54 protein-coding genes (2 of these 54 running past the window's edge) are annotated in these 56610 nt (G+C 65.9%); 39 read left to right on the forward strand and 15 right to left on the reverse strand.

What is annotated here, in order from left to right; translation table 11 throughout:
• Positions 1-746, forward strand: the 3' portion of a protein-coding gene (locus ACSLGO_RS01330; protein ID WP_436399746.1) for an o-succinylbenzoate synthase. The gene continues 256 nt to the left of window position 1, outside the view; only the last 746 of its 1002 coding nucleotides appear in the window; its start codon lies beyond the left edge, outside the window; its stop codon occupies positions 744-746.
• Positions 747-843: 97 nt separating this feature from the next.
• Positions 844-2544, forward strand: coding sequence for a 2-succinyl-5-enolpyruvyl-6-hydroxy-3-cyclohexene-1-carboxylic-acid synthase (gene menD, locus ACSLGO_RS01335; RefSeq protein WP_436399747.1), 1701 nt, complete (start codon positions 844-846; stop codon positions 2542-2544).
• A gap of 92 nt (positions 2545-2636) precedes the next feature.
• On the opposite strand, the gene ACSLGO_RS01340 is transcribed toward menD, so the two are convergent.
• From ACSLGO_RS01340 to ACSLGO_RS01360, 5 genes are all read right to left on the reverse strand, one after another.
• Entirely contained in the window at positions 2637-3398 is a 762-nt protein-coding gene (locus tag ACSLGO_RS01340; protein WP_277665215.1) for an amino acid ABC transporter ATP-binding protein, read from the reverse strand.
• 6 nt (positions 3399-3404) lie between these two features.
• On the reverse strand, positions 3405-4190 hold the full coding sequence (locus ACSLGO_RS01345) for an amino acid ABC transporter permease (protein WP_091602290.1): 786 nt from the start codon (positions 4188-4190) through the stop codon (positions 3405-3407).
• A 73-nt stretch (positions 4191-4263) separates the two neighbouring features.
• Positions 4264-5046: a basic amino acid ABC transporter substrate-binding protein gene (locus ACSLGO_RS01350; RefSeq protein ID WP_386885339.1), complete on the reverse strand. Its 783-nt coding sequence runs from the start codon at positions 5044-5046 to the stop codon at positions 4264-4266.
• A 186-nt stretch (positions 5047-5232) separates the two neighbouring features.
• On the reverse strand, positions 5233-6018 hold the full coding sequence (locus ACSLGO_RS01355) for a basic amino acid ABC transporter substrate-binding protein (RefSeq protein ID WP_277665216.1): 786 nt from the start codon (positions 6016-6018) through the stop codon (positions 5233-5235).
• 100 nt (positions 6019-6118) lie between these two features.
• Entirely contained in the window at positions 6119-7441 is a 1323-nt protein-coding gene (locus tag ACSLGO_RS01360; protein ID WP_436399820.1) for an isochorismate synthase, read from the reverse strand.
• Positions 7442-7581: 140 nt separating this feature from the next.
• On the opposite strand from ACSLGO_RS01360, the gene ACSLGO_RS01365 reads away from it, so the two are divergent.
• The 3 genes from ACSLGO_RS01365 (at position 7582) to ACSLGO_RS01375 (ending at position 10724) form a co-directional block, all read left to right on the forward strand.
• Positions 7582-8292 (forward strand): demethylmenaquinone methyltransferase, encoded by a 711-nt coding sequence (locus ACSLGO_RS01365; RefSeq protein ID WP_436399748.1) that lies wholly within the window; start codon positions 7582-7584, stop codon positions 8290-8292.
• Positions 8289-9626: a geranylgeranyl reductase family protein gene (locus tag ACSLGO_RS01370; RefSeq protein ID WP_091602302.1), complete on the forward strand. Its 1338-nt coding sequence runs from the start codon at positions 8289-8291 to the stop codon at positions 9624-9626. The genes ACSLGO_RS01365 and ACSLGO_RS01370 overlap by 4 nt, the downstream gene beginning before the upstream one ends.
• Positions 9627-9713: 87 nt before the next feature.
• A complete protein-coding gene (locus tag ACSLGO_RS01375) occupies positions 9714-10724 on the forward strand; it encodes a polyprenyl synthetase family protein (protein WP_091603700.1) in 1011 nt (336 codons plus the stop codon).
• Between the two features lie 79 nt (positions 10725-10803).
• Here the strand turns inward: ACSLGO_RS01375 and ACSLGO_RS01380 are convergent, their stop codons facing one another.
• The 3 genes from ACSLGO_RS01380 to ACSLGO_RS01390 all read right to left on the reverse strand — a co-directional run bounded on the left by ACSLGO_RS01380 (position 10804) and on the right by ACSLGO_RS01390 (position 13471).
• Entirely contained in the window at positions 10804-11226 is a 423-nt protein-coding gene (locus tag ACSLGO_RS01380) for a hypothetical protein (protein WP_091602305.1), read from the reverse strand.
• A gap of 93 nt (positions 11227-11319) precedes the next feature.
• Positions 11320-11952: a putative glycolipid-binding domain-containing protein gene (locus ACSLGO_RS01385; protein ID WP_091602312.1), complete on the reverse strand. Its 633-nt coding sequence runs from the start codon at positions 11950-11952 to the stop codon at positions 11320-11322.
• Between the two features lie 91 nt (positions 11953-12043).
• Positions 12044-13471 (reverse strand): PucR family transcriptional regulator, encoded by a 1428-nt coding sequence (locus tag ACSLGO_RS01390; protein WP_436399749.1) that lies wholly within the window; start codon positions 13469-13471, stop codon positions 12044-12046.
• Between the two features lie 170 nt (positions 13472-13641).
• Between ACSLGO_RS01390 and gabT the strand changes: the two genes are divergently transcribed.
• Entirely contained in the window at positions 13642-14997 is a 1356-nt protein-coding gene (gene gabT, locus ACSLGO_RS01395; protein ID WP_152273772.1) for a 4-aminobutyrate--2-oxoglutarate transaminase, read from the forward strand.
• A gap of 78 nt (positions 14998-15075) precedes the next feature.
• Here the strand turns inward: gabT and ACSLGO_RS01400 are convergent, their stop codons facing one another.
• Entirely contained in the window at positions 15076-15735 is a 660-nt protein-coding gene (locus ACSLGO_RS01400; protein ID WP_091602319.1) for a TetR/AcrR family transcriptional regulator, read from the reverse strand.
• A 180-nt stretch (positions 15736-15915) separates the two neighbouring features.
• Between ACSLGO_RS01400 and ACSLGO_RS01405 the strand changes: the two genes are divergently transcribed.
• Genes ACSLGO_RS01405 through ACSLGO_RS01415 form a run of 3 tightly spaced genes read left to right on the forward strand, consistent with a single transcriptional unit; the run spans position 15916 to position 19718 of the window.
• Positions 15916-17280 carry a flavin monoamine oxidase family protein gene (locus tag ACSLGO_RS01405; RefSeq protein ID WP_091602326.1) on the forward strand — a complete coding sequence of 455 codons (1365 nt, stop codon included), beginning with the start codon at positions 15916-15918 and terminating at the stop codon, positions 17278-17280.
• A 6-nt stretch (positions 17281-17286) separates the two neighbouring features.
• Entirely contained in the window at positions 17287-18168 is an 882-nt protein-coding gene (locus ACSLGO_RS01410) for a universal stress protein (RefSeq protein WP_263127565.1), read from the forward strand.
• Positions 18165-19718 (forward strand): APC family permease, encoded by a 1554-nt coding sequence (locus tag ACSLGO_RS01415; RefSeq protein WP_091602331.1) that lies wholly within the window; start codon positions 18165-18167, stop codon positions 19716-19718. The genes ACSLGO_RS01410 and ACSLGO_RS01415 overlap by 4 nt, the downstream gene beginning before the upstream one ends.
• A gap of 62 nt (positions 19719-19780) precedes the next feature.
• On the opposite strand, the gene rarD is transcribed toward ACSLGO_RS01415, so the two are convergent.
• Positions 19781-20806, reverse strand: coding sequence for an EamA family transporter RarD (gene rarD, locus ACSLGO_RS01420; RefSeq protein WP_091602334.1), 1026 nt, complete (start codon positions 20804-20806; stop codon positions 19781-19783).
• A gap of 138 nt (positions 20807-20944) precedes the next feature.
• On the opposite strand from rarD, the gene ACSLGO_RS01425 reads away from it, so the two are divergent.
• Together ACSLGO_RS01425 and ACSLGO_RS01430 are read left to right on the forward strand one after the other, a co-directional pair.
• On the forward strand, positions 20945-22372 hold the full coding sequence (locus ACSLGO_RS01425; protein ID WP_152273768.1) for an FAD-dependent oxidoreductase: 1428 nt from the start codon (positions 20945-20947) through the stop codon (positions 22370-22372).
• A 212-nt stretch (positions 22373-22584) separates the two neighbouring features.
• Positions 22585-23913 carry a GAF domain-containing protein gene (locus tag ACSLGO_RS01430; RefSeq protein ID WP_277664531.1) on the forward strand — a complete coding sequence of 443 codons (1329 nt, stop codon included), beginning with the start codon at positions 22585-22587 and terminating at the stop codon, positions 23911-23913.
• Here the strand turns inward: ACSLGO_RS01430 and ACSLGO_RS01435 are convergent.
• Entirely contained in the window at positions 23910-25574 is a 1665-nt protein-coding gene (locus tag ACSLGO_RS01435; RefSeq protein WP_436399750.1) for a DHA2 family efflux MFS transporter permease subunit, read from the reverse strand. The genes ACSLGO_RS01430 and ACSLGO_RS01435 overlap by 4 nt on opposite strands.
• Before the next feature lie 192 nt (positions 25575-25766).
• Between ACSLGO_RS01435 and exaC the strand changes: the two genes are divergently transcribed.
• From exaC to ACSLGO_RS01475, 8 genes are all read left to right on the forward strand, one after another.
• Positions 25767-27290, forward strand: coding sequence for an acetaldehyde dehydrogenase ExaC (exaC, locus tag ACSLGO_RS01440; RefSeq protein WP_263127561.1), 1524 nt, complete (start codon positions 25767-25769; stop codon positions 27288-27290).
• Between the two features lie 57 nt (positions 27291-27347).
• Positions 27348-28367 (forward strand): alcohol dehydrogenase AdhP, encoded by a 1020-nt coding sequence (adhP, locus tag ACSLGO_RS01445; protein WP_176697538.1) that lies wholly within the window; start codon positions 27348-27350, stop codon positions 28365-28367.
• Positions 28367-28771 (forward strand): DUF779 domain-containing protein, encoded by a 405-nt coding sequence (locus ACSLGO_RS01450; RefSeq protein ID WP_325785865.1) that lies wholly within the window; start codon positions 28367-28369, stop codon positions 28769-28771. Before adhP ends, ACSLGO_RS01450 begins: the two co-directional genes overlap by 1 nt.
• A 116-nt stretch (positions 28772-28887) precedes the next feature.
• Positions 28888-29262 (forward strand): hypothetical protein, encoded by a 375-nt coding sequence (locus ACSLGO_RS01455; protein WP_436399751.1) that lies wholly within the window; start codon positions 28888-28890, stop codon positions 29260-29262.
• Between the two features lie 137 nt (positions 29263-29399).
• Complete coding sequence (locus ACSLGO_RS01460) at positions 29400-30011, forward strand: TetR family transcriptional regulator (RefSeq protein WP_091602352.1); 612 nt, start codon at positions 29400-29402, stop codon at positions 30009-30011.
• A 35-nt stretch (positions 30012-30046) separates the two neighbouring features.
• Positions 30047-32668 carry an MMPL family transporter gene (locus ACSLGO_RS01465; protein ID WP_436399752.1) on the forward strand — a complete coding sequence of 874 codons (2622 nt, stop codon included), beginning with the start codon at positions 30047-30049 and terminating at the stop codon, positions 32666-32668.
• Between the two features lie 118 nt (positions 32669-32786).
• Complete coding sequence (locus tag ACSLGO_RS01470; protein ID WP_091602360.1) at positions 32787-33086, forward strand: DUF4193 domain-containing protein; 300 nt, start codon at positions 32787-32789, stop codon at positions 33084-33086.
• A gap of 292 nt (positions 33087-33378) precedes the next feature.
• Positions 33379-34566 (forward strand): TerC family protein, encoded by a 1188-nt coding sequence (locus ACSLGO_RS01475; protein WP_091602363.1) that lies wholly within the window; start codon positions 33379-33381, stop codon positions 34564-34566.
• A 54-nt stretch (positions 34567-34620) separates the two neighbouring features.
• On the opposite strand, the gene ACSLGO_RS01480 is transcribed toward ACSLGO_RS01475, so the two are convergent.
• Entirely contained in the window at positions 34621-35571 is a 951-nt protein-coding gene (locus ACSLGO_RS01480) for an alpha/beta hydrolase fold domain-containing protein (RefSeq protein ID WP_386917065.1), read from the reverse strand.
• A 195-nt stretch (positions 35572-35766) separates the two neighbouring features.
• On the opposite strand from ACSLGO_RS01480, the gene ACSLGO_RS01485 reads away from it, so the two are divergent.
• From ACSLGO_RS01485 to ACSLGO_RS01545, 13 genes are all read left to right on the forward strand, one after another.
• A complete protein-coding gene (locus tag ACSLGO_RS01485) occupies positions 35767-36711 on the forward strand; it encodes a 3-carboxyethylcatechol 2,3-dioxygenase (protein ID WP_325785861.1) in 945 nt (314 codons plus the stop codon).
• Entirely contained in the window at positions 36708-37574 is an 867-nt protein-coding gene (locus tag ACSLGO_RS01490; protein ID WP_386917064.1) for an alpha/beta fold hydrolase, read from the forward strand. The genes ACSLGO_RS01485 and ACSLGO_RS01490 overlap by 4 nt, the downstream gene beginning before the upstream one ends.
• A 5-nt stretch (positions 37575-37579) precedes the next feature.
• Positions 37580-38398 carry a 2-keto-4-pentenoate hydratase gene (locus tag ACSLGO_RS01495; RefSeq protein WP_386917063.1) on the forward strand — a complete coding sequence of 273 codons (819 nt, stop codon included), beginning with the start codon at positions 37580-37582 and terminating at the stop codon, positions 38396-38398.
• The gene (locus ACSLGO_RS01500; protein ID WP_091602375.1) at positions 38391-38843 is read left to right on the forward strand and encodes a nuclear transport factor 2 family protein; all 453 of its coding nucleotides are present in this window, start codon (positions 38391-38393) and stop codon (positions 38841-38843) included. The genes ACSLGO_RS01495 and ACSLGO_RS01500 overlap by 8 nt, the downstream gene beginning before the upstream one ends.
• A complete protein-coding gene (locus tag ACSLGO_RS01505) occupies positions 38840-39589 on the forward strand; it encodes an HpcH/HpaI aldolase family protein (protein WP_218054921.1) in 750 nt (249 codons plus the stop codon). The genes ACSLGO_RS01500 and ACSLGO_RS01505 overlap by 4 nt, the downstream gene beginning before the upstream one ends.
• Positions 39586-41241, forward strand: a complete 1656-nt coding sequence (locus ACSLGO_RS01510) for a bifunctional 3-(3-hydroxy-phenyl)propionate/3-hydroxycinnamic acid hydroxylase (RefSeq protein ID WP_091602378.1) — start codon at positions 39586-39588, stop codon at positions 41239-41241. The genes ACSLGO_RS01505 and ACSLGO_RS01510 overlap by 4 nt, the downstream gene beginning before the upstream one ends.
• Positions 41242-41342: 101 nt before the next feature.
• Positions 41343-42338, forward strand: coding sequence for an ABC transporter substrate-binding protein (locus ACSLGO_RS01515; RefSeq protein ID WP_263127544.1), 996 nt, complete (start codon positions 41343-41345; stop codon positions 42336-42338).
• A 72-nt stretch (positions 42339-42410) separates the two neighbouring features.
• A complete protein-coding gene (locus ACSLGO_RS01520; protein WP_091602383.1) occupies positions 42411-43235 on the forward strand; it encodes an ABC transporter permease in 825 nt (274 codons plus the stop codon).
• Positions 43232-44005, forward strand: a complete 774-nt coding sequence (locus ACSLGO_RS01525) for an ABC transporter permease (RefSeq protein WP_436399753.1) — start codon at positions 43232-43234, stop codon at positions 44003-44005. Before ACSLGO_RS01520 ends, ACSLGO_RS01525 begins: the two co-directional genes overlap by 4 nt.
• On the forward strand, positions 43998-44837 hold the full coding sequence (locus ACSLGO_RS01530; protein ID WP_091602389.1) for an ABC transporter ATP-binding protein: 840 nt from the start codon (positions 43998-44000) through the stop codon (positions 44835-44837). Before ACSLGO_RS01525 ends, ACSLGO_RS01530 begins: the two co-directional genes overlap by 8 nt.
• On the forward strand, positions 44834-46813 hold the full coding sequence (locus tag ACSLGO_RS01535) for a flavin-containing monooxygenase (protein WP_436399754.1): 1980 nt from the start codon (positions 44834-44836) through the stop codon (positions 46811-46813). Before ACSLGO_RS01530 ends, ACSLGO_RS01535 begins: the two co-directional genes overlap by 4 nt.
• A 96-nt stretch (positions 46814-46909) precedes the next feature.
• Positions 46910-47566 carry a TetR/AcrR family transcriptional regulator gene (locus ACSLGO_RS01540; RefSeq protein WP_091602395.1) on the forward strand — a complete coding sequence of 219 codons (657 nt, stop codon included), beginning with the start codon at positions 46910-46912 and terminating at the stop codon, positions 47564-47566.
• A complete protein-coding gene (locus ACSLGO_RS01545) occupies positions 47544-48263 on the forward strand; it encodes an SDR family oxidoreductase (RefSeq protein ID WP_091602398.1) in 720 nt (239 codons plus the stop codon). The genes ACSLGO_RS01540 and ACSLGO_RS01545 overlap by 23 nt, the downstream gene beginning before the upstream one ends.
• A 26-nt stretch (positions 48264-48289) precedes the next feature.
• On the opposite strand, the gene ACSLGO_RS01550 is transcribed toward ACSLGO_RS01545, so the two are convergent.
• Positions 48290-48964 (reverse strand): GntR family transcriptional regulator, encoded by a 675-nt coding sequence (locus tag ACSLGO_RS01550; RefSeq protein WP_091602401.1) that lies wholly within the window; start codon positions 48962-48964, stop codon positions 48290-48292.
• Between the two features lie 179 nt (positions 48965-49143).
• Here ACSLGO_RS01550 and ACSLGO_RS01555 point away from each other — a divergent pair, with 179 nt between their 5' ends.
• From ACSLGO_RS01555 to ACSLGO_RS01565, 3 genes are read left to right on the forward strand one after another with little or no spacing between them, the layout of a single operon-like run.
• On the forward strand, positions 49144-50004 hold the full coding sequence (locus ACSLGO_RS01555; RefSeq protein WP_386885306.1) for a fumarylacetoacetate hydrolase family protein: 861 nt from the start codon (positions 49144-49146) through the stop codon (positions 50002-50004).
• A gap of 28 nt (positions 50005-50032) precedes the next feature.
• A complete protein-coding gene (locus ACSLGO_RS01560) occupies positions 50033-51598 on the forward strand; it encodes an FAD-dependent monooxygenase (RefSeq protein WP_436399755.1) in 1566 nt (521 codons plus the stop codon).
• Positions 51599-51651: 53 nt separating this feature from the next.
• The gene (locus ACSLGO_RS01565) at positions 51652-52527 is read left to right on the forward strand and encodes a VOC family protein (protein WP_386885302.1); all 876 of its coding nucleotides are present in this window, start codon (positions 51652-51654) and stop codon (positions 52525-52527) included.
• A gap of 20 nt (positions 52528-52547) precedes the next feature.
• On the opposite strand, the gene ACSLGO_RS01570 is transcribed toward ACSLGO_RS01565, so the two are convergent.
• Positions 52548-53180 carry a hypothetical protein gene (locus ACSLGO_RS01570; protein ID WP_436399756.1) on the reverse strand — a complete coding sequence of 211 codons (633 nt, stop codon included), beginning with the start codon at positions 53178-53180 and terminating at the stop codon, positions 52548-52550.
• Positions 53181-53264: 84 nt separating this feature from the next.
• On the opposite strand from ACSLGO_RS01570, the gene ACSLGO_RS01575 reads away from it, so the two are divergent.
• On the forward strand, positions 53265-54038 hold the full coding sequence (locus ACSLGO_RS01575) for a glycosyltransferase family 2 protein (RefSeq protein ID WP_436399757.1): 774 nt from the start codon (positions 53265-53267) through the stop codon (positions 54036-54038).
• Here ACSLGO_RS01575 and idi read toward each other — a convergent pair.
• Positions 53986-54516, reverse strand: a complete 531-nt coding sequence (gene idi / locus ACSLGO_RS01580; RefSeq protein WP_091602417.1) for an isopentenyl-diphosphate Delta-isomerase — start codon at positions 54514-54516, stop codon at positions 53986-53988. The two genes, ACSLGO_RS01575 and idi, sit on opposite strands and share 53 nt — an antisense overlap.
• Before the next feature lie 50 nt (positions 54517-54566).
• Between idi and ACSLGO_RS01585 the strand changes: the two genes are divergently transcribed.
• The 3 genes in view from ACSLGO_RS01585 to crtI are tightly spaced (at most 2 nt apart) and all read left to right on the forward strand, a layout consistent with a single transcriptional unit that may run on beyond the window.
• Positions 54567-55619: a polyprenyl synthetase family protein gene (locus tag ACSLGO_RS01585; protein WP_255300464.1), complete on the forward strand. Its 1053-nt coding sequence runs from the start codon at positions 54567-54569 to the stop codon at positions 55617-55619.
• 2 nt (positions 55620-55621) lie between these two features.
• Entirely contained in the window at positions 55622-56542 is a 921-nt protein-coding gene (locus tag ACSLGO_RS01590; RefSeq protein ID WP_226802309.1) for a phytoene/squalene synthase family protein, read from the forward strand.
• Positions 56539-56610 carry the beginning of a phytoene desaturase family protein gene (gene crtI, locus ACSLGO_RS01595; RefSeq protein ID WP_436399758.1) on the forward strand. The gene runs 1539 nt beyond the window's last position, so only the first 72 of its 1611 coding nucleotides appear in the window; the start codon lies at positions 56539-56541; its stop codon lies beyond the right edge, outside the window. Before ACSLGO_RS01590 ends, crtI begins: the two co-directional genes overlap by 4 nt.

A 56610-nucleotide genomic window follows, 5' to 3' on the forward strand; every position in this document is an offset into this window, starting at 1 on the left:
TTCCGGCCGTGGGCGTGGAGCACGTCGAAAAGGTCCTGTCCCGTTTCGGTGAGGTCCCTGCGGTGAAGGTCAAGGTGGCAGAACGCGGGCAGAGCGTCGCCGAGGACCTGGCCCGCGTGGCCGAGGTGCGCAGGCTGCTGCCGCATGCCGGAATCAGGGTTGATGCCAACGGCGGCTGGGACGAAGCCACCGCCGTCGACGCCCTGGAAGCACTGGCCGATGCGGGGCTCGAGTACGCCGAGCAGCCCGTTGCCGGCATCCCCGGTCTCCGCGCCGTACGCCTGGAACTGCAGCGCCGCGGCATTCCGGTGCTGATCGCGGCGGACGAAAGTGTCCGCAGGGAAACTGATCCCCTGCTGGTGGCGCGGGAGGACGCAGCGGACGTGATCATCGTGAAGGCCGCGCCGCTCGGGGGCGTGCGCCGTGCCCTCAGCGTGGTGGCAGCTGCCGGGCTTCCCGCCGTCGTCAGTTCCGCACTCGACACGTCCGTGGGTATCCGGGCCGGGGTGGCGCTGGCCGCCAGCCTGCCGGACCTGCCCTATGCCTGCGGGCTTGGGACGCTGTCCCTGATGGAGGGGGACGTCACGGGTGAACCCCTCCTGCCCGACGGCGGTGCGCTGGCGGTGCGGGAGGTGCCGGTCTCGGAGGAACTCCTGGAACGTTACGCTGCCGCTCCGGAGCGGCAGCAGTGGTGGCTGGACCGGCTCGCGCGCGTGCACGCTCAGCTGGCGTCCCGGACTTCCTAACAGCGATCCGGACCGCGGACCGCCGATGTGCGCCGGAGCCCGCCGCTAAAGCGTCGGAACGGGCGGGCCGGGGAGGATGAAGTGACAGTATGGAGGGGTGACCGGATCCTCCCTATCCTCCAGCCAGCCGTCCGCCGCCGAAGGCAGCGCCCTCAGTTCCCTGCAGGCGGCGCGCTCGGCCATCGCGGCCCTCGCCTGGACCGGCGTGCGGGATGTGGTCCTCGCGCCCGGGTCCCGCAGCGCACCCCTCGCCTATGCGCTGGCCGAAGCCCAGGCGCAGGGACAGGTCCACGTGCACGTGCGCATCGACGAACGGGTTGCGGGTTTCACCGCCCTCGGGCTCGCCCGGGGAGGCGCGCGCCCGGCTGCAGTGGTAACGACGTCGGGAACCGCCGTTGGCGAGCTGGTTCCGGCTGTCATGGAAGCCCACCATGCCGGAGTTCCGCTCGTGGTGCTTTCCGCGGACCGTCCTGCGGAACTGCACGGGACCGGTGCGAACCAGACCACGGTGCAGGACGGGATCTTCGGCCGGTTCCCGGCCGCTGCCGCGGACGTTGAAGCCGGCATGGACCCGGCCGGACCCATTGCCGCGGCCTTTGCGAAACTCGGCGGAGCCGCGCCCACCGGCCCGGTCCACATCAACCTGCAGTTTCGGGATCCGCTGGTTCCCACGGAAGCGGACGCGCTGGGCGGCACACGGCAGGCTGGCTTCGAGGAGCTGCAGCCGGCCGGATTCGAGGAGGCACCCGGAGCGCTCGCGGAACTGGGCGGCACGCACCGCACGGTGGTCATCGCCGGGGACGGCGCCGGGGAGACGGCAGCCATCTTTGCCCGCCGTGCCGGCCTGCCGCTGCTGGCGGAGCCGTCCTCGAACGCCCGGTTCGGCCCCAACTCCATAACCGCCTACCGGCTGCTTCTGCAGGACCTCGGTGCGGAGATAGAACGGGTGGTCGTCTTCGGAAGGCCCACGCTCTCCCGTCCGGTCTCCGCCCTGCTGGCCCGGCCGGACGTGAAAAAGGCGCTCTACGTGCCGCGGCCGGTGAACTGGTTTACGCCCGGCAAACGGCCGGAGACCATCGTTTCGGACCTCGCCTCCCTGCTGGCCTTCGCCGGACGGGGAGCGCCGGGCTGGCTCGAAGAATGGCAGCGGGCCTCACACGCAGCGGCCGCCGCCATCCACGAGCTGCTGGCAGCGGAGGAACAGCTCAGCGGACTCCGCGTTGCGGGCCTGGTGTGGGATAACTCCGATGCCAACCTGGTGCTTGGATCCTCCAACACCATCCGCGACGTGGACCTGGTCGCGGCAGGCAGCTGGCACCCGCTTGATGTATACGCCAACCGCGGGCTGGCCGGTATCGACGGAACCATCTCCACTGCCTCGGGCATCGCGCTGGCCAACGGAATTCCCACCCGCCTGCTGCTCGGCGACCTCACCTTCCTGCATGACGCCGGCGGCCTGCTTTTGGGGAACGGCGAGGCAGAGCCGGACCTGCAGCTGGTGGTGCTGAATGACTCCGGCGGCGGTATCTTCACCACGCTGGAGCACGGCGAACTCGGCGAACGCGAGGAGTACCGTGGCGTCGTCGAGCGTTTCTTCGGCACCCCGCACCAGGCGGATCTGGGCGCTCTGGCGGCCGGCTACGGCGTGCGGCACCTGCGGGTAGGCACTGCCGGGGAACTGGAAGCAGCACTGCAGGAACCGGTGCACGGCCGGTCCGTGATCGAGGTCCAGGCAGGCCGCACAGGCCTGCGTGACCTGCACTGCCGAGTGCAGGCAGCAGTGCGCAGCGCCGTCTAACGCCGCCGGTGCCGCACCCGTGCCTGCGGGCGGCAAAAACGGCTGTGGCCTGCACCGGAAACGGTGCAGGCCACAGCCGTTAGGGCTGAATACTAGAGGACCTTGGAAAGGAAGGACCGGGTCCGTTCGTGCTGCGGGTTGCCCAGCACGGCCTCCGGTGCTCCCTGTTCGACGACGACGCCGCCGTCCATAAACACCACGCGGTCGCCAACCTCGCGGGCGAATCCCATCTCATGGGTCACCACCATCATGGTCATGCCTTCCTGGGCCAGCTGGCGCATGACCTCCAGGACATCACCGACCAGTTCCGGGTCCAGGGCCGAGGTGGGCTCGTCAAAGAGCATCATGTCCGGGTCCATGGACAGGGCGCGGGCAATAGCCACGCGCTGCTGCTGTCCGCCGGAGAGCTGGGACGGGAAGGCCTTGGCGCGGTCCGCCAGTCCAACCTTCGCCAGGTTCTTCATGGCCGTCGCCTCGGCCTCGGCCTTGCCGCGCTTCTTGGCGCGGCGCTGGGCCAGGGTCAGGTTCTGCAGCACGTTCAGGTGCGGGAAGAGGTTGAACTGCTGGAACACCATGCCAATCCGGGTGCGGACGGCGTCCAGGTCCGTCTCCGGATCCGTGATGTCCGTGCCCTCGACGCGGATGGTTCCCGTGGTGGGTTCCTCGAGCCGGTTCACGCAGCGCAGCAGGGTGGACTTGCCTGAACCGGACGGGCCGATCACGCAGACGACTTCGCCCTGGTTGACGTGGAAGTCGATGCCCTTGAGCACCTCGTTGTCGCCGAAGGACTTGTGCAGGTTCCGGACTTCAATGGCGGGAGTGCCTGCGGACGGGGTAGGTACAGGTGTGCTCACGCTGGATTACCGGCCTCTCTGGTTGTGGCGTTCGAGTTTGGCGACCAGCTGTGTCAGCGGCAGGGTGATGATCAGGTACATGATCGCGGCCAGCACCAGGGGAGTGGAGTTGGCGTTCTGCGAGACGGAGTCCCGCGCGAAGGTAGTCAGCTCCCGGTCCTGCATTGCCATGCCGGCAATGAACAGCAGCGAGGTGTCCTTGATCAGGATGACCAGCTCATTGGTCAGCGGCGGGGTGATGATGCGGAACGCCTGGGGCAGGGTCACGGAGACCATGGTCCAGGCCGGGCCCATGCCCAGCGAGCGGGCAGCTTCGGTCTGTCCGGCGGGTACGGCCTGGATGCCTGCACGGATGGTTTCGGCGATGTAGGCGCCGGACACCATGATCAGGGCGATCAGGCCCGCTCCCGCGTTGCCTCCCGGAGGACGCCAGGAGAAGGCGATCGGGACGGCGAAGGCCATTGCGAAGATCACCAGCAGGGCGGGCAGGCCGCGGAAGATTTCGATGTACACGGTGGCGGCCCACCGGTAGGGACCCACCGGTGAGAGCTTCATCAGGGCCAGGATCAGGCCCAGGATCAGGCCGCCGATGAACGCGATGATCGTGTAGACGACGGTGTTCTTGACGGCGACCGTGATGATGGTCGGGAAGGCCGCGCGGGCCACCTCCGGGTCGAAGAAGTTCACGCCGATGGCCTGCCAGTCGGCGAGCAGGACGACGGCAACAACTGCCAGGACGAAGACGGCGTACAGGATGCCCCGGGTGAGGCGTCTGCGGGTGGACGGTTTCAAGTAAAGGCCTTCCGCGGAAGTTTAGGGCCGTCCCTGGCGGGATGTGCCAGGGACGGCCGTGGGTCAGTCAGTGTTATTCGGTGAAGTACTTGTCGTAGATTTCCTGGTACTTGCCGTTGTCACGCAGGGCGGCCAGCTGTTCGTTGACGCCGGATACGAGTTCTTCGCTCGCGTTCTTCGCCATGGCGAAACCGTAGGATTCGTCCGTCTCGAACTTCGCGGCGATGGTGAAGGCGCCCTCCTGGGTGTGGCCCAGGTTCACGGGGAGGTCCTGCAGCACGGCGTCGACATTCCCTGCCTGCAGGGCCGGGAAGAGCTCGGCGTCCGAAGGGTAGGAGATGATCTCGGCGTCGGCGGCGTTGTCCCGGGCGTAGGCCTCGCCGGTGGTGCCCTGCTGGACTCCAACCTTCTTGCCTGCGAGGTCTTCGATGCCGGTGATGTCCGAGCCCTCGGGCACCAGGATGGACTGCAGCGAATCGTAGTACGGGTCGGAGAACGTCAGGTTCTTCTGGCGTTCCTCGGTAATGGTCATGGCGCTGGCGCCCAGGTCGCACTGTCCGGCGGCCAGGACGGTGCCGCCCTGCAGGCCGTCGAAACCGACGTCCTGGATGGAAGCTTCCAGGCCCATGCCGGCGGCGATTTCCTTGACGAGGTCCATGTCGAAGCCCACGTACTCGCCGTTTTCTTCGTATTCGAAGGGCGGGTAGGGAATGTCTGAGCAGACGGTGAGTTTCCCTTCGGAAACCAGGTTCATTCCGGAATCGGACGCGCTGTCACTGCCGCCGCCGCAGGCGGAAAGGGCAAGGACGGACAGTGCCGCAGCGGCCAGGACGGAGGATCGTGCTTTGTACGGCATGGATTGGTACCTTCTCTTGGTGCCGGGCAGGACCGCCGGCGGTCCCGAACATTGTTGGTAAGCAGTCTCGATTGTACGCATCCATCAGGTTTCGGGTGCCGCAGCTCACAACGCGGGGCGTGCCCTTTACGGCAGACGGCGCTGGCCTGTGAACCAGGCCGGCGCCGTCGTGCAGCAGCAGATGGGCTATTCGGTGAAGTACTTGTCGTAGATTTCCTGGTACTTGCCGTTGCTGCGCAGCTCTGCCAGCTCTGCGTTGACAGCAGCAACCAGGTCTTCGCTTCCGGTCTTCTTCATGGCGAAGCCGTACACTTCATCCGTTTCGTACGTGGCGGAGATGGTGAAGGCACCGCCGTCCGTGTGGTCCAGGTTGACGGGCAGGTCCTGGAGGACGGCGTCGATGTTGCCGGCCTGCAGTGCCGGGAACAGTTCGGCGTCGGACTGGTAGGAGATGATTTCGGCGTCGCCGGCATTGTCCCGGGCATAGGACTCGCCGGTGGTGCCCTGCTGCACGCCAACCTTCTTGCCGGCCAGGTCCTCCAGGGATTTCACGGAGGAGCCCTCGGGAACCAGCAGTGACTGCAGGGAGTCATAGTACGGGTCCGAGAAGGCGAGCTTTTCCTCGCGCTCCGGGGTGATGGTTACCGCTGCGGCGATCATGTCGCACTGGCCGGCGGCCAGGACGGTGCCGCTCTGGAGTCCGTCGAAGCCCACGTTCTGCAGTTCCCACTCCAGGCCCATGCCGGAGGCGATTTCGCGCGAAAGGTCCATATCGAACCCGGCGTACTCGCCGTTGTCATCCACATACTCGAAGGGCTGGAACGGCAGGTTGGAGCAGACAGTCAGCGTGCCGTCATTGACCAGTCCCAGTCCGGACTCATCAGCTGAATCGGACCCAGAGCCGCAGGCTGCGAGGCTGAGGGCACCGACGGCCAGAACAGCGGCGACGGCGTTGCGTGCTTTGTGGTGCATTGGTTTAGAACCTTAGGTCGGAACGGAGCGTGCGGCTCCGGTGGGGGCTGGAAAAGAGCGGCAGAAAGCCGCTCTTACGGGAATAAATTGTACGCGCCGCTCAGGAAGGCTGGCCGGAGAGCACCCGGGCACGGTCCAGTCCGAGGGCTTCGAGCATGGGACGGAACTTGGACCAGGTTTCCTCCAGCTCCGCCGCGGGGTTGGAACCGGAAACTATCCCGCAGCCCGCGAACAGGCGGACAGCCTGGGGGTCTTCGATGACGGCGCCGCGCAGCGCAATGCCCCATTCACCGTTGCCGGAGCCGTCGAACCAGCCGACTGGACCGGCATAGGGGCCCCGGTCCATGTGTTCAAGTTCACTGATGAGTTCCCCGGCCACGCTGGTGGGATAGCCGCAGACGGCGGCGGTGGGGTGGAGGGCTTCGACGAGGTCCAGCGAGCTGGGCACCGCGCCGTCTTCGCTCCGAAGCTCGGCCGTGACGTCCGAGGCGAGGTGCCATACGTTGGGCAGCTCCAGGACGAACGGTTCGCTGTGCGAGGTCATGGAGGAGGTGAAGGGTACAAGCTGGCGGGTCACTGAATCGATGGCAATTGCGTGTTCGTGCTGCTGCTTTTCTGAACCGGCCAGGACGCGCTTGGCATAGTCCGGATCATCCAGCGGGGCAGTGGCACGGTCCAGGGTTCCGGCCAGGACACGGGCACGGGCCTTCCCGTCCTCCACCTTGATCAGCATTTCCGGGGTGGAGCCGATGAGCCCGTCCACGGAGTAGGTCCAGCAGCTCTGGTACCGCAGCGCCAGTTCCCGCAGGACCTGCGCCGTCGCAATGGGAGCGGAGAGGCTCGCTACGATATCCCGGGCCAGCACGATCTTGCTCAGCTCGCCGGCGGCAATGTGCGCCACGGACCGTGCGACGGCGTTCTTCCACTCGGATTCGGAGAGCATCCCGGGAAGGATGGTGTCGCTGCCGAGGGACAGCGAGTCAGCGGAAATCTCTTCGAGGTACCCTGCCAGGGCCGTAGCCACGGACTCGCGGTCCAGGACTGCATCCGGGTCCAGGGTGGTCTGCGTAACCCAGGCGGTGCCGTTGCGGGAACCGACGATGATTTCCGGCACGACGACGCGGGAGAGGAAGGGGGACCGCTTCGAGAATGCGAAGGAGCCGAAAGCTGCGAGTCCGGTTCCCGGAACCTGCACCTCGTCGTCCACCTGCGCATCGGCGCGCACGGCGTTCCACCAGTTTCGGGCGGAGTCGAAACGGTCCGGGCCCGTGGAGGTGTGGCGCAGGACTTCTCCGAATCCCACCAGGCCTTCGCCGTGGCGGATCCAGCACAGCTGGTCATTGCGGACCAGGTATTCAAGCAGCCCGATGGCGGCCGACGGCACGCCCAGGGCAATGGTGAGGGAACGCAGGGTGGTCATAATGCCTCCAACCCTACTCCGCCTCCCTGATACCCCCATATCCCGAAGCGCAGGCAGCGTTGAGGAACACACGGGTATGTGGCCCATGACCAACCGGTACAAGCCGGTTCGGCGGCCTGCGCTTTGTTTGAGACAATGAGCGGGTGAAGCGTGCAACTTTGGAAAAACGCCCCGATGAAGTCGCTGCCATGTTTGACGAGGTGGCCCCCAAGTACGACATCGTCAACGATGTTCTGTCCATGGGCCAGACCCGCCGCTGGCGGCGCCTGGTGGTCGACGCCGTCGGAGCCCGTCCGGGATCCCGCGTGCTGGACCTCGCAGCCGGCACCGGTACCTCCAGCGAGCCCTATGCCGACGCAGGCGTTTCTGTTGTTGCCTGCGATTTCTCCCTGGGCATGCTCAAGGTGGGCAAGCGCCGCCGCCCGGACATCGACTTCGTCGCCGGAGACGCCACCAACCTGCCGTTCGAGGACAACTCCTTCGACGCCACCACCATTTCCTTCGGCCTGCGCAACGTCAACGAGCCAAAGAAGGCGCTGGCAGAGATGCTCCGCGTCACCAAGCCCGGCGGCAAGCTGGTCATTGCCGAGTTCTCCTCGCCGGTGGTTCCGTTGTGGCGGACCATGTACACGGAATACCTCATGCGCGCGCTGCCTCCGATCGCACGCAAGGTGGCCTCCAACCCGGATGCCTATGTCTACCTCGCAGAGTCGATCCGCGCCTGGCCGAACCAGGATGAACTGGCGGCCTGGATCGCCGCAGAGGGCTGGGGGAGCGTCGCATACCGCAACCTTTCGGGCGGCATCGTTGCCATTCACCGCGCTGTGAAGCCTGCGGAGGCAGCCGGAGCGTGAGCGTCCTCATCGTCGGCGCCGGCCCGGCCGGCTCCACCGCCGCCTATTACCTGGCTTCGGCCGGGATCGACGTGACGGTCCTGGAGAAGACGGCCTTCCCGCGCGAAAAGGTGTGCGGCGACGGACTCACCCCGCGTGCCGTCCGTGAAATTCAGCTCCTTGGCCTGCCGCACCATGAGGCAGACGGCTGGCGGCGCAACAAAGGCCTCCGCCTGATTGCCGCCGGCCGCACCATCGAACTGCCCTGGCCGGACCTGGATGACTTCCCTTCCTACGGCCTGGTCCGCACGCGCCTGGGCTTCGACGAGGAACTGGCGGAGCATGCCCGCGCTGCCGGTGCCCGCATCCTTGAACGCCACAGCGTCACCGAAGCACTCCGAAACGACGACGGGCGGGTACGCGGCGTCGTCGCGAATGTCCTTGACGAAAACGGCCGGAAAACGGGCGAGGTGCGGGAATTCACCGCCGACGTCGTGCTGGCCGCAGACGGCAACTCCACCCGCACGGCGCTGAGCCTAGGGCTCGAAAAGCGCGATGACCGTCCGCTGGGCGTTGCCGTGCGCACCTACTTCACGTCCCCGCGCACCAACGATGACTGGATGGAAGGCTGGCTGGAACTGCCCGACGCCGCGGGCAACCCGCTGCCGGGATACGGCTGGGTCTTCGGCGTCGGTGACGGGACCTCCAACGTCGGCCTGGGCATCCTGAACTCCTCCAAGGAATTCGGCCGCCTCGACTACCGCCAGGTCCTGCGCGACTGGACTGCCGGCATGCCCGCTGAATGGGGGTTCACCCCGGAAAACCAGGTGGGGGAGATCCGCGGCGCAGCCCTGCCGATGGGTTTCAACCGCACCCCGCACTATTCGCCCGGGCTGCTGCTGCTTGGCGATGCGGGCGGCATGGTCAGCCCGTTCAACGGTGAGGGCATTTCCTACGCCATGGAGTCCGCGCGCTTCGCGGCCGATTACATCGTCTCCGCCGAACAGGCCCGCAGGACCCCCGGAATCCTGGCACCGGAGGCGGCGTACGACGCCGCGCTGGAGGGTTACGCCGGACGCGTCCGGTCCGAGTGGGGCAGCCACTTCACCCTGGGCCGCGTCTTCGCCGGCCTCATCGGCAAACCCGCCGTGATGAAGCTGGCGCTGCGCACCGGCATGCCAATCCCCGTCCTGATGCGATTCGTGGTCCGGATGCTGGCCAACCTCACGGACGACTCGCCGCGGCGGATCGAGGATAGAGTGATTGCGTTGATGGAAATGCTGGTTCCGGCCGCCTCCAACCAGGACGGCGCGCCGCAGCCCGTTCAGGGCGCGGGCCGCAATGCCAGAGTTTGACCCTGCCAACCCGTCCCCACGAGAAGTTAGCCTTGAACAGTGACTGAATCCACCAATGCCAGCCCGGATGCCCTCGGGGACGCCGAGATGGCGCTGCCTCCCGGGTTCACCCCGCTCGCGGAAGATCCCGTCCTGGGCCCAGCCATTGTGGCCGGCCTGGAAAAGGTCGAAGAGGAACTGCGCGAGGCGATCGCCAATTCGGACCCCTTCGCGGACGCAACCTCCCGGCACCTGATGGAGGCGGGCGGGAAGCGCGTGCGCCCGCTGCTGGTCCTGCTTGCTTCCCACCTGGGCCCGAACCCGGGCAATGACCAGGTGCGAATGGCCGCCGTCGTTGTTGAGCTGACGCATCTTGCCACCCTCTACCACGACGACGTGATGGATTCCGCGCCCGTGCGCCGCGGTGCACCGACCGCACACGAAGTCTGGGGGAACTCCGTTGCCGTCCTGACCGGCGACCTGATCTTTGCCCGGGCATCCTCACTGGTCTCGCTCCTGGGCGCCGAAGCCCTCGGCATCCAGGCCCGCACCTTCGAGCGCCTGGTCATGGGCCAGCTGCAGGAGACCATGGGGCCGGCCGACGGCGAAGATCCCCTGGCCCACTACCTCTCCGTCATTGCGGGGAAGACCGGATCGCTGATTGCGGCCTCGGGCCAGCTGGGCGCGCTGTTTGGCGGAGCAGATCCGCAGACCGTGAAAATCATGGTGGACTACGGCGAGAAGGTGGGCGTGGCCTTCCAGCTCGCCGACGACGTCATTGACGTTGCGGGCCTGCAGGACAAGTCCGGCAAGACTCCTGGAACGGACCTGCGGGAAGGCGTGCCCACGCTGCCGGTGCTGCTGCTGCGCCGCAACGCTGCCGCCGGGGACGCTGAAGCAGCTGCTGTGCTGGAGCTCGTGGATTCTGACCTGACCTCCGACGAGGCGCTGGCCGCCGCCGTCGCGGCCGTCCGCGGCAACCGCGCCACCGCCGAAGCCTGGGAGGTGGCCCGCCAGTGGGCCGCCGACGCGGTCGCGGCGCTGGCACCGATGCCGGACTCGGTCATCAAGTCCTCGCTCGCGGCCTTCGCTGAAGCAGTCGTGGAGCGCGAAGCCTAATCGGCTGAACCAGCCTCAAAACCCTTAAAAGCAGAACGGCTGCCCGGTTTCCACCGGGCAGCCGTTCTGCGTTCGGGCCTTAGTCCTCGTCGTCTTCGAAGACCCACTCGAACATGTCAAAGACGTATTCGCTGAACGTTCCTTCTTCGCTCTGCCATTCGCCGCGCGCGTTGTTCCGCCGCCAGACGATGGGGTCCGGAACGTCCAGCTGGTCGGCACGGAAGCCCCAGGCGAACTTCTCGTCCTCATCCTCCAGGAACAGCAGGAACCCGTCTTCGAGTTCGAGCTCGTCCGGATCCCAGAAGAAGTGGTACGCCTCCATGAGGTCCTCGCAGCCGCCCAGCGCCAGGTAGAACTCACGCAGGACGAGCGGGATGGAGAAGTCATGCTCATCGAGCATCTCGTCGAGTTCATCGGCGCTCAGCCCGTCTTCGGGACGCCAATTGTCCTCGAGGTACTTCGGGACCAGGGCACGGAATTTATCGAGGAACATTTCACTCATTGCGGGGGGCTCCAACGTTGCAGACGGACGTACTTCTATCCTAGCCGCGGGCGGCGACGGTCCCTGACGTGCAGGGGTCCAGGTCCCGGCCTCTCAGGCAGTGCGGCGGGCGAGGCCGGGGTAGTCCAGCACCACGCCGTCGGAATCCACGGTAATTTCGGCGGTGAACCCGCCGGAATCGGAGGAGTAGAGGACAATCGCGCTGCCGCGTTCGTCCCGGTAGGGGGACACCTGGGAGTACACCTGCTCGCTGGCAAGGACCCGGAGGCTGGGTACTTCCACCCACGCCATGGTCAGCCTGGTCTCATCCGGCGGGGCTGAGTTGTTGAGCAGGTCCAGGCGCAGGATTGGCATGGTGTTCGTGAGCGGGCAGAGGCCAAGGTCGCAGTCCTGGGCATTGTCCAGGGACCTTGGATCCTCAATGCCGGGGGCGGGCAGGTCCACGCTTCCGCTGGTGCTTGCGTGGGAATCCCAGCGTCCGTCGATGGACCGGACGAGTTCCAGTGAACGGGACCAGCCTTGCCCGGTCACCTTGACCTCGAGCCTGCGGGTGACCCAGCCGGGGGAGGTGGACAGGGACCAGGTGACACAGTAGTCATCGCAGGTGGATGTGCCGCTGGCGGCCAGCTCGCTTTCGCGAAAGGATACGACCGCGGAATCCCGGCGTCCGGGGTCGTCAATGCCCGCCCAGTGAAGGGTCCTGGCGGGCTTAGCTGGCAAGTCCATCCCTACAGCGTAAAGTCCGGCCTAAACCGGCACAAAACCGCGCCGCCCGGTGGAAGCCGCGCTTCCGCGGCCCGGGACAGGGGCGGGCTGCCTAGGCGGTGAGCCGCCGCACACTCAGTGCGAGGTACAGATGCACGCGGTCGGCAGTCACGGCCGGGTCATACCCGGAGAGGTCCGCAATCTGCGTGAGCCGGTAGCGGACGGTATTCCGGTGCAGGCCCAGTGCCTGGGCCACCTTCGCCACGGAACCGTTGACGGCCAGGTACTTTTCAAGCGTCGGGACCAGTTCGGCGTCGTGGGCCGCGTCGAAGGCCAGCAGCGGATCCAGCGCCTCCGCCGCCAGGTCGGCCAGCGGAACGTCACGGCTGGCCATCAGGAGCGACGCCAGGCTCAGCCGGTCCGGTTCGTTGACGGCGGCCCCGCGCAGCAGGCCTTCCTTGGCCTCGTAGTATCCCCAGCGCAGGCCGGCGGGTTCGGCGTATGCGCCTCCCACGCCCACCTTGGCCGGGATCCCGGCTTCCTGCAGGTAGCTGCCGAGCTCCGCTGCGAGGACGGCCGGATCGCCGTCGGGAACCCAGACGGCCAGCCGCTCCTCGCAGGTGGCGCTCACGGCGTCCTGCAGCGCCGGGGGCAGGGGCAGGGAGGCGAGCAGCTTGGCCTGCGCGGTCCCGGCTTCCACCAGGAGCGTCAGCTGCCGCCGTTCCGTGCTGACCCCGGCGGCCCGGAGGCGGTGGACGGCATCCTGGCCCGTGAGTTTGCCCGCCACAATGTCATCGAGCAGCTGGCCGTTGACTGCCCGTTCGCTGACCCTCCGCCGGGCCTGGTTGTTCAGCTCCACGCTGATCAGGCTCTGCGCGTAGGCAAGCAGGTCCGGATGGCCGAAGGGCTTGGCGACGGAAAGCGTGCAGCGGTCCCTCATGCCCGTGGCGATCGGCAACCGGTGCCAGGCGGTCTGCGTGCCCGGGCCGGTTGCCCGGAGGCTGGTGGAGAAGACCTCGGCGCCGTACTGCTGCAGGGCTACGTCGGTTCCCAGGATTCCGGCCAGGTCCTTCAGCAGGCCGGTCAGCCCGCGGCCCGAAAGCAGCGCCCTGGCGAGGACCTGGTGCCCGGAGAGCAGCTCCTGGAGCTGTTCAACATGGTCCGCGGAAAGGGCATCGGCCACGAGCTTGCCCACCGCGATGAACGGGGTACGGTAGGGGACCTCGAACACCGGCAGGCCCAGCCGGTTTGCTTCTTCGAGCAGGGGGCCGGGCACCCGTTCCAGGCTCAGGCCGGTTCCAAAGCCGATCGCCAGGGCACCGGCACGGTGCACGCTCTCCACGAACCGGCGCTGCACGGCTCCGGTCCGCTGGCGCATTCCGGTGGTGAGCACCACCTCCCCTCCGCTGAGGAAGGGGGAAGGGTCTTCGAGTTCGGTGACCGCAACCCACTGGACCGGTACCGGGGTGACGGCAGCGCTGCCGCGGATGGCGAGGTCCAGGTCTTTGGCGGACAGCAGATCGGTGAGCGAGATAGGCACGCAACAACTATAGGGGCAGTCTTTTGGGCGCTTGCACCGCAGGCGAAACATGTCATTGTGCGGGTGTCCGTGCCTTATTGCGTCCTCGGCGCGTAAATTTGGATCACTGCGGCGCAGTGCATCCATCACTTTTCGCATATCCGATTCCCCTGTCGAAAGAGGCAACACCCATGAGCACCTCAGCTACCGCCCCGGCCTTCCGGCTGGAACAGAAGCGGAACATCACCGGTTCCTTCCCGGGCCCGAAGTCCGCCGCCCTGAATGAGCGCCGCGCCGCTGTGGTTGCCAAGGGCGTTGCGTCCAGCGTCCCCGTCTACGTCCAGGATGCCGACGGCGGCATCATCGTCGACGTGGACGGCAACTCCTTCATCGACCTCGGTTCCGGCATTGCCGTGACCAGCGTCGGCGCGTCGGACCCCGCCGTCGTGGCAGCTGCCCAGGAGCAGGTTGCGCACTTCACCCACACCTGCTTCATGGTCACCCCGTACGAGGGCTACGTCGCCGTGGCCGAGAAGCTCGCCGAGGTGACCCCCGGGAGCCACGAGAAGCGCACCGTGCTCTTCAACTCCGGTGCCGAAGCAGTCGAGAACGCCATCAAAATTGCCCGCTCCGCAACCGGCCGCCAGGCCGTTGTGGCCTTCGACCACGCGTACCACGGCCGCACCAACCTGACCATGGGCCTGACGGCCAAGGCCATGCCGTACAAGACCGGATTCGGCCCCTTCGCTTCCGAGATCTACCGCATGCCCATGAGCTACCCCTACCGGGAAGAGAACCCGGAGATCACCGGCACCGAAGCTGCCGACCGCGCCATCCTCGCCATCGAAAAGCAGATCGGCGCGGACCAGCTGGCTGCCCTCCTGATCGAGCCCATCCAGGGCGAAGGCGGCTTCATTGTCCCGGCTGAGGGCTTCCTGCCGCGGCTGGCCGAGTGGGCCAAGGCCAACGGCATTGTCTTCATCGCGGACGAGGTCCAGTCCGGCTTCTGCCGCACCGGCGAGTGGTTCGCCGTCGAGCATGAGGGTGTTGTCCCGGACATCATGACCATGGCCAAGGGCATTGCCGGCGGAATGCCGCTTTCCGCTGTCACCGGCCGCGCAGAACTGCTCGACGCCGTCCACCCGGGCGGCCTGGGCGGCACCTACGGCGGCAACCCGGTTGCCTGTGCCTCCGCGCTGGCCGCCATCGAGACGATGGAAGGCCAGGATCTGGCCGGCCGTGCCCGCCGCATCGAGGAAATCACCGTTCCGCGCCTGCGCAAGGTTGCCGAAGAGACCGGTGTCATCGGTGAGGTCCGCGGCCGCGGAGCCATGCTCGCACTCGAACTGGTCAAGCCGGGCACCAAGACGCCCGACGCCGCAGCCGCCAAGGACATCGCGGCTGCCTGCCTGGCCGAGGGCGTCATCATCCTCACCTGCGGAACGTACGGCAATGTCATCCGCCTGCTTCCGCCGCTGGTAATCAGCGAAGACCTGCTCTCCGACGGCCTGGACGTGCTGGAAGCAGCCATCCGCGCCCAGGCTTAGCAGGCCCCGCAGTACCTAACGGGCGGTATCCGGTAACTCCGGATGCCGCCCGTTTGCGGTTTCCGGACCCTGCGGGGCTCAGTTACCGGAGGGAGTGCCCGCGAAGCCGTGGATCAGGGCATCCAGCCCGGTTTCAAAAGCCTGCTCGGCAGCCTTGCCGCTTTCCCGCCCGGGCGCTGCGGCAACGGCCGCAGTGAAGAGCGGGCTTTCCGAGGCCAGGGACCCGGTATCGAAGATGTCTGTCGGGGCAACGGCGTCGAAGGCCGAGCCAAAGATAAAGGACTCCAGGGCCACGATCGCCGGAATGATCCTCGCCTGGTTCCAGCCCGCGCGCAGGAAACCCTCGGTGACGGCTTCGTACATGGCCAGCGTGCGCGGCGCGCCGGAGACCTGCAGGACGGCAATCACGGCGATCAGCGGAGTGTGCCGGGCAAAGACCTCCCGGTAGGAGCGGGCCCAGGTCCGCACCGCGTCAGGCCAGTCAAGCTCCGCGAAACAGGCCGTGTCCACCTCGGCCATCAGATGGTCCTGGATCCATCGCAGTACTTCGGCCTTCGAGGACGCGTGGTTGTAGAGGGCCGACGGCGCCACCTGCAGCCTCGCCGCCAGGGAAGACATGGTGAAGCCTTCGTAGCCGCGGGACGTGATCACCTCAAGGGCGGCTGCTGTGATGTTTTCCTGTGTCAGGACACGCTGTGACGGACGGCCGGCACTGCGCCGTGTGCGTACTCCCGCCATCACGCTCCTTCAGGGGTCTGGGGCACCCGGGTGCCCAAAATTAATATTCGCACAGACTCTCCCCGCAGGGCCGGGGGTCCGCTAGAGTGTCCGTACAAATGAACGCTATTCATTTATGTGAGTCGAAGACAGCGTTCGGTTTGAGCGGCCGGAGGTCGGCCGCTGGAGAGAGGAAACACAGTGCGAACCCTGGAACGGAACGTCGTCATTATTGGTGCAGGCCCGTCCGGCCTGACCGCGGCGAGGAAACTGAAGGCTGCCGGCCTGAGCGTGGCAGTGCTGGAGGCACGGGACCGCGTGGGCGGGCGCACCTGGTCGGACACGATCGACGGCGCATTCCTGGAGATCGGCGGACAATGGATTTCCCCGGACCAGGAAGCCCTTAGCGAGCTCGTCGAAGAACTGGGCCTGGAAACCTTCCCGCGCTACCGCGAGGGGGAGTCCGTGTATATCGGCTCGGACCACCGTGCGGTCCGCTATTCCGGTGACATGTTCCCGGTTGCCGAATCCACCGCGCAGGAAATGGAACGCCTGATCACCCTCCTGGACGAACTGACGGCCAAGACCGATCCGGCGGCACCGTGGACGCATCCGGACGCTCGGGCGCTGGACACCATCTCCTTCTCCGCCTGGCTGCGCGAGCAGTCCTCCGACGAAGAAGCCTGCAACAACATTGGACTGTTCGTCGCCGGTGGCATGCTCACCAAGCCCGCGCATTCCTTCTCCACCCTGCAGGCGCTGCTGATGGCGTCCTCCGCGGGTTCGTTCTCCAACCTGGTGGATGAAAACTTCATCCTGGACCGCCGGGTGGCCGGCGGCATGCAGCAGGTCTCCGAACGGATGGCCGCTGAGCTGGGTGAGGACGTCATCCTGGGCGCACCGGTCCGGACGCTCCGCTGGAGCGAGGAGGGTCCGTCCGTCACGGCAGAGGCCGACGGCGTCACCGTCCACGCGCGCTACGCCATCATGGCCGTTCCGCCGAACCTGTACTCCCGGGTCTCCTTCGATCCTCCGCTGCCGCGCCGCCAGCACCAGATGCACCAGCACGTCTCCCTGGGACTGGTCATCAAGGTCCACGCTGTGTACTCCAAGCCGTTCTGGCGCGAGGCCGGGCTCTCCGGAACCTGCTTCGGGGCCCATGAGCTGGTCCAGGAGGTCTACGACAACACCAACCACAAGGACAGCCGCGGCACCCTGGTGGGCTTCGTGTCGGACGAGAAGGCCGACGCGATGTTCGAACTCAGCGCCGGCGAACGCCGCCAGGCGATCCTCGAATCCATCGCCGGCTACCTCGGCGAGGAGGCCCTGAACCCCGAGGTCTACTACGAATCCGACTGGGGATCCGAGGAATGGACCCGCGGCGCGTACGCCGCCAGCTACGACCTCGGCGGCCTGCACCGCTACGGCCCGGACCAGCTGGCACCCGTCGGCCCCATCCACTGGTCCTGCTCCGACCTCGCCGCCGAGGGCTACCAGCACGTCGACGGCGCGGTCCGCATGGGTGCCAAGACCGCCGAGCGCATCGCTGCGCTGTACAAGGGCTAAGAACCGATGCGCTACGTAGTCGGTTACACGGCCACTGAACGCGGCAGGGACGCATTGTTCCTGGCCTGCACCATTGCCCGGACCCAGGGGGCTTCCCTGGACCTGGTGATCGTGGACCCGGAGGAGTCGCCCTTCACCGCGGTGTATCCGCCGGAACGGACGTACTCCACCCTGCTGGCACGCCAGCTTCGGGACTGGCTGGATGAAGCGCTGGCCCTGGTGCCGGCGGACATCGAGGCCAGGGGACACATCCGCACCGCCGACTCGGACGCGCGCGGCCTCATCGAAGCCGCAGAGGAATTCGCTGCGGGCCTGATCGTGGTGGGCGCCGGAAGCAACGGCCTCTTCAAGCGCTTCACGGTCGGCAGCGCTGCGAACGCCCTGCTCCATGCGGCGAGCGTGCCGGTTGCCCTCGCACCGCGCGGCTACAGCCGGATGGATCCGCTCACCCGCATCACCTGCGCAGTAGGGGAGCGGCGCGGCGCCGAGGACGTCCTGGAAGTTGCCTGCGCCTCGGCAGCCCGCCGCGGCGTTCCCCTCCGCCTGCTCTCCCTGCTCGCGCTGGACGCCCCCGGCGACGCCGCCGTGGAGGAAGCACAGCTCCACATAGACGACAGGGTGCAGCGCGCGCTGTCCCTGACCGGCGGCAGGTGTGAGGTGGCAGGCGTGGTGGCCCAGGGCAGGACCATCGAAAACGCCGTGGACGAGCTGGACTTCGACGACGGCGAGATCCTCATCATCGGCTCCAGCCGGCTTGCCCGGACCAACCAGCTCTTCCTAGGTGCCACCGCCTCCAAGGTCCTGAGGAGCCTGCCGGTTCCCATGGTCGTGGTTCCCCGGAACTACACGCCCGCCCCGCAGCGCCAAACGTCAGGAGATCCGCAGTGAGCAACCGCACCAGCACCAAAAACACTGCCGGGGGCACTGGACTGAGCAGCAAGGGGCTGAAGGGCGGACAGGTTGGGCTGATTGGCGCCGTCGTCATTGGCATTTCCTGCATCGCCCCGGCGTACACCCTGACGTCCGGGCTGGGCCCCACCGTCTCGGAGGTGGGCGTGCAGCTTCCGGCCATCTTCCTGGTCGGCTTCATCCCCATGATCCTGGTGGCCCTCGGCTACCGGGAACTGAACAACGCCATGCCGGATTCGGGTACGTCCTTCACCTGGGCCACCCGTGCGTTCGGTCCCTGGGTGGGCTGGATGGGCGGCTGGGGGCTGATCGCCGCGACGATCATCGTGCTCTCAAACCTTGCGGCCGTGGCGGTGGACTTCTTCTACCTCATGCTCGCGCAGGTCACCGGCAACGATTCGCTGGCGGACCTGACCCTGAACCTGCCGCTGAACATCGCCACCACACTGGTCTTCGTGGCCATTGCCTGCTGGATCTCCTACCGGGGGGTGGAGACCACCAAGACCGTCCAGTACGTGCTGGTGGCCTTCCAGCTGATCGTCCTGGCCTGGTTCTCAATCGCTGCCTTCTCGCACGTGGCCGGAGGCACCGCCTTCGATGCGACGCAGATCAGCTGGGACTGGTTCAACCCGTTCGCGGTCGAATCCTTCTCCGCTTTCGCCGCCGGGGTTTCACTGTCGATCTTCGTGTACTGGGGCTGGGACGTCACCCTCACCATGAACGAGGAAACCAAGGACCCGGACAAGACTCCGGGCCGTGCGGCCACGGCTACGGTGTTTGTCATTGTGCTCATCTACATGATGATCGCGCTGGCTGTGATCTCCTACGCTGGTGTGGGCGACGGCGAGCTGGGTGCCGGCAACCCGGAGAACCAGGAGAGTATCTTCGCGGTCCTGGCCACCCCGGTGATGGGACCGTTCGCGATCCTGATGTCCCTGTCCATCCTGTCCAGCTCCGCCGCCTCGCTGCAGTCCACGTTCGTCTCCCCGGCGCGGACCCTGCTGGCGATGGGCCACTACCGTGCCCTGCCCAGGCGCTTTGGCCGGATCAGCCCTGCCTACAAGTCCCCGGGCTACGCCACCGTGGCTGCCGCCGTTGCGGCGTCGGCGTTCTACGTGGTCACGCGCCTGCTCTCAGAAAACGCGCTGTGGGATACCATCACGGCGCTGGGCCTGATGATCTGCTTCTATTACGGCATTACCGCGCTGGCCTGCGTCTGGTACTTCCGGCGTGATGCGTTCGAGAGTGCGCGGTCCTTCCTGCTGAAGTTCCTGGCACCCGCGATTGGCGGCATCATCCTGTTCGTCATGTTCATCAAGACGGCCTTCGATTCGATGGACCCCAACTACGGGTCCGGCTCCTCGGTGGGCGGCGTAGGACTGGTGTTCGTGCTGGGCATGGGCGTGATCATCCTGGGCGCGGTGCTGATGCTTGTGATGTACCGGATTCATCCGGGCTTCTTCCGCGGCGAGACGCTGCGGACCGGAGACTCGCGTTCGGCAGCGGAAGCCGAGCGCTCCGAGGTCTAGCCGCCAAAAAACGAAGTGCCCCTGGTTCTCTCCGCGAGGACCAGGGGCACGCCGGTTAAGCGCTAGACGGCGGCAGCGGCGCGCCGGATTCGTGCCCGCCGCGGCGAACCCAGCATGTCGATGCTCAGCAGCACCAGGGCCAGCCAGACCAGCCCGAAGCCGGCCCAGCGTTCGGCCGGCATCGCCTCGTTGAAGACCAGCAGTGCGAGCGTGAACTGCAGGATCGGAGCCAGGTACTGCAGCAGGCCCACGGTGCTCAGGGGCAGGCGTCGTGCCGCGGCGCCGAAGAACACCAGCGGAACGGCGGTGGCAATGCCGGAGGCGGCCAGCAGCCAGAAGTGTGCGGGCCCCTCGGCGAGCAGGGTTCCGGAGCCGGTCACCGCCAGGACTCCCAGTACGACGGCGGCGATGGGGGTGAGCACGGCGGTTTCGATGGTGAGGCTGGAGACAGCATCAACCCTCCCGCCGACGTTCTTCTTTACCAGCCCGTACAGGCCGAAGCTAAAGGCCAAAGCCAGCGCGACCCAGGGAACCGTCCCGTACCCGAAGGCGAGCACCAGCACGGCGATGAATCCCACCGCCATCGCCGCCCACTGCAGCGGACGCAGGCGCTCCTTGAGGACCAGGACCCCCAGCAGGACGGATATCAGCGGGTTGATGAAGTAGCCCAGCGCCGCTTCGACGGCATGTCCGTTCAGGACAGCCCAGGCGAATACCAGCCAGTTCACCGCAATGAGCAGAGCTGCCGCGGTCAGGGTGATAAGAGCCCGGCGGTCCTTCATGGCGGTCAGCGCCTTCCGCCACGAGCGCATGACCGTCAGCAGGGCCGCACAGAAGACAAGGGAGAACACCACGCGGGCAGCGACGATTTCAACCGGTCCGGCGGGCTCCAGCAGCAGGAAGTAGAGCGGGAGGACGCCCCAGATGCCGTAGGCGCCGATGCCAAAAAGCAGTCCGGAGGTGCTCGCCTTCTCCTCCGGTCCGGCTGGCGCGGAAGGAGTGCCGGAGGTGGTCCCGGAGGAAACCGGGGCGGCGGTCCGCGGCGCTGCTCCGGACAGCGGCGCGCTGGGGGAATTCTCGTTGGCCATGTGCGGTGCAACCCGCTACGCCATGGGCGTATTCCCGGCCGTTGGAGCGCCTCCGTTTAGACGCTGCGGAAGGAGGCAATTAGAATATAAAAACGTGCGCCATTTGCGTGCCACGACTCCCAAGTAGAAGGACTCTAAGTGTCTAACTCAGCTCCGGACAGCTCGCAGCGTCCCATGCGAGTCGCAATTATCGGTGCTGGTCCGGCCGGCGTGTACGCCGCTGACATCCTGACCAAAGCGGACCGCGACTTCGAAGTCAGCATTGATCTCTTTGACCAGTACCCGGCACCCTACGGCCTGATCCGATATGGAGTGGCCCCGGACCATCCCCGTATCAAGGGCATCGTCAACGCACTTGAGAAGGTGCTGGACCGCGGCGACATCCGCTTCCTCGGCAACGTGAACTACGGCCGTGACCTGACCCTGAAGGACTTCCGGCACTTCTACGACGCGATCATCTTCGCAACCGGTGCCCTGAAGGACGCCCCGCTGGATATCCCCGGGGTTGAACTGGAAGGCTCGTTCGGCGGCGCCGACTTCGTCTCCTGGTACGACGGCAACCCGGACGTGCCCCGCGACTGGCCCCTGGATGCCAAGGAAATCGCCGTCATCGGCAACGGGAACGTGGCCCTCGACGTCGCGCGCATCCTTTCCAAACATGCGGATGACCTGCTGACCACTGAAATTCCCTCCAACGTCTACGAGGGCCTGAAGAAGTCTCCGGTCACGGACGTGCACGTCTTTGGCCGCCGCGGCCCGGCCCAGGTGAAGTTCACGCCGCTGGAGCTGCGGGAGCTCTCGCATTCCCGTGACGTGGACATTGTCCTGTACCCGGAGGATTTCGAATTCGACGAAGCCTCGGATGAGCAGATCCGCACCAATAACCAGACCAAGACCATGGTCAACACGCTGACCAACTGGCTGGTCGAGGAACAGGACACCGGAGCTTCGCGCCGGCTGCACCTGCACTTCCTGCACTCCCCGGTGGAGATCCACGATGATCCCGCCACCCCCGGCAAGGTTGCCGGCATCAAGATGGAGCGCACGGAACTCGACGGTACCGGCAACGCCCGGGGCACCGGCGAAATCATCGACTACCCGGTCCAGGCCGTCTACCGCGCCGTTGGCTACTTCGGGTCCGAGCTGCCGGAAGTTGGCTACGATTCCCGTCGCGGCGTCATCCCCAATGAGGGAGGCAGGGTAGTGGACACCAGTGGCGCACCGGTACCGGGCATCTACACCACCGGCTGGATCAAGCGCGGTCCGGTTGGCCTGATCGGCCACACCAAGGGCGATGCGCTGGAGACCATCGGCTACCTGCTCGAAGACCGCCGCACCCTGCCCGCCGCCGAAGAGCCCGAGCCCGGGGCGATCATCCGCCTGCTCGAGGAGCGCGGCGTGGAGTACACCACCTGGGAGGGCTGGAAGCGCCTCGACGCCCACGAGAAGACGCTGGGCGCCGGCTATGTCCACGGCGATCCCGGAGTTGGGGACCTGGTCCGCGAGCGCGTCAAGGTAGTTGACCGCGAAGAGATGACCCGCGTCTCCCGCGAAGGCAGCAACTAGGCCTAGTCCCCGTTTACTGAAGCCAGGCCCGCAGGGGCCTGGCTTCAGTGCGTTAACGCCCGGCCGCCGCAAGAGCGGCGGGCGCACCTCTGGAACTCGGGAGTGAGCCGTGTCACTATGGACGGGCAGCCGCTGGCTGCCCGGAACGGCAACGCGGATCCGCGCCTGCTCCGGCCCGAACGGTCTCCTTATCGACGCGGATAGGTTGGACGGTGCAGCAGTCTTCCAGTGCCCTGCAGGCAAGGGTCTTCCGGAACCCCGAGAGCCTCCAGCGTGACGCCTGGCGCGCGCATGAGAGCCTGCGTTCCCAGGGCGAAGTCCTGGACGTCCTGCGGCCCGGGGTGCGCGAGTCCTGGCAGCGTTCGCTGCGGCACCACCCGGATCCCGACGCGGCGAGGTCCGCCCTGGTCCTTGAAGGTGCCGAACTGGACGCGTACCGCCAGTCCCATCCGCTGGCCTCGATCATGCCGGTTATCCAGCGCCTCCTTGTTGAACCGGGCAGGGACACCGGCCTGCTGGTTGCCGTGGGCGACCAGCTGGGGCGGCTGCTGTGGGTGGACGGAGACCCGGAACTCCTGCGCCGGGCGGAGAACATGATGTTCATGCCCGGAGCGGACTGGTCCGAGCACGCGGTGGGAACCAGCGCTCCCGGTACCGCGCTCGCCACGGGCCGCAGCGTGCAGATAGCCGGAGCGGAGCACTTTAGCCCGCAGGTCCATCCCTGGTCCTGTACGGCCGTTCCGGTCCAGGATCCAGAGTCCGGCAGTGTGCTGGGCGTGGTGGACATAACCGGCAAGGAAGAAGCCGTTGCGGTCCATACACTGGCCCTGGTCCAGGCTGCGGTGGCGGCGGCCACTGCCCAGCTCAGGGTCGAACGCCTGCAGACCAGCGGGGCCCGCCAGGCCCGGCGCGGCAGCGAAACCCGCACTCCCCGCTCCACGCTCTACCAGGACAGCCTGCAGGTCCTGGGAACAGACACCGCAGACCTGTGCGTGGACGGGAACCGGGTGCAGCTCAGCCAGCGCCACTCTGAACTGATGACGCTCCTGGCGCTGCACCCGCGGGGACTGAGCGCCGAAGAGCTGGCGGATCTGGCCTACCCGGAGGCCGCCTCTGTTGGCAGCGTGCGCGCGGAGATGCTTCGCCTGCGCAAACTCCTCTCCCGCTCGGTCTCAGCACGCATTGTTCCCGGCTCCCGGCCCTACCGCCTGCCGGCGGAGATCGTGCTGGATGCGGGGCAGGTCCGTGCCTGCCTCTCCCGCGGTGCCCACCGGCTGGCGCTGAACATTTACAAAGGTCCCGTGCTTCCGCATTCCCAGGCCCCGGGCATAGTAGAACTGCGCCGGGGCCTCAGTGCCGAGCTGCGCGAAGCGGTCCTGGCGGAGGCCGGACTCGAGACCGTGCTGCAGTACCTCAAGCTTGAGGAGGCTGCGGACGACGCCGAGGCGTGGCGCCTGGCGCTTCGCCTCCTGCCCCCTCGTTCCCCGCGCCGGGCGGGGATAGTCGCCGGACTGCAGCGGATTGAACGGGACTTGGCCTAGGGGTGGTTCTCCTTGCCGCTCCCGGCTGCCCGTACTCCGGCTGGCTCGTCCGCCTGCGGGCTGGACACCGGCTTGATCCGCAGGCTGGTCAGGAAGCCAACGAGCAGGGCTCCGGCAGCGATCCAGCCGGCCAGGGAGGCGCCGCTGGTCATGGCGTCACGCGCGGCGTCCGCAATGAACGCGGTCTGGGGATCCGCTGCCAGTGCGGTGATGCTGCCCCCGGACGTGGCATTCACCGAGTCCACGGCACCGGAAAGCTGGGGTGCGCCGGCAACGGCGTCAGCAACCGCGTTCTCCGTGCCGGTTCTCAGCGTCGTGAAGAACGCCGTTCCCAGGACGGCAATGCCCAGGGCAGAACCGGTCTGCCGGGCGGTGCTCTGCGTGGCGGAGCCCTGGCCGCTCTTCGCGAGGGGAACCTCGGCCAGGATGACGGAGGTCAGCTGCGCGGTGGCCAGCCCTACGCCGATGCCGTAGAAGAGCAGGATGGGGGAAGTGAGCCAGGCGGTGCTGTCCGGGCGGATCAGCAGTGCCAGCGCGGAGATGCTGAGGATTTCGAGCGCCAGGCCCATCCGCACCACCACCACGGGGCTGTACTTCCGCGCCAGTGAGGCGACCCCGCCGGAGGCGAGGAAGGAACCGATTGCCAGGGGCAGCAGGGCAAGTCCGGCCTCGAATGCGGTGTAACCCAGCACGTTCTGGAACCACAGTGGCAGCGAAAGAATCAGGCCGAACTCTCCGAAGCTCACAATCAGGGCGGTCACGTTGCCGTTGGCGAAGGATGGGATGCGGAACAGGGAGAGGTCAAGGATGACACCCTTGCCCGCTGCGGTCCGCGAGCGCTCCAGCAGCACGAAGCTGACCAGGGCCACGGCCGCCAGCCCGAAGGCCAGTGGAACAGGGGAGAGGGTTCCCACCGTGAACGGCGCGTCGTCGGCGGCGTCCCACCAGCCGTAGCTCCGTCCTTCGATGAGGCCGAAGACCAGCGCGCCGAAGCCCAGAATTGACAGTGCGGCCCCGCCCAGATCCAGTCGCTGGGCGGCTCCGGTCACGGCTTCGGAGGATTCGGCCACGAACAGCAGCAGGCCTGCAACTACCAGCACGCCCACCGGAATGTTGATGCCGAACGCCCAGCGCCAGCTGGCATTCTCGGTCAGCCAGCCTCCCAGCAGCGGGCCGACGGCGGCCATGCCGCCAATCGTTGAGCCCCAGACGGCGAACGCGATGCCGCGGTCCCGGCCCTGGAAGTTGGCGTTCAGCAGCGCAAGCGTGGTGGGCAGGATCATTGAGCCGCCCAGGCCCTGGACCGCGCGGCCGAGGATCAGGATGCCGCCGGATTCGGCGACGGCGCACAGCACCGACGCTGCGACAAAGAGCACGACGCCGGTGAGCATGATCCGCCGCCGGCCAACCCGGTCCGCAACCCGTCCCCAGGTCAGCAGCAGGGCGGCGAAGAGCAGCGTGTAGATTTCCTGCACCCACTGGATTTCGGTGCTGGAAATGCCCAGGTCCCCGACGATCGAGGGGACAGAGACGGACACGATCGTAGCGTCCATGATGATCATTGCCACGCCGAGGCTAATAGCCAGCAGGCCCCACCAGCGGTAGCGGATATACCGGCTGGGCACCGGTTCGGAGCCGGCACCCGGAAGTTCGGAAGTCATTAGCGTTCCTTATATCTCGATTACTAAGAAATTGCCCTAGGTAACCATAAACCCGCTCGGTGCGGGCCGCCAGACGGTACGCGGTTGTCCCTGCTACGCAGATGCTACGTCCGCCTGAGTACCGTTCACCACACCGATGGACACGACACCGACGTTGTGTACCAACGCTCGAATATGAGGAGCAGACACGTCATGACCGTTTACGCGCAGCCCGGCCAGGGCGAGGCACTTGTTTCATTCAAGCCCCGCTACGAGAACTGGATCGGCGGAGAATGGGTCGCCCCCGTGAAGGGCGGCTACTTTGAGAACGTTTCACCGGTAACGGGCAAGGTCTTCTGCGAAGTGGCCCGGGGCACCTCCGAGGACATTGACCTGGCACTGGATGCCGCGCACAAGGCAGCACCGTCCTGGGGCAAGACCTCGGTAGCCGAGCGGGCCAACATCCTGAACCGCATCGCGGACCGGATCGAGGAAAACCTCGAAATGCTCGCCGTCGCCGAGACCTGGGACAACGGAAAGCCGGTCCGGGAAACCCTGGCCGCGGACATGCCGCTGGCCGTGGACCATTTCCGGTACTTCGCCGGTGCCATCCGCGCGCAGGAAGGCACCCTCTCCCAGATTGATGACAACACCACGGCCTACCACTTCCATGAGCCGCTGGGAGTCGTGGGACAGATCATCCCGTGGAACTTCCCCATTCTGATGGCCACGTGGAAGCTGGCCCCTGCACTCGCGGCCGGCAACGCCGTCGTGCTCAAGCCTGCAGAGCAGACGCCGGCCTCCATCCTGGTGCTGGCCGAGCTGATCGCGGACCTCCTCCCCGCCGGTGTGCTGAACATTGTCAACGGGTTCGGCGTGGAGGCCGGCAAGCCCCTGGCATCCTCCAAGCGCATCCGTAAGATCGCGTTCACCGGCGAGACCACCACCGGCCGGCTGATCATGCAGTACGCCAGCCAGAACCTCATCCCGGTCACCCTGGAACTGGGCGGCAAGAGCCCGAACATCTTCTTCGCCGACGTCGCCGCCCGGGACGACGCGTTCTACGACAAGGCGCTGGAGGGTTTTAATATGTTCGCCCTCAACCAGGGCGAGGTCTGCACCTGTCCCTCCCGTGCCCTGGTCCAGGAATCGATCTATGACTCCTTCATGTCTGATGCCCTGGCCCGGACCGCCGCGATGGTGCAGGGCAACCCACTGGACACCAACACCATGGTGGGAGCCCAGGCCTCCAATGACCAGCTGGAAAAGATCCTCTCCTACATGGATATTGCGGGCCAGGAAGGAGCCAAGGTCCTGGCGGGCGGCAAGCGGAACGTGCTCGACGGCGACCTCGCCGGCGGCTTCTATGTGGAACCGACCGTCTTCGAGGGCACGAACAATATGCGCATCTTCCAGGAGGAGATTTTCGGCCCGGTGGTTTCAGTGACGAGGTTCTCTGACTACGGTGAGGCCATGGCGATTGCCAATGACACGCTCTATGGCCTGGGTGCAGGAGTCTGGTCCCGGGACGGCAACACGGCATACCGTGCGGGCCGTGACATCCAGGCCGGACGCGTCTGGGTGAACAACTACCACGCCTACCCCGCGCACGCGGCGTTTGGCGGGTACAAGTCCTCCGGCATCGGCCGCGAAAACCACGCCATGATGCTGGACCACTACCAGCAGACCAAGAACCTGCTGGTCAGCTACGCCGAGTCCAAGCAGGGCTTCTTCTAGGACACCGGTTCCACCTGCCAGTCCCCAAGCAGTGCACCCCCTATTAAGGAGATCCACATGGAACGCATGCAGGCCGCCGTCGTAAACACCCTTGCCGAACCGCTCACGGTAGGCGAGACGGATGTTCCGAGCCCCGGACCGGGGCAGGCCCTGGTCAAGCTGGTATCTACCGGGGTCTGCCACACGGACCTGCATGCGGCCCAGGGGGACTGGCCGGTGAAGCCCAGCCCGCCCTTCATTCCCGGACATGAAGGGGTGGGCCGGGTGGTCTCGCTCGGGGAAGGAGTAACCGAGCTGAAGGAAGGCGACATTGTGGGCAACGCCTGGCTGTGGTCCGCCTGCGGCGTCTGCGAGTACTGCCGCACAGGCTGGGAAACCCTGTGCGAGCAGCAGCAGAACGGCGGCTACACCGTCAATGGGTCCTTCGGCGAGTACATGCTGGTGGACGAGAAATTCGCCGCCCGGATTCCCGAGGGGGCGGACCCAGTGGAAGTGGCGCCCGTGCTCTGCGCCGGCGTCACGGTCTACAAGGGGCTCAAAGTGACGGACACCAGGCCAGGGGAGTGGGTGGTTATTTCCGGAATCGGCGGGCTGGGACACGTGGCCGTGCAGTACGCCAGGGCGATGGGCCTCCGGGTTGCCGCGGTGGACATCGCCGAGGACAAGCTGGCCCTGGCACGCGAATTCGGTGCCGAGGTCACGGTCAACGCGCTGAACGAGGACCCGGCGGAGGCAATCCAGGCCCAGACCGGGGGTGCCCACGGTGTCCTCGTGACGGCAGTGCATCCCTCGGCCTTCGGCCAGGCGATCGGCATGGCCCGCCGCGGCGGAACCATCGTCTTCAACGGCCTGCCTCCCGGAGACTTTCCGGCTCCGATTTTCGACATCGTGCTGAAGGGGCTGACCATCCGGGGTTCGATTGTCGGCACCCGCCAGGACATGGTGGAGGCCCTCGACTTCTACGCGCGCGGCCTGATTCATCCCAAGATTGCCACCCGGCCGCTGGATGACATCAATGACATCTTCGATGAACTGGCCGCCGGCAGGATCGACGGCCGGGTGGTGGTCGAGTACTAATGGACCAGGCCACTGACCACATCCTGGGCGCCGCGCCCGCCATGCCCGGAGAAACCATGTCCCGGGTGGGCCTGACGCCCGCGGCCCAGGAGCTGCTCAGGTACCTGAGGCAGCAGCATGGGCCGCTAATGTTCCACCAGTCCGGCGGCTGCTGTGACGGTTCCTCTCCCATGTGCTACCCCGAGGGGGACTTCATCACCTCCGAAGCGGACGTGCTGCTGGGTGTCTTTGACCTGGATGGCGACGGCATTGGGTTCTGGATGTCCGCAGAGCAGTTCGAATACTGGAAGCACACGCACCTGACCGTCGACGTCGTGACCGGCCGGGGGAGCGGATTCTCGCTTGAGGCACCGGAGGGAAAGCGGTTTCTGATCCGCTCCCGGCTGCTGGATGTGACCCAGTAGTCATCGGGTAGTAAGGTTACTGTTTAATTCCTCCGCAGCCTCAGGCGGCGCAGGATTGGACGGTACATCATGATGCCTCGAGCGGGGCGGGAATGAGGAACACCATGGTTAAGAAGATGACTTTTCTGGCAGGGATCGGCGTCGGTTACCTGATTGGTTCCAAGGCCGGCCGGGAGAAGATCATGTCCCTGTGGAACGATCCCAAGGTCCAGGACACGGTCAACCACGGGACCGAGTGGGCCAAGGAAAAGGTGCCGGGGATCCAGGACAAGGTCACCGGGGCAGCCAAGGACGCTGCGTCCTCCGCCAAGGATGCGGCTGCGCACGCCAAGGACAGCGTCACCGGCGGCAGCTCCAGCAGTTCGTCCGGTTCGTCCGGTTCGAGCGGTTCCTTCTCCGTGGCAGGAACGGCCAACCCGGCGGACAAGTCGCACACCTCCGGCGGGGATTCTGCGATGGATCCGGCTCGCCCGCAGCCCGAAACCCGCTAGGCCGCGCCGGGGCTCCGGCCCCGCGTACAGCAGGATGATGCCCGTCCCGGGAAACCGGGGCGGGCATCTCTGTGTCCACATCCGCCTCTGGGTGAAAGAATTTGCCTCTCGTGCAAACTTGCACGTAGTGTAGCGATGTGACTGAGCAGCAGGTTTCCCGCAGGCAGCAGAATAAGACCGCGACCCGCCGGGCGATCGCCGATGCCACCCTGGAACTGGTCCGCAGCAGAGGCGCCGGCCAGTTCACCATTGACGACATTGCCGAGGCAGCCGGGATCTCCCGCCGGACCTTCTTCAATTACTTCCCCAGCACCACGGCGGCACTCAACGTCGCCATGGAGGACTTCCTGGACGGCGTGCTGGGCCACTTCCAGGCGCGTCCGCACAACGAGAACATCGTGGACTCGATGCTCCATGCCCTCTCCCAGCCTGCCGATCCCGCGAACCTTGCCGTCATGGCCGAGCTGCACGGCCTGGCGGAACAGAACCCTGACATGGCGCGGGTCCACCTCGAAGCCTGGGATCACGCCGAACACCGGATTGTGGACTCACTGCAGACCCGCCTGGGCCAGGAGGCGGACCCGTTCTACACCAGCACCCTCGTGGCCGCGGTCCTCGCCTGCGGGCGCACCGCGTTTGCACAGTGGCAGCACCGCACCCGGGGAAAGATCACGCCGCAGACCCTCACGCTGCTAGAGGAACTCTTCTCTGAAGCCATCGGGTTCCTCCGCGACGGCTTCAGCCGCTAGACAGCCCCACCCGACCCGCCCACAGAAAGAAATCCATGGCATCCCTGCTTTACCGGCTCGGTAAATTCAGCTTCCGGCACCGCTGGTGGTTCCTCAGCGCCTGGCTCGTAATGCTCCTCGGCATTAGCGGGGCGTTCGCAGCCTTCAGCGCGCCGACCACCAACAACTTCACCATTCCCGGGTCCGAGAGCCAGCGTGTCCTTGACGAGCTGCGGAACCGGGTACCGGATGCCGCCGGAGGATCCGGCCGGATCGTCTTCGAAACCTCATCCGGCGGGGCCTTCACCGAAGCCGAGCGCCGGGCCGTCACGGACACGGTGGCAGAGCTGAACAGCCTCGACTTCCTGAAGTCCGTCAGTGATCCCTTCGAGATGCAGGCCCAGCTGGACGGCAGCGCGGACCAGCTCGCGGCAGGCCAGGCAGAGCTGGAGGCCGCCCGTGCGCAGCTGGAGGCAGGCAAGCCGCAGCTCGACGCCGCCGCGGCGCAGCTCGCCGCTGGCCGGGACCAGCTCTCCATGGCACAAATGCAGGCTGACCAGCTCGACGCTGCCGGACAGGTGCAGCAGGCAGAAGCTGTCCGGGCGCAGCTCAGCGCACAGGAAGAGCAGCTTGCTGCCGGTGAAGCCCAGCTCGCGGAGCAGCAGGGCGCCTACGACGACGGCGTGGCCCGGCTGGCCGACGGCGAAGAGGAGCTGCTGGAGGCCCAGCGCCTGGCTGAGGCCACGGACGGACTGCGCTTTGTCTCCGAGGACGGTGCCACCGCCTTCTCAGAGGTCCAGTTCCAGGAACAGTCATACTCGGTCACTCCCGAACAGCGCCAGGAAGTGCAGGACACGGCCAACCGGATCACCGATTCCGGCGTCCAGGTGTTCTTCAGCAAGGAGATCGTAGAGGACGTTTCCTCCCTGTTTGGACCCTCCGAAGGGATCGGCGTGGCCGTCGCCGCCGTCGTGCTCATCCTGATGCTGGGCACCCTGGTGGCTGCCGGACTGCCGCTGCTGATGGCACTGGTGGGCGTGATTGCCGGCGTGGGCACCACCATGGCCCTCACCGGCGTGGTGGAAATGACGTCAATTTCCCCCATGCTGGCGCTGATGCTTGGCCTCGCCGTGGGCATCGACTACTCCCTGTTCATCATCAACCGGCACCGCACGCAGCTGCTGCACGGCATGGCGCTGGAGGAATCGGCCGGCGTAGCCACCGGTACCAGCGGCAACGCCGTGCTGTTCGCCGGCCTGACCGTGGTGATCGCGCTGGCTGCGCTCGCCGTTCCCGGACTGCCGTTCCTCAGCGTGATGGGCCTGGCAGCAGCCGGCACCGTGGCCATGGCCATCCTGGTGGCGCTGACCCTCACCCCTGCCTTCCTGGGCTTCATCGGGAACCGCATCCTCTCGAAGAAGGCCTGGGCCCAGGCCGGCATCACTCCGCCCGCGCCGCACGCGGCCCTGGCCCCGGAGGACCAGGCCGCAGCAGCCCAACACAAGGAAAACGGCAGCCCGCGCCGCTGGGGCCGGCTGGTCACGAAGCACCCGGTAATCACCGTGGTCCTCAGCGTCCTGCTGCTGGGAGCCATGGCCATTCCGGCCGGTTCACTGCGCGTGGGACTGCCCGACGGCGGTTCAGAACCGGTGGATTCCACGGCGTACCAGGCGTACCAGCGGCTGGGGGACAGCTTCGGTGAAGGAATCAACGGACCGGTGATCGTGGTGGGCTACCTGCCCGACGGTCTCACGGACAGGGAGGCCTCGGACCTCACCTATGAAGTCGCCGGCAAGCTGCGCGGGCTGGAGAACGTCACCACGGTGGTCCCCGCCTCCACGAGCGACGACGGCGGCATGGTTGTCTACCAGGTCATCCCCGAGGGCGGGCCGGCCGCCGAAGGCACCGAGGACCTGGTGCACACCATTCGCGACGACGCGGGCCAGATTCAGGACGAGACGGGCGTGGAGATCGCCATCACCGGCCAGACCGGCATCAACATCGATGTCTCGGACAAGCTGATGGACGCCATGCCGGTCTACCTGCTGATCGTCGTCGGGCTGTCCCTGGTCCTGCTCCTGCTGGTCTTCCGTTCCGTCCTGGTGCCGCTGATCGCCACCGGAGGGTTCCTGCTCTCCCTGGCTGCCAGCTTCGGTGCCGTCGTGGCGATCTACCAGTGGGGCTGGCTGGGCGGTATCTTCGACGTGCACAACCCCGGTGCAGTCCTGAGCTTCCTGCCGATCATCCTGATCGGCGTGCTCTTCGGGCTGGCCATGGACTACCAGATGTTCCTGGTCTCGGGCATGCGCGAAGCCTACGTGCACGGTGAAGATCCGCGCCAGGCTGTCCGGAGCGGCTTTGACCACGCTTCCCGCGTAGTGACCGCAGCCGCGATCATCATGGTCTCGGTGTTCGCCGGTTTCATCTTCGCGCACCTGACGATGGTCCGCCCGATCGGTTTCGCCCTGGCGATCGGCGTCCTGCTGGACGCCTTCGTCATCCGCATGACGCTGATTCCGGCCGTGCTTCACCTGCTGGGCAAATCCGCCTGGTGGATTCCGAAGTGGCTGGACCGGATCCTTCCGGACGTGGACGTCGAAGGTGCCCGCCTGCTGGGTCCGGCGCAGTCCCCGGACGGTACCGGCGCGGAACAGGAACTGGCTTCGGCCGGACGCTGAACCGAAATGTGTCACACTTGTTGCGCTTCTGACCTGCACGGCAGACAGTACCGGTTACCATCGGGGTGCACTGCCCCGTTCCACAGCCCCCACCAAGCATTGGAGAGTGAGCCTGAATATGGCTACTGATTACGACGCACCGCGCAAGGTCGAAGAGGACGCCGGAACCGCTTCGATCGAAGAGCTTCAGGCCCGCCGGAGCGACAAGCAGTCAGCCGTAGTGGACGTGGACGAATCCGAGGCGGCGGAAGCCTTCGAACTGCCGGGCGCGGACCTCTCCAGCGAGGAACTGCTGGTCCGCGTAGTGCCGGCCCAGGAAGACGAATTCACCTGCGGCTCCTGCTTCCTGGTTCGCCACCGCTCCCAGTTCGCCGTGGAGAAGAACGGCACCAAGTACTGCAAGGACTGCGAGGGATAGAGGTCCCCGGCCGGCCGCCTTCCGGGCCGGGCACAGCCGCCGTACCCGGTTTCGGGTGCGGCGGTTGTGGTTAAAGCCGCCGGTGTGCTTTTGTTCCTTCCATGGTCAGTGCCGTGTCCGTCGCGCCCCGCAGCGTGCATCGGGTAGAGTGGACGGTTCGTAGGGGAGTATCCACCCACGCTGAACCTCGTCAACACGTAGGGCACCGACGCCCGGCCGGGGCCAGCGGGCAGCCAATGGCTGCCGGAGAGACTTGCGGTCCTTTGGCGTACCCTACGAAAGCAGAGACTCCATGACTGTTTCCCCCCTGATCTGGGGCGTGACGATCGTCGTCATCCTCGGCCTGCTGGCCTTCGACTACTTCTTCCACATCCGCAAGGCCCACATTCCAACCCTGAAGGAAGCGGCCATTTGGTCCTCCATCTACGTGGGCCTGGCCGTCATCTTCGGCATCCTGGTGCTCGTCTTCGGCGGCGTCACCATGGGCGGCGAGTACTTCGCCGGGTACATCACGGAGAAAGCCCTCTCCGTAGACAACCTGTTTGTCTTCCTGATCATCATGGCGTCCTTCCGGGTGCCCCGCGAGGACCAGCAAAAGGTCCTGCTTTTCGGCATTGTCTTCGCGCTGATTGCGCGAACCGGGTTTATCTTCCTGGGCGCAGCGCTGATCAACTCCTTCTCCTGGATCTTCTACCTGTTCGGACTGATCCTGCTGCTCACCGCCGGCAACCTGCTCAAGCCCGAGGACAGCGAGAAGGATGAGGCAAACAACTTCATCATCCGCATTGCCAAGCGCGTCCTGCCCACCACGGACCACTACGACGGCGACAAGCTGATGACCGTCGAAAACGGCAAGAAGGTCCTCACCCCGATGCTGCTGGTCATGGTGGCAATCGGCGGAACCGACATCCTCTTCGCCCTGGACTCGATCCCCGCCATCTTCGGCCTGACGCAGAATACCTTCATTGTCTTCACGGCCACGGCGTTCTCCCTGATGGGCCTGCGCCAGCTCTACTTCCTGATCGACGGACTGCTGGACCGCCTGATCTACCTTTCCTACGGCCTGGCCGCCATCCTCGCCTTCATTGGCGTGAAGCTTGTGCTGCATGCCCTGCATGAGAACACCCTGCCGTTCATCAATAACGGCGAGCATGTGGAAGTGGTCGAAGTCAGTACAGGCCTGTCACTCAGCGTCATCATCGGCGTCCTGCTCATCACCGTCATTGCGTCGCTGGTCAGCCCGGCAGGCAAGGCCCAGACCGCCGTGAACAACGCCCGCCGCCACGCCAACGCCTACCTGGACCTCTCCTACACCTCGGATGAGGCCGAGCGGGAGCGCATCTACCGGGCACTCTGCGACGAAGAGAAGCAGATTCTGCAGATGGACAAGAAGTACAGGGACAAGGTCAAGGACATCGAGGACATCCGGACCGAAGTGGCCCGTGCCCACGAGGAACACTCGCGCTACTCCAGCAAGTAGCTGACTTCGGCAAAGGGGCTCTCCGCAGATGCGGAGGGCCCCTTTTGTGCTTGGTCAGACGTTAAGACGGCGCTGCAGCCAGCCCGTTCTTGCGCTGAGGGTGGCTTTCGAGACGGCGCTGTCCGGAACAAGCTGGTCGTAACGGTGGAATCCGCCCGCCCACAGGTGCAGCTCCGCGTCGTTTCCCGCCTCCCACAGCCGGCCGGCGTAAGCCATCGTCTCGTCCCGGAAAACCTCAGCCGTTCCGCACTCCAGGAAGGCGGGGGGCAGCCCGGAAAGATCCTGTGCCCGGGCCGGGGCTGCGTAGGGCGGCACCTGCTCCCGGGCATGGGCCGGACCCAGCAGGGATTCCCAGCCGAAGGCGTTGGCTCCCCGGTCCCATCCGCCGGTGCCGTCGAACTGGAGGGCCGAAACTGATGAGTTCCGGTCGTCCAGCATCGGACTCAGCAGGAGCTGGCCGTCGATGCGGGGGCCGTCAAGGTCCCTGGCCATCAATGCAAGTCCAGCGGCAATGCCTCCCCCTGCGCTCTGGCCGGCTACGAAGAACCTGCGGCCCCCTGCGGTTTCGCGGGCCGCCCACACCATCGCTGCATAGGCGTCACTGCGCGGCACTGGGTCAGGGTGTTCCGGTGCCAGCCGGTAGTCAACAGTGACGAGCGTTGCATCGAACTCATCCACCCACTGAAGGAACGGCGCGAGCCCACTCCACCGGTTGCCCGCCACCATTCCGCCACCGTGAGTGTGGAAGATGACCGGACCCGAGGATTGCCGGCTGCTGCGCTGGATGACCGAGACCGGGACGGTTGCGTTCCCGCCGACGTGAACGGCTTCGTCGCGGCGGTGCACATGGTCGCGCTGCTCCAGGATCGCAGGGCCGGCAGCTGCGGCCTTCCGCAGAGCGTTGAGATCCGCAGGTCCCGCCATGCGGTTTCCATCCGGGAACTTGGCCAGGAAGGCGGGGGCGATCTCGCGGTCGTACGGAGGCGGAACCAGCTCTGTGCTCATAGATTTCCTTCGCTGACGGTAGGTAACGGATGGGCTGTCACATCGGCCCTCTGATTTTTTGTGACGCCGATTACAAAGACCCCTAGCCAGATGTGATTGAACTCACTAGAATCTCTATTCTAGACGAGGTAATCAAGAAACCTTCGCTCTTCTACCCAGACGCGTAAGGCCCCCGGGCCTGAAGGGAAGTCCCAAATGACTCTTGCAGTGGCTGCAATGTCCCATGCCCCCTCTTTTGGAAATGTGGATCCGGGAGGAACCGTATTCGCCGAGATCAACTCGGCGATTGACGAGGTCCGTGACTTCGTGGAGGACTTCGCTCCGGACGTCACCATCGCCCTGGGGCCGGACCACTTCAACGGCGTGATGTACGAGATGATGCCGCCCTTCTGCGTCGGTGCGCAGGCAACAGGCGTGGGGGACTGGGGAACCTCCGCCGGTCCGCTGCCCGTAGACAGCGACGCGGCGCGTGAGCTGCACCGGCTTATCCTCGAAGACGGAATCGACATCGCACGCTCCGAGCGGCTGCAGGTTGACCACGGCGTCCTCCAGCCCTTGGAATTCGTTTATGGGCACGGGTTTACCAACCCCTTCGTGCCAATCTTCGTGAATTCCGTGGGGCTGCCCCTCACGCCCATGAACCGGGTGCGGCTTTTCGGTGAAGCCGTGGGCAGGGCTGCTGCCAAGCTGGACAGCAAGGTACTGATCTTCGCCTCCGGCGGGCTCTCCCACAACCCGCCCATCCCCGTCTGGGACGGGGCCCCGGAGGAGGTACAGGAACGCCTGATCCATTTCGAGATGACCGCTGAACAGCGCGAAGCCAAGGAATCGACCATGATCGCCAACATCCGCAAGTTCGCGGAGGGCAAGGCCACCGCACAGCCCCTGAACGCGGAATGGGACAACAAGGTCCTTGACGCCTTCCGTGCAGGTGACCTTTCCGTGGTGGATTCCTGGACTAACGAATGGTTCCACACCGAGGGCGGCAGCGGTGCCCACGAGGTCCGCACCTGGATCGCAGCATTCAGTGCGCTGGCCACGGCCGGCAGCTACAGCTTCGCAGTAGATCGCTACTGGCCGGTGGAAACCTGGGGTGCAGGTTTCGGCGTCGTAGCAGCCAAGACGGACAGCCCTGCGTGAGTCAGGAACTGGGAACGCTGTGGCAGGAAATCGGTGACCTGCCGCACCAGCTGCGTTACATCGACGTCGGGAACTGCCGTACCCGTGTGCTGAGCGTCGGCCAGGGAAAGGACACGATCGTCCTGATGGCGGGCACGAGCGGTCACTTGGAAGCTTTCACCCGGAATATCCGCGCGCTGGCCGGGGAATACACCGTCCTTGCCTACGACTATCCCGGGCACGGGTTCTCAACCCTTGCCGAAGCTGACCTCGAGATTCCGGACTATGAACAGCACCTGCTTGGGCTGCTGGACAAGCTTGGACTGGACCAGGTGCACCTGTGCGGAGAATCCCTCGGCGGCTGGATTGCCCTGAAGTTTGCCCAGAAGCACGCAGACCGGGTGAAGACCCTGATCCTCAGCGCGCCCGGCGGGCAGGTCATGCCACCCTCGGCGATCGGCAAAACACGTTCCGTCAGCCGCAACGCCGTCGAGGACCCGACCTTTGAGAACGTCAAGGCCCGGCTGCAGGTGGTTATCCACGACCCGGCGCTCATCACCGACGAGCTGGTGCAGATGCGCCGGGCGGTCTACAGACGCGACGGGTTCGCTAAATCCATGAGTCACATCCTCGCACTGCAAAACCCGGAGATCCGTTTCCGCAACCGGGTCACCGTGGAGGATTACGCCGCCCTGACCGTGCCTGCGCTGCTGGTGTGGACGGACCATGAGCCCTCAGGCGGAGTGCAGACCGGGAAAGAATTTGCCGCCGCCATTCCGGACGGGGAGCTGCTGCTGATCCGCAATGCCGCGCACTGGCCGCAGTGGGAAGGCCCGCAGGCCTTCAACGAACGTGCCCTCGATTTCCTCGCCCGAAAGGGGTGACCCGAATGACCGAAACAACAGCCGCCCCCGGCACTGTGCAGAGGCTGGCCGACGAACTCTATGAAGCCCGCCGGGCCCTGCACCCCATCGACTTCATCCGCAACCACCTGGCGGAAGGCGACCTCGACGCCGCTTACGCCATCTCCGAACTCAACACCGCCCGCCGGGTCCAGGAATCCGGTCTTCGACGGGTAGGCCGCAAGGTTGGACTCACCAATCCCATGGTCCAGGCCAAGGCCGGAGTGGACCAGCCGGACTACGGAATCATCCTCGAGGACATGGTTTTCGAGAGCGGAACAGTGCGTCCCCGTTCCGTTTTCATCAAGCCCAAGATCGAAGCCGAAATCGCCTTCGTGCTGAAGGAAGACCTGCTCAGCCCAGATCTGGAGAGCATCATAGCCGCCGTCGACTACGTGACACCCGCCATTGAGCTGGTGGACTGCCGGTACCACAACTACGGAATGTCCATTCTGGACACCGTGGCGGACAACGCCGCCTGCGAGGGCGTTGTGCTGGGCAGCGTCCGCAAAAGCTATGACGAAGTGAACCTGGACGAGGTGGAAATGGTCCTCTACCGCGGAGGTGAGGAAGTCACCCGCGGGGTGGGCCGCAATGTCCTGAAGGGCCCGATCAACGCGATCGCCTGGCTGGCCGAAACCTCGCTGCGCGTAGGCAAGCCGCTGCTGGCCGGGGAGATCCTGCTCTCCGGATCCATCGGCATGATCGTGGACTGGGACACGGACGTGACCTACCGCGCCGAATACTCCCACGGGTTCGGATCCGTTGAAGCCACCCTGAGCACCAAGGAGAACACACATGCGTAGGGTTACCCCTGAAATCCGGGCTGAGATCGAGCAGCTCGTAGCCGAACACCACTGGCTGCTGGACCACGGACAGGCAGACCAGCTTTACACCCTGTACGCCCGGGACGCAGTTTCAACCGGACCGATGGGCACTATGGAAGGCCGGGACGCCATCAAGTCCTGGGGAGAGAAACGGGTTCAGGTCGACGCCGGTCTCGTCCGGCATTTCTCCGGCGGCACCCGGCTAGCCTTCGTGGACGGCGTCCTCTGCGGGACCACGTACTACATGACCTTCCGTGACAGCCAGGCAGATCCGCTCATGCCGGCCAGCGTCGGCGAGTTCCGCGAGCAGTACGTCGAGCAGGACGGCCGCTGGCTGATCCACCGGCGGGAAATCGCCCCTATCTTCGGCGGAGCCAACGCAGCCGCTCACGCCCAGCGGCTGGCTGCAGGAGCAAAACCGTGAGCTCCTCCGTGCCCGTGATGATGCACGTGGCAACCGCCTCGCTCGCCGTAGTGGAAGCCGCGCTCGACGCCGGCTACGACGGGCTCATGATCGACCTGCAGCACGGTGAAGTGGGGCTGGAGGACGCCTGCGCAATGCTGCGTGCCGTTCCCCGCGGCAACTCCCACCTCTTTGCCCGTCCCTCCGGCCTCGAACCCGGTCCGATCGGGCGCCTCCTGGACAGCGGTGCCCGCGGCATCGTGGCACCCACCATCGAAACGGCCGAGCAGGCCGCACAGCTGGTGGCGGCAGTGAAGTATCCGCCGCTTGGCCGGCGCAGCCTGGGCCCCAGCCGGCCCGGACTCTACTCCGGCGAGGACTACTGCGCGGCCGGCAACGCGGCCGTGGCAGCTGTCGTGCAGATCGAGACCGCCGCCGGTGTGGACGCGGCTGGAGAGATCCTCGCCGTGGAGGGAGTCGACGCCGTCTACATCGGCCCGGCGGACCTCGCCGTTTCCTACGGACTGCCCGGGCGGGCGGACTGGGCAGACGGCCCCGTTGCCGAAGGGATTGAAAAGGTTGCAGCCGCAGCCCGTGGGACGGGCGTCCGGCTGGGGCTGTACTGCAGCGATCCGGCGTTCGCCGCTGCGCACATCCGCAGCACCGGACTGGACTTCGTTGGCATGGGAATTGACTTGGTGTTTATGGGAAAGCAGGCCCGGGCAACCGTGGCAGCCCTGGATGCGGCTTTGGAGGAACAATCATGACGGAACAGGCAAGCATCCTGATTATCGGCGCGGGCCCCACGGGCCTCACCCTCGCGAACCTGCTGGGGCAGAACGGCGTCTCGACCGTGCTTATCGAGGCTCGGAACGAGCTGATCGACTTCCCCCGCGCCGTCGGCATTGACGACGAATCGCTGCGGGCCATGCAGGGACTGGGGCTTGTGGACAGAGTGCTCGAGCACACCGTTCCGGACCAGCAGATCCGCATTGTCAACGGCTCGGGCAAGGTGATTGCCGGGATCAACCCAACCACCCGTGAGTTCGGCTGGCCACGCCGCAACGGCTTTGTGCAGCCGCTGGTGGACGCCGTCCTGCTCGAGGGCGCACGGCGCTTTGACAGTGTGGACGTGCGGATGGGCACCGAAGCAGTGGACCTCGTCCAGGACCGCGACGGCGTGAGTGTTACCGTCCGCTCGCAGGGACAGGAATCCACTCTCCGGGCCGCCTACGTGGTGGGCTGCGAAGGCGGACGGTCCTTTACCCGGCAGAAGCTGGGCATCCCCTTCACGGGTGAGACCCGCAAGCAGCGAGGTCTGGTTATCGATGTCGCCAACGATCCACTTGGTACACCCCACGCTGTCTTCGGCGGCGACCCCAACCGCGGCTACGCCACGCTCAGCCTGCCGCACGGCATCCGCCGCTGGGAGTTCATGCTCCTGGAGGGTGAGGACGATGCGCTGGTTGAAAGCGACGAGTTCCTGCATAAGCTCCTGCAGGACCACGTCGCAGATCCGGCCAACCTGGACATCATCCGCCGCCGGGTTTACGAACACCACGCCCGGATCGCCGACCGCTTCCGCGACGGCCGGGTGCTGCTTGCCGGCGACGCTGCACACGTCATGCCTGTCGTCGCAGGCCAGGGATGGAACTCATGCATCCGGGACGCACTGAACCTCGGCTGGAAACTCACAGCCGTGGTCCGTGGCAGGGCCGGCCAGGAGCTGCTGGACACCTACGCCGAAGAACGCCGGGACCACGTCAAGGCCATGGTGGACCTCTCCGTGGGCATGGCGAAGGTCGTGACGAACCGCAGCAAAGTCACCTCCGCCGTCCGCGACACCGCGGCTGCGGTGATCGACCGCCTGCCCAAGCTCAAGTCCTACGTCTCCGGCCAGGGTTTCAAGCCCATGCCGAAGTACACCAGGGGAGTAGTGCTGCAATCCCCGTGGACCGTGTCCAAGTCAGTTCCCGTCGAAGAAGGAACCTCCCCGGGTGCCGGAACCCTGTTCCCGCAGCCCCGCGTCGAGGTCCCCGGAGCGCAGACCATGCTGCTTGACGACGCCGTTAGCGCCGGCTGGCGCGTCCTGGTCTGGAACAACGACCCGGCGCACTTCCTCAGCGAGGACACCCGCTCCGAGCTGGCGGACCTGGATGCCTCCCTCATCCAGCTGGTGCCCTCCGCCCAGCTGAACTGGGCAGCCGCGAATGCCTCGTCCGGCGTCAGCGTGATCGGCGATCCTGCCGGTGAACTGAAGTCCTGGTTCCACGCCCGGCCGGTTTCCGCCGTCGTAGTCCGCCCGGACCACGTCATCGCAGCCGAATGCCTTGCCCAGGACCTGGACAGCGCACTGCGGACCATCTTCCAAAAGGCGCACCTGCGCCCGGCCCGTGAAAAGGCGGTCGCCACCGCCTGACCCCCGGCTTCCGATTCCCCACATTTACTGACGAGCGCACCGCACCGGTCCAACGCGGACCGCCGCACCGCGTTTCGTTCCCTCAAAGAAGAGAGAACCAGATGAACACCAAGATCACGCGTCTGCTCGGAGCCGGCGCCCTGCTCGCCCTCGCCCTCACCGGCTGTGCCTCAGGCTCCATCTCCGGCGGAGAGGGCAAAGCTGCCGCTGCCGGCTCCGGGAACTCAGACCTGCGCGACGTGACGATCGGGCTGTTCCCGTCCTCCGCCGTCGGCGCCATCCAGCTCGGTATCGACAAGGGATACTTCGAGGAGGAAGGCCTGAACCTGGAGGTTCTGCTGGGCCAGGGCAGCGCCGCACAGCTGCCTTCCCTGAGTTCCGGCAGCCTGGACTTCATGCTCGCCAGCCCTACGACGCCGCTGATTGCCACCGCCCAGGGCCTGGATCTGAAGATTGTGTCCGGCTATGCGGCCAACCGACCCGAAATCGTGGAGGACTCAGTTTCCGTCCTGGTGGGACCGGGCTCGGACATCAAGAGTGCGCGGGACCTCGAAGGCAAGACCGTCTCCATCAATGCCCTGGGCAGCATCGGCGAGATCGGCATCCGTGAGGCCGTGGAACTCGACGGCGGGGACCCGAACAAGGTCACCTTCGTACAACTCGGCTTCAACGAGGTGGGTGCCCAGCTGGAGAGCGGCCAGATCCAGGCAGGCATGGCCGGACCGCCGTTCATGCAGCAGATCGTCGCGGACGGCGGCAGCGTCATCAGTGACTTCATCCAGGACGCCAACCTGGGCGGAGCGGAGCTCGTGATCGCCTCCAGCGGCGCCCTGACACGGAACGATCCCGCATTGATCGAAAGCTTCGTATCGGCCCTGGACAAGACGCTGGCCTACGCCGAGGAACACCAGGACGAGGTGCGGGACCTGCTCCCGTCCGTTCTGGGTACCTCTCCGGAGGCAGCGGCGAAAACCGACTTCATTGCCTGGAGCGCCGAACTTGATGTGGACGCGCTGAAGCAGTTCGCGGACCTCATGGAGAAGCACGGCGTCACGGAGAAACGCCCCGATGTTGAATCCACTGTCTGGAGCAAATAGCACCAGCGGCCGCCGGTCCGAAGCCCGGCGGCCCCAGGCTTCCCAATCCTGTTATCCGAAAGGGGGCTGGTCATGACGGCCAACCCAGCTACATCGACCGCAGCGCGGTCCTCGGCGCGCTGGCTCCGCGTCGGTCCGGCGCTGCTGGGGACCTGCGGCGTCCTCGGCTTCCTGCTGACCTGGCAGCTTGCCGCGGTGACCGGCCTGGTGGATTCCCGGCACCTGCCGCCCGCCACTGAGGTCCTTGAGCGGTTCTTCGCCAACCTGGCCTACACGGAATTCTGGGTCGCCACCGGGCATACGCTGCGCGCCTGGCTCCTGGGCCTGCTGGTCTCCGCCGTGGCCGGACTGGTGCTGGGCGTCCTGGTCGGCTCGAACAGCTTCCTGGTGAGGGCCACCCACTCGACGGTGGAGTTCCTCCGGCCCATCCCGGCCGTGGCGCTGATTCCGATTGCCGCGCTGCTTTTTGGCCCGAGGCTTGGCTCGGAACTGATGATCATTATTTACGCCTGCTTCTGGATCGTGCTGATCCAGGTCCTTTACGGCATTGCCGACCTGGACCAGGTAGCCATGGACACCACCAGGACCCTGGGGCTTTCGTTCATGGAACGGGTCCGCTACCTCATCTTCCCCACACTGCTTCCCTTCTTTATGACCGGTCTGCGCCTGGCCGCAACGGTGGCCCTGGTGCTGGCCATCAGCGTGGAGCTGATCGTCGGCACGCCCGGGCTGGGCCAGGAAGTGGCACTGGCCCAGATCAACGGGTCGGCACCGGCCATCTTCTCCCTGATCATTACCAGCGGCCTGCTGGGCATCATCATCAACATGATGATGCGGTTCGTGGAGCGCAAAACCCTGTTCTGGCACGAATCGGTACGCGGAGGAAAATCGGCATGACGAACGTCCTGAAAAAGACCGGCTACTTCCTGGGCCTGCCGCTGATCCTCATCACGGCGTGGGTCGTCTACACCTCGGTGACCACCAACTTCTTCATCCCCGAACCTGCGATGCTCGTGGACCGCTTCTTCAGCATTTGGTTCTCCGAACGCCTCGTATCCGACGTCCTGCCGAGTCTGTACCGGCTGCTGGCCGGGCTGCTGCTCTCGATCGTGATCGGCGTCGGCGTCGGGATCGTCATTGGCTACGTCCGCTGGATCCGCTGGCTGTTTGAACCCCTCTTCGAGTTCATCCGCGCGGTGCCCTCCACCATCCTGATCCCGGTGCTGCTGCTGCTCATTGGCATCAACGACGCCATGAAGATCACCCTGATCGTGTTCAGCTGCGTCTGGCCGATCCTGCTTAACACGGTTGCCGGCGTCACGTCCATCGATGAAGTCCAGCAGAACACCGCCAAGGTGATCGGGCTGAAAGGCCTGGACCGGATGCGTTACCTGGTGCTTCCCGCGGCCTCGCCGCAGATTATGGCCGGTATCCGCCAGAGCCTGGCCGTGGCGCTCATCCTGATGGTCGTCTCCGAAATGTTCGCATCCACGGACGGAATCGGGCACTGGACCATCAACTTCCAAAACCGCGTTGCCATCCCGGAAATGTGGAGCGGTGTGCTGCTCCTGGGAATCATCGGCGTCGCTCTGTCTGCAGTCTTCCAAATGATCCAGAAGCGGACACTCGCCTGGTACGAAGGATTGAAGGAGAACAAGAATGACTAACGCAACCAAGACGGTCCGCCTTGAAGTAGACCAGCTGCAGAAGATCTACCAGACAGGCAACGGAACTGAATTCGAAGCGGTGCGTTCGCTGACCTTCGACCTGCACGACGGCGAGTTCGCCTGCCTGGTGGGTCCTTCCGGAAGCGGCAAGACCACGCTGCTCAAGTGCATCGCGGGACTGATGCGGGCCACCTCCGGCCGCGTGGTCCTCGACGGCCAGCCGGTCAACGGCCCGGCCAAGGGCATGGCAGTCGTGTTCCAGGAATACGGCCGCAGCCTCTTTCCGTGGATGACAGTTGAAGCGAACGTCGGGCTGCCCCTCAAAAGCGCCGGCCTGTCCAAGGCCGAACGCACCAGCCGGGTGGCCGACGCGCTCGCGGACGTAGGCCTGGCCGAGGCCGGCAGTAAGTACCCATGGCAACTCTCAGGCGGTATGCAGCAGCGCGTGGCCATTGCCCGCGCGGTCGCCTCCCGGCCCAGCGTGCTGCTGATGGATGAGCCGTTCGCCGCCGTCGATGCCCAGACCCGCGCGGACCTCGAAGATCTGGTCCGCAGGATCTGGAAAGAACACAACATGACGATTCTCTTCGTCACCCACGACATCGACGAGTCCGTGTACCTCGCCGAGCGGGTCCTGGTGCTCTCCAGCTCACCCACGGTTATCCAGAACGACATCGTGATCGACCTGCCGCAGGAGCGCGACCAGCTCCTGACCCGCTCGGATGCCCGCTTCGGTGAACTTCGCGCCGAGGTCTACGAACGCGTGCAGTTCGCCAAGACCAACGTCACCGGACAGAGCGAGCCGGCCCGGCTCACAGGAGTGGGCGCATGAGTGCCGCCGGCCTCGACGAGGCAGTGCAGGCCCCCGACGACCTGTTCTGGCAGGAACACAGCGAGCGGATCACTGAACCGGATGAGGAACTGCAGAGGATCGTTGAAGCTGCGGACCTTCCAGCCCTGCTGGCAGCCCTTGCCGCCGCGACCGGTGATACCAGTTTCCTGACTCCTGACCTGCGGCCTCCGCTGAAACCGGTGGACACCGTCAGCCACCCGCACGGCGGCATGAGTGCCGAAGCGCAGGGACGCGGCCGGGCAGCGGCGCTCGCGGGCCTGCGCCGGCTGCGGGATGAGGGAATCACCCGCAGCCGGATGCTCAGCCATGCCGAAACCGGCACGATTCTCGAATTCCTGGCCAACGGGCACACCGAATGGGACGGAATGCTCCGCCACGAGCTGGATCTGGCCCCGGATAAGAACGGCGCGCCGGACTGGCAGTTCGACGACGTCGCTGCGGGCCGGGAATTCTCCGCCCTGATCGTTGGATCCGGCGTGGCAGGGCTTGCCGCTGCACACCGCTTCCGCCAGGCGGGCGTTCCGTTCAGCATCATCGAATCCGCCGACCGGCTCGGCGGCACCTGGCAGAAAAACCGTTATCCGGGCGTGCGCCTGGACACCCCAACGTTCGGCTACTCCTACTCCTTCGCGCAGCGGTCCGACTGGCCGCACCAGTTTGCGCAGGGCGCCGAGATCCGCGAGTACCTGGAAACCGTGGCTGAGCGGTCCGGCATAGCGGAACTGGTGGAATACGGAACCCGCCTGCTCAGTGCCGACTGGGACCCGGAAACCGGACTGTGGACAGTGCTCACGCGCGTTCGGGGCGGAACCGAACAGCGCCGGACGTTCAACGCCGTTATCACTGCCACCGGACAGCTGGACATCCCCAACATTCCGGACTTCCCGGGCCGGGATTCCTTCGGTGGTGTTGCCATGCATTCCCAGGACTGGGACGAGGCGGTTGACTACCGGGGCAAACGCGTAGCCGTGATCGGCACCGGTGCCAGTGCGTACCAAATCGTTCCCGCGATCTGCGCGGACGTGGAGAGCATGGTCGTTTTCCAGCGCAGTGCACCGTGGATGCTGCCTGCGCCGAGCTACCACGACTCAATGACCGAGGTCTTTTCCTGGCTGCGCCGCAAAGTGCCCCACTATGCGCAGTGGTACCGGCTGTGGGTGACAGTACTGGGCATTCCCGGGCGGTTCCACACCGTACGGGCAGAGGAAGCCTGGAACGGCGCCCCGCTCAGCGTCTCCGCCCGAAACCAGGAAGTCCGAGAGGAACTTACGCGGATCCTGGGGGAGCAGTTCAGCGGCCACCCCGAACTGCTCAAGCACGCCGTCCCCGGCTATCCGCCGGGCGCTAAGCGGATGCTGCGGGACAACGGAGTGTGGGCCAGGGCGCTCACCTCGGACCACGTGGCCGTGGAAACCTCCCCGATCCGGGAAATCACTCCCACCGGGATAGTCACCGAAGACGGAACCCGGCACGAGGTGGACATCATTGTCTACGCCACCGGCTTCCGGCCTTCGGAATACCTTGAAGGTATCGAGATCCGGGGCCTCGACGGCGTCGAAATCCACGATGCATGGGACGGCGACGCCCGTGCGTACAACGGAATCACGGTGCCCGGGTTCCCGAACTTCTTTATGGTTTACGGACCCAACGTGGGCGGCGTCGTGGCGGGAAGTCTCCACTTCATGCTCGAAAGGGCTTCCGAATACGCCCTGAAGGCCATCCGTGAAGTCCTGGCACGCCAGGTGAAGGCACTGGACGTCCGGCCCGAGGCAATGGAACGTTTCGTGGCCTGGGTCGATGGGGAGAACCGGCAGATGGCATGGGGACAGCCGTACGTGCGCACCTGGTACCAGAACGCCAAGGGGCGGGTCTCCCAGATCTGGCCCTTCACCAACGTTGAATACTGGGAAGTGACCGAGTCGATTAACCCCGCAGACTATGATTTCCTCGCCTAGGAGAACCCGGCGCACCGGGACAGGACCATGCATCCAGGTCCTGTCCCCGGCTGCGCTCGGGTCAGGTGCAAATGACCCGCTTGCGAAAGGACAACGGTGACCCGCAGGAGCCGCGCGCATCAGAGTACCCCCGGCAATGAGAAGGCAATTCTTGAGGCGGCCCTGACGCTGGCCGTCACCGCGGGCTACGAAGGAACCACCATGGCTGAGGTGGCGCGCCTGTCCGGTCTGCCCGTCGGTTCGGTCTATTGGCACTTCAATAACAAGGAACAGCTCTTCGCCGAGCTCATCGAGTACTGCTTCGAGCAGTGGAAGGCCGACCACACCGGCCCCACCAACCGTGACCTGCTTCGGCGAAGCATCGCCGGCTCTGCCGGCGGTTCCGTGGATCCTGAGAACCGCGCGGAGGCTTTCTGGATCCTGGCACTGCTTTTCGCGCTGGAGAAACGGCTGGCCGGGAACCTCGCCAGGGAAAAATATCTTGACGTCCGCAAAGAGATGTTCGAGCTGATGGTCCAGCGCGTGGAACCGCAGGTGCCTGCATCGGTGCTGGCGGTCGATCCGGCGTTCGGACGCAAAATGGTGGTACTCGGCCGGGCCCTGACGGACGGTTTCTACATCGCCGCCTCAGCGGGGGATGAGATCGACTTCATGGAGTTCGCAGACCTGTCCGCCACCGCCGTCGAAGCTCTGATCCAGCGGAAGGCCGCCGAAATTGAAGGGAACCTGGATGCAGCCGACGCCGAGTCCTAGGACAGCAGTCGTCATCGCCGGGGGCTCCGGCATTGGTGCCGCGGTAGTCCGTGAACTCTCGGCCCATGGCTACCGGGTGGCGGCCCTGTCGCCGTCAGGCAGCGCGAAAAAACTTGCTGAAAGCCTCGGCGGGGTCGGTTTGGAAGGCTCCAACCGCTCCGCCGGGGACCTGCAGGCGATCGTAGACCTCGCGCTGGCCGAGTTTGGCCGCGTCGACACTGTGGTCAATGGCTCCGGTCATGGTGCAGCCGGTCCGGTCCTGGAGATCACCGACGAGCAGTGGGAAGACGGCATGAACGCCTTCCTGATGAACGTAGTCCGCATGGCCCGGATCATTACCCCGCATTTCGAAGCGGCCGGTGGAGGAACAATCGTGAACATCTCCACCAGTTCACCGTTCGAACCGAATCCGCGCTATCCGGTCTCGGCCACCTTCCGTGCGGCGCTGGCCTCATTTACCAAGCTGTACACGGACGAGTACGGTCCCGCGGGGATCCGGATGAACAACGTGCTGCCCGGCTTCACCAAGGAAGATCCGTCTACGGTTCCGCCGGACTGGACCCAGCGCATCCCGCTGCGCAGAGCCGCTGCGGCTGCCGAAGTGGCGCGGGTGGTCCGATTCCTGGCCGGTGAGGAATCCAGCTACATGACGGGCCAGAACATAAGGGTCGACGGCGGTTCCTCGCGGTCGGTCTAGGAGCCCGGACCCTGCCGCCCGCGGATTCAGTCCGCGCTGCGCGGCAGGGCAATACCGGAATCAAGGACTACGCGGACAGTCGCCTCGTAGTGCGCCCGCAGGAGCCGGGCCAGTTCCACCGCATCGCGCGCCAGCGCTGCTGCGAGGATGTCCCGGTGCTCTCCCTCGACGTCGCGGCTTCCGGGCTCAACGTGCGGTGCCGCCCAGCACCTGTACAGCTCCGTGGCATCGGAGAGGTCCGAAGCCAGTTTCAGCATGGGCCTGCACGCGCTGGCCTCCAGCAGCTTGAGGTGGAAAGCTTTGTGGGCCTTCTGCCAGGCAGGATCGACGTGGTCCGGGTCTTCCGCTGACCGCCGGGGAATCCGTGCCAGCTGGTGATGCACCGCCATGACTTCGGATTCCCACACCACGTCTCCCCGCTCGACGGCGAGCCGGGCTGCGAGCTCCTCGGTGACACACCGGAGCTCGGTCAGGTCCTCCAGCTCCCGAATGTCAAGCTCCCGGATGAAAAACCCCCGGTTGGGCTGCGCCGTCACCAGCCCGTCGCCGGCGAGTCTCGCCAGTGCTTCCCGGACCACGGTGCTGCTGGTGCCGAGCCTTGCCGCCAGCGCTACCGGCTGCAGCCGGGTTCCGGGCTCCCATTCACCCCGAAGGATGTCCTCCCGAATGCGTTCGACCGCTTGGGTCCCTGCCTGTGCCATGGTTCCTCCCGTTTCCTGCTCCTGATTCTGCCGTAAAACGAGACCATTCAGGATTATGCGCAAATAATATATTTTTCATTGACGAGTAGCTTATTCGCTGGTTAGTGTTGTGGCGATCACCACACGCCGGCAGGCGGTCCGGGAAACACCGGGCCAATAGCCAAGGACAAGCCAAAGGAATGACCATGCGCTACGCCAGCTACATTTCCCCCGCAGGAGCCCGGACCTGGGGCGTCGTTGAAGGCGACACCGTTTACGACCTCGGCCCCAGCGGCCTGAACCTCGCAGCGAACCTCGGCGACGCCGTTCGGGACGGCGTTTTCGGCAACGTCCAATCGGAGCAGTACTCCTCCGCACCGGCTGCTGCCGAAGCAGAGATCACCTTCCTGCCTCCGGTCACGGAACCGGGCAAGATCATCTGCATCGGTGTGAACTACCGCAGCCACCAGGAAGAGACCGGCAAGGTGGAGCAGAAGGCTCCCACCGTCTTCACCCGGTTCGCAGACACCCAGATGGGCCACCTGGCACCGGCCCTGATGCCGGCTTCCACCACCCAGTACGACTACGAGGGTGAGATGGCCCTGGTCATTTCGAAGGACGCCTGGCACGTTTCGAAGGAAGACGCCTTTGATTACGTCGCCGGATACGGCGCCTACAACGACTTCTCCGTACGGGACTGGCAGCGCAACGCTTCCCAGTGGATCCCCGGCAAGAATTTCCCGGGCACTGGGGCCTTCGGCCCCTACCTCGTTCCCGCCTCCGACATCGAGGACCTGGATTCAATGGTCCTGGAGACGCGTGTCAACGGCGAAGTGCGGCAGAAGGCCGCCCTGGGCGACCTGTACTTCTCCATCCCCGAGCTCATCGAGTACGTCACGGGCTTCACCAAGCTCTCCGCAGGCGACGTCATTGTCACCGGGACCCCCGGCGGAGTGGGCCTGTTCATGGAGCCCTCGGGCCTGCTCAGCGACGGCGACGTCGTCGAGGTTGAGGTCAGCGGCCTGGGTGTCCTGCGCAACACAGTCCAGCGCTGCGAGTAGGCCGGCAGGTCAACGGAAGGAGCGCGGCATGGAAGAACGAACGGAGACCGACGTCCTGGTAGTTGGCGCCGGCCCAATCGGCATGACGGCGGCTGTCCTGCTGGCCGACTATGGCCTCAACGTGGTCCTCGCCGAAAAAGAAGCGACTACCAGTGACTCGCCGCGCGCCATCAGCGTGACTGATGAAACGCTGCGCGTCATGGCGGAGATCGGTGTGCTGGACAAGCTTGTTCCGGAGATGCTGATGGACACGGGCGCGCGGTACTTCGGCCGCCGTGGACAGCTCATGGCGGAAGTCCGTCCGGGCCGGCCGCGTCTGGGCCAGCCCGGCAAATCCCAGTTTGACCAACCGGTCATGGAATCGCTCCTGCTGGATGCCGTTCGGCGGCGCCCGGGCATTGACCTGCGCCTTGAATCCGAGGTCCTGTCCCTGACGGATCACGGCAGCAGCGTCGAAGCGCTGATCCTCCGCGGCGGTGCAGTCCAGCGGGTCCGGTCCAAGTGGGTCCTGGCCTGCGACGGCGGCAGGAGCCCCATCCGGACCCGGCTGGGAATCGCGCTTGAGGGAAGTACCCAGGCACAGCAGTGGATCGTCGTCGACATTGCGAACTCACAGGTGCAGACCGAGAAGTTCGCCGAATTCCACTGCAACGGAACCCGCCCGGTAGTGCAGGTCCCCGGGGCCAAGGGGCGGCGCCGGTACGAGTTCATGCTGCTGCCGGGGGAACGTGCCGAGGAAGTGACCACCCCGGAGTTCATTGCCGGGCTTGTGGCTCCGTACGAATCCGTGGAGCCGGAGAACATCCGGAGGGCCGCCGTTTACGTGGCCCACCAGCGCATCGCCGCGGAATACCGCCGTGGACGGGTGATCCTTGCCGGTGACGCCGCTCATCTGATGCCTCCATTCGCCGGCCAGGCGCTCAACGCCGGAGTCCGGGACGCAGCGAACCTGGCCTGGAAGATCGCGGCGCAGGTCAACGGTGCTCCGGAAGCACTGCTGGATACCTACGCCGCGGAGCGCCGGCCGCACACAGCGGACATGGTCCGGCTCTCCCACCTGATCGGTCAGGTGGTGATGGCCACCAACCCGCTGGCAGCCGCAGCACGGGACAAGCTGCTCGCCGCGTCATCGCTGGTTCCGCCGCTGAACCGGTGGATCACGCAGATGCGGTTCCTCAAGCAGCCGCACTACACCTCCGGGTGCCTGGTCCCGCCGTCCCGGGACACGTCCAAACCGGCCGCCGAACTGGTGGGCCGTGCCCTGACCCAGCCGTCCGTCCGGACCGACGACGGAGCGGAATCCGGCCTGGACGCTGTTCTTGGGCTCGGCTGGAGCCGGCTGCGGTTCCTCGGCGCGGACCGCATCGAGGTGGCACCTGCCGGGGCTGGCTACGCGCACCGGCGGACCATGCACGTAATGGACACCGAGGGCGCCTTCCGCGAGGTTCCGCCGGGCACTGGCCTGCTGGTCCGCCCGGACCGTTACGTCGCGGCCGTGTTCGAAGCCGGCGGTGAAGCAGCGGTCCTGGCAGAGCTCGCCGCGCTGGTGCCGGAACTCGGACGCGTGGGCAGTACGGCTGCCCCGAACCTCTAACGCCCCGCACGGCGATTCCATCTAGCGGCGTACCTATCTTGCAAGGAGAAAACATGTCTTGGGGCTTGATCCGGGAAATGGGCCATGTGTCCATCCAGACCACCGACGTCGATGCCGCGGTTGCGGATGCAACCGGGCTGCTGGGCCTGCGCGTCACAGAACAGGCAGGCCGGGAGACATACCTGGCCGCCGCGGCGGTCCACCATGAACTGGTGTATGTCGACTCGGACACCAACGGTATCCATTCGCTTGGCCTGGTGGCCCGGGACGGAGACGCCCTGCGGGAGATCCGGCGCCGGGTCGAAGCCGAAAACCTGCCGGTGATCAGCGAGACGCCGGTGTCGGCAGGTGTGCAGGACGGCTTCAGCTTCATTGGCCCGGAAGACTGGGTCTTTGACATCTACACCGACCTGCAGGCCAGCGAGACCGGACCCCTGTCCTTTGGGCCGGACCGCTACGGGCACCTGAACTTCCACCCCCGCAACGTCCGGACCATGATGGAGTTCCTCGCCCGGGTGCTGGACTTCCGGCTGTCCGATGTTATTGGCGACGACTTCGCCTACTTCATGCGGTGCAACCCGGACCACCACGGCATTGCGCTGATCCAGGGCAAGGGCACGTTCCACCACCATGCCTGGCAGGCCCAGTCCATCGTGGACCTGGGCAAGCTGGGAGACCGGCTGAACCGGTTGGGCCGTGAGCTGATTTGGGGGCCGGTCCGCCACGGCGCCGGACACAACATCGCGGCGTATTACGTCGAATCCTCGGGCGCAGTGGTTGAGCTCTACACCGACCTCGAGCAGATCTACGATGACGCCCGTCCGCCCGTCGTGTGGGGCGCGGACGAGAACTGGTGGAACATGTGGGGTTCATATCGCCCGGAGGAGTTCCGTTCCTTTGGAATCCCCCCGGTCTCAGGCCGCCGCTGATCCGTCCGCCGGCACGCGCTTCAGCCCTGGACCCGCCGCTGGAGCGTGCTGCCGGGTGCGCCGCGGTGTGCCGGGGGAGGGTTCCGCCGCAGCAGGCGGGCCAGCAGGATGCCGGAGAGCACCGAGCCCAGTCCGCCGGCCGCAAGGTCCCCGATCGTGTCCCGGTAGCCGACGTTGATCGTGGCATCCACGTAGTAGTGCCCCCACCACTCGCCGAACTCCCACAGCACGCTCAGGGCCAGGCCCAGCGCAGTTACCACTGCTGGGACCGCGAAGGCCGGAACCGGCTGCCCGGAGTCCTGCCAGGCCGTCACGGCCCCGTAAGCTGCGAGCAGGTACCAGGCCATGACAGCGATGGTGCCGGTAGCCGCGAAATGGACGGCGAGGTCCCACCAGGAAATCCGTGCGTACAGGTCCATCACGCTGCTCCATGCGGCCAGGAGCAGGGTTAGGCCGTAGAGCGAAGAAAACAGCGGGGCTGCCGGCAGGCAGCGGGACACCAGGAGGCCCAGCAGCACCAGTGCGAACAGGGCTGCCTCGACCGGGCCGTACCAGAGCAGGGCCACCAGCAGGCTCACTGCGCCCAGCAGGCGGATGCCGTCCGAAGCCACCTCGGCGGCAGAGACCGGTCGGCGCAGGAGGGCATCGATCATGTTCTAACCGTAGCGGAGCAGAACTTCGGCCGCCCATACTCCGCGGCGGGCATCAGCCGCCCAGTTGCACGTAGGATCACTGGCATGCCAGCCCCCGCACTTCCGTCCGTCAGCGTCGTCATCCCATGCCTCAACGACGCCGAAGCGCTGAGGACATGCCTTGCCTCGCTGGCCGTCCAGAGCGTGCAGCCCGCCGAAATTGTGGTGGTGGACAACAACAGCACCGACAACAGTGCCGAGGTGGCCCGGGGGCTCGGCGCCCGGGTGGTGTTTGAAGCCAAGCCCGGCATCCCCGCCGCGGCCGCCGCCGGATACGACGCCGCCACCTCGGACATCATTGCCAGATGCGACGCGGACTGCGTCCTTCCCCCGGAATGGATTAAGCAGTTAGCGGAACATTTCGCCGCCGACCCGCAGCTCGCCGCCGTCAGCGGACCGGGACGGTTCTATGGTTTCCCACCCCGGGCCGGGCGGATCCTCTCCGGGCTCTACCTCGGTTCCTACTACCAGGCGATGACGCTGGCGCTGGCCCACCGTCCCCTGTTCGGATCCAATCTGGCGCTGCGCACGGACGTGTGGCGCGAGGTAGGTCAGGCAGTTCACCGGGAAGACCCGGAGCAGCACGACGACGTCTGCCTCAGTGCGCACCTGGGCCAGGACTACCGCTGTGCCTGGGACCGAAACCTCGTGGTTGGCATGGCACCGCGGGCGGTGACCGGCTGGTCCAACCTGGTCCGCCGCTTCCGCCGGGCCTTCCACACCCTTGCGGTGCACTGGCAGGCAGCGCCGCCGTGGGAACGCTGGATCAGGCGTTTTCGGGGTAAAGCAGGGGAAGCTGCAGCACCAGCCAGGGACTGAAAGCCCAGGGCGTGAGCCGCACGGATTCAACCAGCTTCGCCGGATCGGCCCAGGTCCAGTCCATGACCTCATCCGCGGCCGGGACCGGGTCGGCCTCCGCAACGGCGGTGTAGACGGGGCAGATCTCGTTCTCCACGATGCCCGAGGCATCAACGGCCCGGTAGCGGAACTCGGGAAGCGCGACGGCGATGCTGTTCAGCGTCAGTCCCAGCTCGCGTTCGGCCCGGCGCACCACGGCATCCTCGGTGGCCTCACCGGGACCGGGATGGCCGCAGAACGAGTTGGTCCAGACTCCGGGCCAGGTCAGTTTGGAGAGCGCCCGCCGCGTCACGAGGATGCGGCCATCCGGGTGGTAGACGTGCGTCGAGAAGGCCAGATGCAGCGGCGTGTCGCTGGTATGCACGGTCATCTTGTCCGCTGTACCTATCATTTGGCCCCCTTTATCGACCAGAATGACTTCTTCCCGGCGTTGCGGCATTTCTTCCCCTAACGATCAGCGTGTTTACTTTATGCATGGAGACAGAACACTTGCCTGACGAGAGAATTGGCCATCAGCAGGTGGACCGTGTCCTGGACGGGTTCTTCACCGCGGCCAAGGAACGCGCCGAGCGGATCAGTCCCAGCTACCTTAGCCTCTGGGAGACCCTCGAAAAATCCACGGTTGGCGGCAAGAGGCTGCGCCCGCAGATCGTGATGACGGCCTACACACACCTGGGCGGAACCGATCTGGAAGCGGCAGCCCGGGTGGGTGCGGCATTCGAACTCCTGCACACCGCGCTGATCGTCCACGATGACGTGATTGACCTGGACTTTGTCCGCCGCGGCCAGGACAACGTCTCCGGGGTCTACCGCCGGATGGCCGAGACTGCCGGCGAACCAGCCGAAGTAGCCCGGCACCGCGGACTGTCCGTGGGCATCATCGCCGGAGACCTCGCCCTGACCGGCGCCTTTCGCATGCTTGACTCCGTCTCCACGGACCCCATGACCCGCGAAATCCTGGCAGGGATCCTTGACGAAGCCGTCTTCGCGTCCGCCGGCGGAGAACTGATCGACGTCGACTTCTCCTTCGCGGCCGGCTCGCCGCCCCTGGCCGAGATCCTGGACATGGAACGGCTGAAGACCGCCGTGTACTCCTTCGAAGCCCCGCTGCGCGCCGGCGCGGTCCTGGCCGGAGCCGGCACCGAAGTCGCCTCTGCCCTCGGCCGGTTCGGCCGCGACATTGGCATCGCCTACCAGCTGGTGGATGACCTGCTGGGTGTTTTCGGCAATGAAAGCGCCACGGGCAAGTCCAGTATGGGGGACCTCCGCGAAGGCAAGCGCACCGTGCTGATCGCCTATGCCGCGCAGACCGCCGGCTGGCCGGAGCTCTCCGGCATTATTGGCCGCCCGGACATGGCTCCGGAGGACGCAGACCGTGCCCGCAGGATCCTGGTGGATTGCGGTGCCCGGCAGTACGCCCAGGACCTCGCTGCGAACTTCGCCTCGAGTGCCCGCAGCTACCTGGAGTGCGCCGAGGTGCCGGCTGGCCTGGCAGCGGTGCTGGACGACGTCGTTTCCGCTTCCGTGAACCGGGGCCGGTAGCCGTGGGCCAGACCACGGGGCTGCCCCTCTACAACCAGGCTGCCGTTGATACGGCCGCAGTCATGATCCGGGCCTACTCCACATCCTTCGGGCTTGCTTCCCGGCTGCTGGCACCCCGGACCAGGCGCCAGATCGAAACCATCTACGCGCTGGTCCGGCTGGCGGATGAGATCGTGGACGGGGTCGCCGCTGCCGCAGAGGTTCCTCCACCCGAGATCCGGCGCATGCTCGATGACCTGGAGGCCGAGACGGCAAACGCGCTGCGCACCGGCTACAGCGTGAACCTGGTGGTCCATGCTTTCGCACTGACCGCCCGCCGCACCGGGATCGGCACGGACCTCACCGGACCCTTCTTCCGGTCCATGCGTGCGGACCTGACCCGGGCCGAACACACCCAGGCCAGTTTCGAGGACTACGTCTACGGGTCCGCCGAAGTGATCGGCCTGATGTGCCTCCAGTGTTTCCTTGACGGCCGGACGGTTCCCGCTGACCAGGAAAAACGCCTGCGCGAGGGAGCGCAGCGGCTGGGCTCCGCGTTCCAGAAGGTGAACTTCCTCCGCGACCTGGCGGAAGACTTCGAGGCACTGGGCCGCAGCTACTTCCCCGGCGTCACCGTGGACGCATTCACGGAGGCCGACAAGCACCGGCTGCTGGACGACATCGAAGCGGACCTCCTCGTCTCCGGGGCGGCCATCGCCGAGCTGCCCCGGGACTGCCGCCCCGCCGTCGCGCTGGCCCAGGAACTGTTCGCGGAGCTCGCCCGCCGTCTGCGCCGGACCCCGGCATCCCGGCTTCGCACCACGCGGATCCGGGTACCGAATCCCGTCAAGCTGCGGATCGCAGCGGACGCGGTCTACCGGCACCGGCTGCGCCGCACCTCCGTCCCGGCCTACTCCACCCCCGACGCCGAAAGGGCGCCATGACCCCCGGAAAATCCACGTCCAGCCCGCGTACCGCCGTCGTTATTGGCGGGGGAATCACCGGCCTCGCC

The organism is Arthrobacter sp. IK3, assembly GCF_051337705.1.
In the GTDB taxonomy this organism is placed as follows: Bacteria; Actinomycetota; Actinomycetes; order Actinomycetales; family Micrococcaceae; genus Arthrobacter_B; species Arthrobacter_B koreensis.

Excerpts from the sequence above, each read along its gene's own strand:
- ACSLGO_RS01350 (WP_386885339.1), bottom strand. The coding sequence starts at position 5,046 with ATGCCGTACAAAGCACGATCCTCCGTCCTGGCCGCTGCGGCACTGTCC.
- ACSLGO_RS01355 (WP_277665216.1), bottom strand. The coding sequence starts at position 6,018 with ATGCACCACAAAGCACGCAACGCCGTCGCCGCTGTTCTGGCCGTCGGT.
- ACSLGO_RS01375 (WP_091603700.1), top strand. The coding sequence starts at position 9,714 with ATGGCGCTGCCTCCCGGGTTCACCCCGCTCGCGGAAGATCCCGTCCTG.
- ACSLGO_RS01380 (WP_091602305.1), bottom strand. The coding sequence starts at position 11,226 with ATGAGTGAAATGTTCCTCGATAAATTCCGTGCCCTGGTCCCGAAGTAC.
- ACSLGO_RS01385 (WP_091602312.1), bottom strand. The coding sequence starts at position 11,952 with ATGGACTTGCCAGCTAAGCCCGCCAGGACCCTTCACTGGGCGGGCATT.
- gabT (WP_152273772.1), top strand. The coding sequence starts at position 13,642 with ATGAGCACCTCAGCTACCGCCCCGGCCTTCCGGCTGGAACAGAAGCGG.
- ACSLGO_RS01400 (WP_091602319.1), bottom strand. The coding sequence starts at position 15,735 with ATGGCGGGAGTACGCACACGGCGCAGTGCCGGCCGTCCGTCACAGCGT.
- ACSLGO_RS01410 (WP_263127565.1), top strand. The coding sequence starts at position 17,287 with ATGCGCTACGTAGTCGGTTACACGGCCACTGAACGCGGCAGGGACGCA.
- rarD (WP_091602334.1), bottom strand. The coding sequence starts at position 20,806 with ATGGCCAACGAGAATTCCCCCAGCGCGCCGCTGTCCGGAGCAGCGCCG.
- ACSLGO_RS01435 (WP_436399750.1), bottom strand. The coding sequence starts at position 25,574 with ATGACTTCCGAACTTCCGGGTGCCGGCTCCGAACCGGTGCCCAGCCGG.
- exaC (WP_263127561.1), top strand. The coding sequence starts at position 25,767 with ATGACCGTTTACGCGCAGCCCGGCCAGGGCGAGGCACTTGTTTCATTC.
- adhP (WP_176697538.1), top strand. The coding sequence starts at position 27,348 with ATGGAACGCATGCAGGCCGCCGTCGTAAACACCCTTGCCGAACCGCTC.
- ACSLGO_RS01450 (WP_325785865.1), top strand. The coding sequence starts at position 28,367 with ATGGACCAGGCCACTGACCACATCCTGGGCGCCGCGCCCGCCATGCCC.
- ACSLGO_RS01455 (WP_436399751.1), top strand. The coding sequence starts at position 28,888 with ATGACTTTTCTGGCAGGGATCGGCGTCGGTTACCTGATTGGTTCCAAG.
- ACSLGO_RS01465 (WP_436399752.1), top strand. The coding sequence starts at position 30,047 with ATGGCATCCCTGCTTTACCGGCTCGGTAAATTCAGCTTCCGGCACCGC.
- ACSLGO_RS01470 (WP_091602360.1), top strand. The coding sequence starts at position 32,787 with ATGGCTACTGATTACGACGCACCGCGCAAGGTCGAAGAGGACGCCGGA.
- ACSLGO_RS01475 (WP_091602363.1), top strand. The coding sequence starts at position 33,379 with ATGACTGTTTCCCCCCTGATCTGGGGCGTGACGATCGTCGTCATCCTC.
- ACSLGO_RS01480 (WP_386917065.1), bottom strand. The coding sequence starts at position 35,571 with ATGAGCACAGAGCTGGTTCCGCCTCCGTACGACCGCGAGATCGCCCCC.
- ACSLGO_RS01485 (WP_325785861.1), top strand. The coding sequence starts at position 35,767 with ATGACTCTTGCAGTGGCTGCAATGTCCCATGCCCCCTCTTTTGGAAAT.
- ACSLGO_RS01495 (WP_386917063.1), top strand. The coding sequence starts at position 37,580 with ATGACCGAAACAACAGCCGCCCCCGGCACTGTGCAGAGGCTGGCCGAC.
- ACSLGO_RS01500 (WP_091602375.1), top strand. The coding sequence starts at position 38,391 with ATGCGTAGGGTTACCCCTGAAATCCGGGCTGAGATCGAGCAGCTCGTA.
- ACSLGO_RS01510 (WP_091602378.1), top strand. The coding sequence starts at position 39,586 with ATGACGGAACAGGCAAGCATCCTGATTATCGGCGCGGGCCCCACGGGC.
- ACSLGO_RS01515 (WP_263127544.1), top strand. The coding sequence starts at position 41,343 with ATGAACACCAAGATCACGCGTCTGCTCGGAGCCGGCGCCCTGCTCGCC.
- ACSLGO_RS01520 (WP_091602383.1), top strand. The coding sequence starts at position 42,411 with ATGACGGCCAACCCAGCTACATCGACCGCAGCGCGGTCCTCGGCGCGC.
- ACSLGO_RS01525 (WP_436399753.1), top strand. The coding sequence starts at position 43,232 with ATGACGAACGTCCTGAAAAAGACCGGCTACTTCCTGGGCCTGCCGCTG.
- ACSLGO_RS01530 (WP_091602389.1), top strand. The coding sequence starts at position 43,998 with ATGACTAACGCAACCAAGACGGTCCGCCTTGAAGTAGACCAGCTGCAG.
- ACSLGO_RS01535 (WP_436399754.1), top strand. The coding sequence starts at position 44,834 with ATGAGTGCCGCCGGCCTCGACGAGGCAGTGCAGGCCCCCGACGACCTG.
- ACSLGO_RS01545 (WP_091602398.1), top strand. The coding sequence starts at position 47,544 with ATGCAGCCGACGCCGAGTCCTAGGACAGCAGTCGTCATCGCCGGGGGC.
- ACSLGO_RS01550 (WP_091602401.1), bottom strand. The coding sequence starts at position 48,964 with ATGGCACAGGCAGGGACCCAAGCGGTCGAACGCATTCGGGAGGACATC.
- ACSLGO_RS01555 (WP_386885306.1), top strand. The coding sequence starts at position 49,144 with ATGACCATGCGCTACGCCAGCTACATTTCCCCCGCAGGAGCCCGGACC.
- ACSLGO_RS01560 (WP_436399755.1), top strand. The coding sequence starts at position 50,033 with ATGGAAGAACGAACGGAGACCGACGTCCTGGTAGTTGGCGCCGGCCCA.
- ACSLGO_RS01565 (WP_386885302.1), top strand. The coding sequence starts at position 51,652 with ATGTCTTGGGGCTTGATCCGGGAAATGGGCCATGTGTCCATCCAGACC.
- ACSLGO_RS01570 (WP_436399756.1), bottom strand. The coding sequence starts at position 53,180 with ATGATCGATGCCCTCCTGCGCCGACCGGTCTCTGCCGCCGAGGTGGCT.
- ACSLGO_RS01575 (WP_436399757.1), top strand. The coding sequence starts at position 53,265 with ATGCCAGCCCCCGCACTTCCGTCCGTCAGCGTCGTCATCCCATGCCTC.
- idi (WP_091602417.1), bottom strand. The coding sequence starts at position 54,516 with ATGCCGCAACGCCGGGAAGAAGTCATTCTGGTCGATAAAGGGGGCCAA.